At 74.0% G+C, this 56,668-nt stretch carries 54 protein-coding genes and 1 tRNA gene (2 of these 55 cut by a window edge); 16 read left to right on the top strand and 39 right to left on the bottom strand.

From position 1 onward, the window contains the following. Positions 1-789, bottom strand: the 5' portion of a protein-coding gene (locus tag LQ327_RS12765; protein WP_230734071.1) for a cystathionine beta-synthase. The gene continues 588 nt to the left of window position 1, outside the view; the window shows 789 of its 1,377 coding nt (coding positions 1-789); the start codon lies at positions 787-789; the stop codon falls past the left edge of the window. A gap of 111 nt (positions 790-900) precedes the next feature. On the opposite strand from LQ327_RS12765, the gene LQ327_RS12760 reads away from it, so the two are divergent. Then, positions 901-2,151 (top strand): acetyl-CoA C-acetyltransferase, encoded by a 1,251-nt coding sequence (locus LQ327_RS12760; protein ID WP_230734069.1) that lies wholly within the window; start codon positions 901-903, stop codon positions 2,149-2,151. 62 nt (positions 2,152-2,213) lie between these two features. Here the strand turns inward: LQ327_RS12760 and LQ327_RS12755 are convergent, their stop codons facing one another. After that, positions 2,214-3,014: a Bax inhibitor-1/YccA family protein gene (locus LQ327_RS12755; protein WP_230734067.1), complete on the bottom strand. Its 801-nt coding sequence runs from the start codon at positions 3,012-3,014 to the stop codon at positions 2,214-2,216. A gap of 247 nt (positions 3,015-3,261) precedes the next feature. Here LQ327_RS12755 and LQ327_RS12750 point away from each other — a divergent pair, with 247 nt between their 5' ends. Continuing rightward, entirely contained in the window at positions 3,262-3,486 is a 225-nt protein-coding gene (locus tag LQ327_RS12750) for an antitoxin (RefSeq protein WP_230734065.1), read from the top strand. Positions 3,487-3,573: 87 nt separating this feature from the next. On the opposite strand, the gene LQ327_RS12745 is transcribed toward LQ327_RS12750, so the two are convergent. The 8 genes from LQ327_RS12745 to eno form a co-directional block, all read right to left on the bottom strand. Continuing rightward, positions 3,574-5,880 (bottom strand): SpoIIE family protein phosphatase, encoded by a 2,307-nt coding sequence (locus LQ327_RS12745; protein ID WP_230734064.1) that lies wholly within the window; start codon positions 5,878-5,880, stop codon positions 3,574-3,576. Between the two features lie 78 nt (positions 5,881-5,958). Further along, a complete protein-coding gene (locus tag LQ327_RS12740) occupies positions 5,959-6,918 on the bottom strand; it encodes a PIG-L deacetylase family protein (protein WP_230734062.1) in 960 nt (319 codons plus the stop codon). Positions 6,919-7,173: 255 nt separating this feature from the next. Continuing rightward, a tRNA-Leu gene (locus tag LQ327_RS12735) sits at positions 7,174-7,247 on the bottom strand. A gap of 12 nt (positions 7,248-7,259) precedes the next feature. Continuing rightward, a complete protein-coding gene (locus LQ327_RS12730) occupies positions 7,260-7,979 on the bottom strand; it encodes a uracil-DNA glycosylase (RefSeq protein ID WP_230734060.1) in 720 nt (239 codons plus the stop codon). Continuing rightward, positions 7,976-9,001: a Ppx/GppA phosphatase family protein gene (locus LQ327_RS12725; RefSeq protein ID WP_230734058.1), complete on the bottom strand. Its 1,026-nt coding sequence runs from the start codon at positions 8,999-9,001 to the stop codon at positions 7,976-7,978. The genes LQ327_RS12730 and LQ327_RS12725 overlap by 4 nt, the downstream gene beginning before the upstream one ends. Before the next feature lie 410 nt (positions 9,002-9,411). Further along, entirely contained in the window at positions 9,412-9,918 is a 507-nt protein-coding gene (locus LQ327_RS12720; protein ID WP_230734056.1) for a DUF501 domain-containing protein, read from the bottom strand. Positions 9,919-9,927: 9 nt separating this feature from the next. Then, on the bottom strand, positions 9,928-10,311 hold the full coding sequence (locus tag LQ327_RS35230) for an FtsB family cell division protein (RefSeq protein ID WP_372460676.1): 384 nt from the start codon (positions 10,309-10,311) through the stop codon (positions 9,928-9,930). A 498-nt stretch (positions 10,312-10,809) separates the two neighbouring features. Beyond that, positions 10,810-12,096 carry a phosphopyruvate hydratase gene (gene eno / locus LQ327_RS12710; protein WP_230734052.1) on the bottom strand — a complete coding sequence of 429 codons (1,287 nt, stop codon included), beginning with the start codon at positions 12,094-12,096 and terminating at the stop codon, positions 10,810-10,812. Positions 12,097-12,275: 179 nt separating this feature from the next. On the opposite strand from eno, the gene LQ327_RS12705 reads away from it, so the two are divergent. Then, the gene (locus LQ327_RS12705) at positions 12,276-12,692 is read left to right on the top strand and encodes a tetratricopeptide repeat protein (RefSeq protein ID WP_230734050.1); all 417 of its coding nucleotides are present in this window, start codon (positions 12,276-12,278) and stop codon (positions 12,690-12,692) included. A gap of 157 nt (positions 12,693-12,849) precedes the next feature. On the opposite strand, the gene LQ327_RS12700 is transcribed toward LQ327_RS12705, so the two are convergent. The 8 genes from LQ327_RS12700 to LQ327_RS12665 all read right to left on the bottom strand — a co-directional run bounded on the left by LQ327_RS12700 (position 12,850) and on the right by LQ327_RS12665 (position 22,068). Beyond that, the gene (locus LQ327_RS12700; protein ID WP_230734048.1) at positions 12,850-13,743 is read right to left on the bottom strand and encodes a type IV toxin-antitoxin system AbiEi family antitoxin; all 894 of its coding nucleotides are present in this window, start codon (positions 13,741-13,743) and stop codon (positions 12,850-12,852) included. Positions 13,744-13,897: 154 nt separating this feature from the next. Continuing rightward, positions 13,898-15,379, bottom strand: a complete 1,482-nt coding sequence (locus LQ327_RS12695) for a lytic transglycosylase domain-containing protein (protein WP_230734042.1) — start codon at positions 15,377-15,379, stop codon at positions 13,898-13,900. Between the two features lie 84 nt (positions 15,380-15,463). After that, on the bottom strand, positions 15,464-16,708 hold the full coding sequence (gene efeB / locus LQ327_RS12690; RefSeq protein ID WP_230734040.1) for an iron uptake transporter deferrochelatase/peroxidase subunit: 1,245 nt from the start codon (positions 16,706-16,708) through the stop codon (positions 15,464-15,466). After that, positions 16,705-17,883 (bottom strand): iron uptake system protein EfeO, encoded by a 1,179-nt coding sequence (gene efeO, locus LQ327_RS12685; RefSeq protein ID WP_230734031.1) that lies wholly within the window; start codon positions 17,881-17,883, stop codon positions 16,705-16,707. Before efeO ends, efeB begins: the two co-directional genes overlap by 4 nt. A 72-nt stretch (positions 17,884-17,955) precedes the next feature. Further along, entirely contained in the window at positions 17,956-18,801 is an 846-nt protein-coding gene (efeU, locus tag LQ327_RS12680) for an iron uptake transporter permease EfeU (protein WP_230734028.1), read from the bottom strand. A gap of 157 nt (positions 18,802-18,958) precedes the next feature. Next, positions 18,959-19,909: a nucleoside triphosphate pyrophosphohydrolase gene (locus tag LQ327_RS12675; RefSeq protein WP_230734026.1), complete on the bottom strand. Its 951-nt coding sequence runs from the start codon at positions 19,907-19,909 to the stop codon at positions 18,959-18,961. Beyond that, the gene (locus LQ327_RS12670) at positions 19,906-20,970 is read right to left on the bottom strand and encodes a hypothetical protein (RefSeq protein WP_230734025.1); all 1,065 of its coding nucleotides are present in this window, start codon (positions 20,968-20,970) and stop codon (positions 19,906-19,908) included. The genes LQ327_RS12675 and LQ327_RS12670 overlap by 4 nt, the downstream gene beginning before the upstream one ends. A gap of 120 nt (positions 20,971-21,090) precedes the next feature. Beyond that, on the bottom strand, positions 21,091-22,068 hold the full coding sequence (locus LQ327_RS12665) for an asparaginase (RefSeq protein ID WP_230734023.1): 978 nt from the start codon (positions 22,066-22,068) through the stop codon (positions 21,091-21,093). 36 nt (positions 22,069-22,104) lie between these two features. Between LQ327_RS12665 and LQ327_RS12660 the strand changes: the two genes are divergently transcribed. Continuing rightward, complete coding sequence (locus tag LQ327_RS12660; RefSeq protein WP_230734021.1) at positions 22,105-23,007, top strand: MBL fold metallo-hydrolase; 903 nt, start codon at positions 22,105-22,107, stop codon at positions 23,005-23,007. 93 nt (positions 23,008-23,100) lie between these two features. Here LQ327_RS12660 and mfd read toward each other — a convergent pair whose 3' ends face one another. Then, the gene (mfd, locus tag LQ327_RS12655) at positions 23,101-26,838 is read right to left on the bottom strand and encodes a transcription-repair coupling factor (RefSeq protein WP_230734019.1); all 3,738 of its coding nucleotides are present in this window, start codon (positions 26,836-26,838) and stop codon (positions 23,101-23,103) included. A 101-nt stretch (positions 26,839-26,939) separates the two neighbouring features. Here mfd and LQ327_RS12650 point away from each other — a divergent pair, with 101 nt between their 5' ends. Both LQ327_RS12650 and LQ327_RS12645 read left to right on the top strand, forming a co-directional pair. Next, complete coding sequence (locus LQ327_RS12650) at positions 26,940-28,472, top strand: MFS transporter (protein WP_230734018.1); 1,533 nt, start codon at positions 26,940-26,942, stop codon at positions 28,470-28,472. Between the two features lie 2 nt (positions 28,473-28,474). Continuing rightward, complete coding sequence (locus tag LQ327_RS12645) at positions 28,475-29,023, top strand: DUF2771 family protein (RefSeq protein WP_230735047.1); 549 nt, start codon at positions 28,475-28,477, stop codon at positions 29,021-29,023. Between the two features lie 10 nt (positions 29,024-29,033). Here LQ327_RS12645 and LQ327_RS12640 read toward each other — a convergent pair whose 3' ends face one another. Beyond that, entirely contained in the window at positions 29,034-29,420 is a 387-nt protein-coding gene (locus LQ327_RS12640; protein ID WP_230735045.1) for a cold-shock protein, read from the bottom strand. A 107-nt stretch (positions 29,421-29,527) separates the two neighbouring features. Further along, the gene (locus LQ327_RS12635; RefSeq protein ID WP_230734016.1) at positions 29,528-31,180 is read right to left on the bottom strand and encodes an AMP-binding protein; all 1,653 of its coding nucleotides are present in this window, start codon (positions 31,178-31,180) and stop codon (positions 29,528-29,530) included. A gap of 110 nt (positions 31,181-31,290) precedes the next feature. On the opposite strand from LQ327_RS12635, the gene LQ327_RS34735 reads away from it, so the two are divergent. The 3 genes from LQ327_RS34735 (at position 31,291) to LQ327_RS12620 (ending at position 33,566) form a co-directional block, all read left to right on the top strand. Then, the gene (locus tag LQ327_RS34735; protein WP_230734014.1) at positions 31,291-32,520 is read left to right on the top strand and encodes an AMP nucleosidase; all 1,230 of its coding nucleotides are present in this window, start codon (positions 31,291-31,293) and stop codon (positions 32,518-32,520) included. 117 nt (positions 32,521-32,637) lie between these two features. Further along, on the top strand, positions 32,638-33,099 hold the full coding sequence (locus LQ327_RS12625) for a hypothetical protein (RefSeq protein WP_230734007.1): 462 nt from the start codon (positions 32,638-32,640) through the stop codon (positions 33,097-33,099). Between the two features lie 107 nt (positions 33,100-33,206). Beyond that, the gene (locus LQ327_RS12620; RefSeq protein ID WP_308286298.1) at positions 33,207-33,566 is read left to right on the top strand and encodes a helix-turn-helix domain-containing protein; all 360 of its coding nucleotides are present in this window, start codon (positions 33,207-33,209) and stop codon (positions 33,564-33,566) included. A gap of 70 nt (positions 33,567-33,636) precedes the next feature. On the opposite strand, the gene LQ327_RS12615 is transcribed toward LQ327_RS12620, so the two are convergent. The 6 genes from LQ327_RS12615 to LQ327_RS12590 all read right to left on the bottom strand — a co-directional run bounded on the left by LQ327_RS12615 (position 33,637) and on the right by LQ327_RS12590 (position 38,089). Beyond that, positions 33,637-34,224, bottom strand: coding sequence for a ClpP family protease (locus LQ327_RS12615; RefSeq protein ID WP_230734005.1), 588 nt, complete (start codon positions 34,222-34,224; stop codon positions 33,637-33,639). Further along, positions 34,221-34,832 (bottom strand): ClpP family protease, encoded by a 612-nt coding sequence (locus tag LQ327_RS12610; protein WP_230734003.1) that lies wholly within the window; start codon positions 34,830-34,832, stop codon positions 34,221-34,223. Before LQ327_RS12610 ends, LQ327_RS12615 begins: the two co-directional genes overlap by 4 nt. A gap of 144 nt (positions 34,833-34,976) precedes the next feature. Then, a complete protein-coding gene (locus LQ327_RS12605) occupies positions 34,977-36,065 on the bottom strand; it encodes a sulfate/molybdate ABC transporter ATP-binding protein (RefSeq protein WP_230734001.1) in 1,089 nt (362 codons plus the stop codon). Further along, complete coding sequence (locus LQ327_RS12600; protein ID WP_230733991.1) at positions 36,062-36,835, bottom strand: ABC transporter permease; 774 nt, start codon at positions 36,833-36,835, stop codon at positions 36,062-36,064. The genes LQ327_RS12605 and LQ327_RS12600 overlap by 4 nt, the downstream gene beginning before the upstream one ends. 31 nt (positions 36,836-36,866) lie before the next feature. Continuing rightward, positions 36,867-37,682 carry a molybdate ABC transporter substrate-binding protein gene (modA, locus tag LQ327_RS12595; protein WP_372460675.1) on the bottom strand — a complete coding sequence of 272 codons (816 nt, stop codon included), beginning with the start codon at positions 37,680-37,682 and terminating at the stop codon, positions 36,867-36,869. Positions 37,683-37,684: 2 nt separating this feature from the next. Beyond that, positions 37,685-38,089: a TOBE domain-containing protein gene (locus LQ327_RS12590; protein ID WP_230733987.1), complete on the bottom strand. Its 405-nt coding sequence runs from the start codon at positions 38,087-38,089 to the stop codon at positions 37,685-37,687. A gap of 138 nt (positions 38,090-38,227) precedes the next feature. Between LQ327_RS12590 and LQ327_RS12585 the strand changes: the two genes are divergently transcribed. Then, positions 38,228-39,433 (top strand): acyl-CoA dehydrogenase family protein, encoded by a 1,206-nt coding sequence (locus tag LQ327_RS12585; protein ID WP_230733985.1) that lies wholly within the window; start codon positions 38,228-38,230, stop codon positions 39,431-39,433. On the opposite strand, the gene LQ327_RS12580 is transcribed toward LQ327_RS12585, so the two are convergent. Next, the gene (locus tag LQ327_RS12580; RefSeq protein ID WP_230733983.1) at positions 39,430-40,089 is read right to left on the bottom strand and encodes a helix-turn-helix transcriptional regulator; all 660 of its coding nucleotides are present in this window, start codon (positions 40,087-40,089) and stop codon (positions 39,430-39,432) included. The two genes, LQ327_RS12585 and LQ327_RS12580, sit on opposite strands and share 4 nt — an antisense overlap. Before the next feature lie 230 nt (positions 40,090-40,319). Between LQ327_RS12580 and LQ327_RS12575 the strand changes: the two genes are divergently transcribed. Beyond that, the gene (locus tag LQ327_RS12575) at positions 40,320-41,555 is read left to right on the top strand and encodes a DUF8814 domain-containing protein (protein ID WP_230733981.1); all 1,236 of its coding nucleotides are present in this window, start codon (positions 40,320-40,322) and stop codon (positions 41,553-41,555) included. Beyond that, positions 41,539-43,311 (top strand): heparin lyase I family protein, encoded by a 1,773-nt coding sequence (locus tag LQ327_RS12570; RefSeq protein ID WP_230733979.1) that lies wholly within the window; start codon positions 41,539-41,541, stop codon positions 43,309-43,311. The genes LQ327_RS12575 and LQ327_RS12570 overlap by 17 nt, the downstream gene beginning before the upstream one ends. Here LQ327_RS12570 and LQ327_RS12565 read toward each other — a convergent pair. Continuing rightward, entirely contained in the window at positions 43,242-44,303 is a 1,062-nt protein-coding gene (locus LQ327_RS12565) for an efflux RND transporter periplasmic adaptor subunit (protein WP_230733977.1), read from the bottom strand. The two genes, LQ327_RS12570 and LQ327_RS12565, sit on opposite strands and share 70 nt — an antisense overlap. Positions 44,304-44,552: 249 nt before the next feature. On the opposite strand from LQ327_RS12565, the gene moaA reads away from it, so the two are divergent. Genes moaA through LQ327_RS12550 form a run of 3 tightly spaced genes read left to right on the top strand, consistent with a single transcriptional unit; the run spans position 44,553 to position 46,482 of the window. Continuing rightward, positions 44,553-45,641: a GTP 3',8-cyclase MoaA gene (gene moaA, locus LQ327_RS12560; RefSeq protein WP_230733975.1), complete on the top strand. Its 1,089-nt coding sequence runs from the start codon at positions 44,553-44,555 to the stop codon at positions 45,639-45,641. 5 nt (positions 45,642-45,646) lie between these two features. Then, positions 45,647-45,967: a MoaD/ThiS family protein gene (locus LQ327_RS12555; protein ID WP_269069874.1), complete on the top strand. Its 321-nt coding sequence runs from the start codon at positions 45,647-45,649 to the stop codon at positions 45,965-45,967. Positions 45,968-46,005: 38 nt separating this feature from the next. Then, on the top strand, positions 46,006-46,482 hold the full coding sequence (locus LQ327_RS12550) for a methylated-DNA--[protein]-cysteine S-methyltransferase (RefSeq protein ID WP_230733973.1): 477 nt from the start codon (positions 46,006-46,008) through the stop codon (positions 46,480-46,482). A 53-nt stretch (positions 46,483-46,535) separates the two neighbouring features. Here the strand turns inward: LQ327_RS12550 and LQ327_RS12545 are convergent, their stop codons facing one another. After that, positions 46,536-47,447, bottom strand: coding sequence for a DNA-3-methyladenine glycosylase family protein (locus LQ327_RS12545; protein WP_230733971.1), 912 nt, complete (start codon positions 47,445-47,447; stop codon positions 46,536-46,538). 19 nt (positions 47,448-47,466) lie between these two features. Here LQ327_RS12545 and LQ327_RS12540 point away from each other — a divergent pair, with 19 nt between their 5' ends. Then, positions 47,467-47,868 carry a VOC family protein gene (locus tag LQ327_RS12540; RefSeq protein ID WP_230733969.1) on the top strand — a complete coding sequence of 134 codons (402 nt, stop codon included), beginning with the start codon at positions 47,467-47,469 and terminating at the stop codon, positions 47,866-47,868. A gap of 1 nt (position 47,869) precedes the next feature. Here the strand turns inward: LQ327_RS12540 and LQ327_RS12535 are convergent, their stop codons facing one another. From LQ327_RS12535 to LQ327_RS12495, 9 genes are all read right to left on the bottom strand, one after another. Next, complete coding sequence (locus LQ327_RS12535) at positions 47,870-48,220, bottom strand: hypothetical protein (protein WP_230733967.1); 351 nt, start codon at positions 48,218-48,220, stop codon at positions 47,870-47,872. A gap of 143 nt (positions 48,221-48,363) precedes the next feature. Then, complete coding sequence (locus LQ327_RS12530; protein WP_230733965.1) at positions 48,364-48,996, bottom strand: AraC family transcriptional regulator; 633 nt, start codon at positions 48,994-48,996, stop codon at positions 48,364-48,366. Then, a complete protein-coding gene (locus LQ327_RS12525) occupies positions 48,989-49,831 on the bottom strand; it encodes an endonuclease/exonuclease/phosphatase family protein (protein WP_230733962.1) in 843 nt (280 codons plus the stop codon). Before LQ327_RS12525 ends, LQ327_RS12530 begins: the two co-directional genes overlap by 8 nt. Then, a complete protein-coding gene (locus LQ327_RS12520) occupies positions 49,828-50,802 on the bottom strand; it encodes a P1 family peptidase (protein WP_230733960.1) in 975 nt (324 codons plus the stop codon). Before LQ327_RS12520 ends, LQ327_RS12525 begins: the two co-directional genes overlap by 4 nt. After that, positions 50,802-52,028 (bottom strand): CaiB/BaiF CoA transferase family protein, encoded by a 1,227-nt coding sequence (locus tag LQ327_RS12515; RefSeq protein WP_230733953.1) that lies wholly within the window; start codon positions 52,026-52,028, stop codon positions 50,802-50,804. The genes LQ327_RS12520 and LQ327_RS12515 overlap by 1 nt, the downstream gene beginning before the upstream one ends. 174 nt (positions 52,029-52,202) lie before the next feature. Then, positions 52,203-53,066 (bottom strand): SRPBCC family protein, encoded by an 864-nt coding sequence (locus LQ327_RS12510; RefSeq protein ID WP_230733952.1) that lies wholly within the window; start codon positions 53,064-53,066, stop codon positions 52,203-52,205. 95 nt (positions 53,067-53,161) lie between these two features. After that, complete coding sequence (locus tag LQ327_RS12505) at positions 53,162-54,013, bottom strand: FAD binding domain-containing protein (protein ID WP_230733942.1); 852 nt, start codon at positions 54,011-54,013, stop codon at positions 53,162-53,164. Next, positions 54,010-56,496, bottom strand: coding sequence for a xanthine dehydrogenase family protein molybdopterin-binding subunit (locus LQ327_RS12500; RefSeq protein ID WP_230733940.1), 2,487 nt, complete (start codon positions 56,494-56,496; stop codon positions 54,010-54,012). The genes LQ327_RS12505 and LQ327_RS12500 overlap by 4 nt, the downstream gene beginning before the upstream one ends. A gap of 1 nt (position 56,497) precedes the next feature. Then, positions 56,498-56,668, bottom strand: the end of a protein-coding gene (locus LQ327_RS12495; protein WP_230733938.1) for a (2Fe-2S)-binding protein. Its footprint extends 348 nt past the window's final position; 171 of the gene's 519 nt are visible here — the last part of the coding sequence; its start codon lies off the right edge, out of view — the gene reads right to left on this strand; it ends in the stop codon at positions 56,498-56,500.

Genomic DNA, 56,668 nt, shown 5'->3' with positions numbered 1-56,668 from the left:
CTCGCGCCCCATGCGGCGGGCCATGTGGAAGGAGTCGCCGTCGGAGACCGCGACGATGCGGTCGCAGATGTCGCGGTCGTAGGTGCTGGGCCAGAAGTCCTCGCCGACGCCCTCGACGAGGTAGGGCCGGCCGTCGCCGCCGGAGTACACCGAGCCGAGCGGGTCGGCCCCGATGATCTGGACGCGCCCGTGCGAGACGTCCTTGAGGTAGCTGCCGGTGCCGGAGATGGTGCCGCCGGTCCCGACCCCCGCGACGAAGTGCGTCACGCGGCCCGCGGTCTGCTCCCAGATCTCGGGGCCGGTGGACGCCACGTGGGACGCCGGGTTCGCGGGGTTGGCGTACTGGTTGGGCTTCCAGCCGCCCTCGGTCTCGCGGGCCAGCCGGTCGGACACCGAGTAGTACGACTCCGGATGCTCGGGCTCCACCGCGGCCGGGCAGACGACGACCTCGGCCCCGTAGGCCCGCAGCGCGTCCTGCTTGGCCACGCTGACCTTGTCGGGGCAGACGAAGATGCAGTGGTAGCCGCGCTGCTGGGCGACGATGGCCAGCCCGATCCCGGTGTTGCCGGAGGTCGGCTCGACGATCGTCCCGCCGGGCTTGAGCTCCCCGGACTCCTCGGCCGCGATGATCATCCGCTCGGCGATGCGGTCCTTCACGCTGCCGCCGGGGTTGAAGTACTCGACCTTCGCGAGCACCAGCGGCGAGTCCGGCCCCGTCGGGACGACGTGGTTCAGCTTCACCAGCGGGGTGTGTCCGACGAGGTCCGCGACGTGCTCGACGTACTGCATGTCGACCATCCTGCCGGGCGGGCGCGGCCGCGGCCGGGTTGTGCGGCGAATCACCGGCGTGGGGGGTTCGACGGGGTGCGCGGCGCCACAGCGGGCCTAGGGTTCTCTTCCATGGCCCAGAACTCCGGGACGCCCGATGCCGTGATCGTCTCCGCCGTCCGCTCGCCGATCGGCCGCGCCCGCAAGGGCACGCTCGCCGGGATGCGTCCCGACGACCTGGCCGCCCAGATGGTCCGCGCCGCCCTCGACGCGGCGCCGGCGCTGCCGCCGTCCGAGGTCGAGGACCTCATGCTGGGCTGCGGCCTGCCCGGCGGCGAGCAGGGCTACAACATGGGGCGGATCGTCGCGGTCGAGCTCGGGCTCGACACCGTGCCGGGCACCACCATCACCCGCTACTGCTCCTCGTCGCTGCAGACGATCCGGATGGCGGCCCACGCGATCCGCGCCGGCGAGGGCGACGCGTTCGTCGCGGCCGGCGTGGAGACGGTCTCGCGGTTCGAGAAGGGCTCCTCGGACGGACTGCCCGGCACCCAGAACCCGCTCTTCGACGAGGCGCAGGCCCGCACCGCGTCGGCCGCCGCGGCCGGGGCCGGCGAGTGGCACGACCCGCGTTCCGACGGTCTGCTCCCCGACGCCTACATCGCCATGGGCCAGACCGCCGAGAACGTGGCACTCGCCGAGAACGTCTCCCGCGAGGAGATGGACCACTTCGCGGTGCGGTCGCAGAACCGGGCCGAGCAGTCGGCGGCCGACGGGTTCTGGGCGCGCGAGATCACCCCGGTGACGCTGCCCGACGGGTCGGTGGTCGCCGCCGACGACTCCCCGCGCGCCGGCACCACCTACGACGCCATCGCCGACCTGAAGCCCGTCTTCCGCCCCGACGGGCGCATCACCGCGGGCAACGCCTGCCCGCTCAACGACGGCGCGGCGGCCGTCGTCGTGATGTCCTCGACGCGCGCGGCCGAGCTCGGGATCACCCCGCTGGCCCGGGTGGTCTCGACCGGCGTCACCGGACTCTCGCCCGAGATCATGGGGCTGGGGCCGATCGAGGCGTCGAAGCAGGCGCTGCGCCGGGCGGGGCTGTCCGTCGACGACGTCGACCTCGTGGAGATCAACGAGGCGTTCGCCGCGCAGGTCCTGCCCTCGGCGCGCGGCCTGGGACTGTCCGAGTCGGCGATCGAGGCGAAGCTCAACGTCCACGGCGGGTCGATCGCGGTCGGGCACCCGTTCGGCATGACCGGCGCGCGCATCGCGACGACGCTGCTGAACGGGCTGCGCGCGAAGGACGCGACCATCGGGCTGGAGACGATGTGTGTCGGCGGCGGCCAGGGCATGGCGATGGTGCTCGAGCGCCTCTCCTGACCCCGCGCACGACGTGGGGCCGCCCCGAACGTGCGGGACGGCCCCTCGTGCGGCACGCGACGCTAGTCGCGGAAGTAGCTCAGCAGCTGCAGGATCTCGATGTAGAGCCAGACCAGGGTCGTCATGAACCCGAAGGCCAGGTACCAGGCGAAGCGCGCGGGCACCCCGGCCTTGACGGCCTGGTCGGCCTGGTCGAAGTCGAGCAGCAGCATGAACGCGCCGATCGCGATGCAGGCCAGGCTGAAGATGATCGCCAGCGGTCCGCCCGTGCGCAGGCCCAGGCCGCCGTCGGTGAAGAACCCGATGACGAGGTTCGCGAGCATCAGCACGAAGACGCCGATGGCGGCCCCGATGATCATCTTGGTGAGGCGCGGCGTCACCCGGATGGCGCCGGTCTTGTAGACCACCAGCATCCCGATGAACACCCCGACCACGCCGAGGATCGCCTGGAAGCCGATACCGGCGTACCGGTTGCTCGACGCCTCGAGCGCCCCGGTCAGTGCCCCGAGCGCCAGGCCCTGGGAGACCGAATAGGTGAGCACCAGCGCGGGGTTGGTGCTCTGCTTGAAGATGATGATCAGCGCGACGACCAGGCCGACGATGAATCCGACGATCCCGAGCAGGTAGAACCCGCTGATCGCGGTGAGCACGCCCACGCCGATGGTGACGACGGCGTTCAGCGCGGTCTTCTGGACGACGTCGTCGACGGTCAGCGGCCGGTCCGAGGCACCCGAGACCGGGGCCTGTCCTGCCGGGCCACCACCGAATCCGCCCCCGAGGCCTGCGGGGGCGTCGCCGAACCGCGCATACCCGCCCGGCGACGTCGGCAGGTTGCGGAACGCCGGGTTGCTGCTGGTGCGCACTCGTCCTCCTTCACGTGCTTGCGGGGCGGCCGCCCTGCCGTGGGCCCGACGCGGGGATTCCCGCGCCGGTCGACCGCTCTCACCATGCCCAACGCGCGAGACCCGGACGAGGTTCCCCGGACGGTAAAAATCCGTTTACCCGTTTCCGGGCCGCCTCACCCGACCGCTCACCGCCGACCTGGTGTCGATCACGGCGGAGGGGGCATCCTCGGGGAGACTTCGATCCCGAGGAACCAGGGAGGACGCCGTGGCAGGTCTCGGCGACATGGTCAACAAGGCCAAGGAGTGGGCCGGGCAGAACCCGGACAAGGCCGACTCCTTCGTGGACAAGGGCACCGACGCCCTGAAGGGCAAGTTCGAGGGCCACGAGGAGCAGGTCGACCAGTTCAGCGACAAGGCGAAGGACTACCTGCACGGCGGGGAGAACCCGCCGCCGCAGGGTGAGCAGCCGCCGCCCCCGCCGCCCCAGTAGGCGGCACACATCTCGTCACGGCCGGTGGGCCCGATCCCGGGTCCACCGGTCGTCGTGTGTCCAGGGGGCGTGACCCGGCCGTCGGGGTCAGTCGCCGAGGCGGATCGCGAGCAGCACCGCGTCGTCGCGCAGGCCGTCCGCGCCGAGCACCTCGAGCACGTGGTCGCACAGCGCCCCGGCGTCCTCGACGTGGCCCTCGGCGGCGATGGTGCGCACGAGCAGCTCGGTCCGCTCGTCCGGGTCGAGGCCGGGGCCCTCGATGAGCCCGTCGGTGTGCAGGACCAGCAGGTCCCCGGGCCGGCAGCGGACCTCGGTGCACTCCCGGGCGACCTCGCGGGTCGCGCCGATCAGGGGTGAGAGGTTGCCGGTGAGCAGTTCGACGGTGCCGTCGCCGCGGCGCAGCAACGGCGGCGGGTGGCCGGCGTTGCAGTAGCCGAGCACCCAGCTCTGATCGTCGTCGTCCGCGCGCTCCAGCCGGCCGAACACCGCGGTCGCCATCGCCGCCATGTGCAGGCCCTGCACCAGGTCGTTGCAGCGGTCGATGACGGCCTCCGGGCCGAGACCCTCCCAGGCGTAGGAGCGCAGCACACCGCGCAGCTCGCCCATCGCCGCGGCGGCCCGCAGGTCGTGCCCGACGACGTCGCCGACCGCCACGCCCACCGCGCCGTCGGGCAGCGGCAGCAGGTCGTACCAGTCGCCGCCGACCTGGGCCCCGTCGGTCGCGGCCAGGTAGCGGGAGGCCACCGTGAGACCGGGGACCTCGGGCACGGCCGGCAGCAGGCTGCGCTGCAGCGTCTCCGCGGCGCCGTGCTCCCGGGCGTAGAGCCGGGCGTTGTCGACGGCGAGCCCGGCGCGGGCGGCGAGGTCGCTCGCGAGGTAGAGGTCGCGCTGCGAGTAGCGCCGTCCGTAGGGCAGCTCGGTGCCCAGCGTGAGCGCGCCGAGTACCTGTCCGCGCGCCCGCAGCGGCACCACGATCGCGGAGCGCGGCCGCAACTGCTCGTACCGGGTCATGAGGTCCGGCTCGTCGCGCAGGCCCTCGGGTCGCACCGGGAGCTCGGCCAGCAGCGACGGGGCGCCGCCCGCGAGCACCCGGTCCACCGGGTCGTCGCCGTCCTCGGTGGGGGTGATCCAGCGGCCGAGCATGCCGACGGTCTCGGTCTTGGTGTCGTCCCGGTGGTTCACCGCCACCCGGTGCGCGGAGGTGGGCAGACCGACCTCGTCGAGCAGGTCGACGCAGCAGTAGTCGGCGAGCGCGGGCACGACGATGCGGGCCAGTGCCCGCGCCGCCCCGCCGGCGTCCAGCGACGCCGTCATCGCGGCCGTGGAGTCGGTGAGGAGGCGCAGCTGCTCCCGGGTCTCCTCGGCGGCGGCGAGCGCAGCGCGGCGCTCGTTCTCGACCATGACCCGCTCGGTGACGTCGGCCTGGACGCCGACGAAGTTGACGACCTGCCCGCCGCCGTCGAACACCGGGGAGATCGACACCTGGTTCCAGAACGCGGTGCCGTCGCGGCGGTAGTTGAGCAGCACCTCGGTGATCGGCCGCTCGTCGGCGAGCGCGCTGCGGATCCGGGAGATCGACGTGGGATCGGTGTTCGGGCCCTGCAGGAAGCGGCAGTTGCGCCCGATGACCTCGTCGAGGTCGTAGCCGGTGAGCCGGGTGAACGCGGGGTTCACCCAGACCAGCGGGTTCTGGTCCTTGGCCGGGTCGGAGATCGTGAACGACAGCTCGGTGGCGACGACGGCGCGGTCGCGCATCATCTCCAGGTGGCGCTGCGCCCCGGCGCCGGAGAGCTGCAGGAACACGACGAGGGCGAGCCGCCGGCGGTCCTCGTCCTCGGCCTCCGAGAGCGGGAACCCGGTGACCCACAGGAGGCGACCCTCGGCCTCCTCGCGCTCCTCGGCGGTGGCCTCGGAGCCCTTGCGGGCGGCGTCCGCGATGGCGACCGGCTCGCCCGACACGGGGATGCCCTGGGCGACCCGGGACAGCGGGGACGCGGTGTCGCGCATCGGGCGCCCGGAGAGGTCGGTGAGCCCGGCGGCCTCACTCCACGCGTCGATGTCGAGCGGGAGCTCGGCCCGTCCGCCGGTCAGCTCCTGCGCCGACCCGTTGGCGTAGGTGACCGTGCCGGCGTCGAGGTCGATGAGCGCGACGGCGGCGGGCGCCGTGTGCAGGACCTGGGGGAGGTCGCCCCCGACGGCGTCGAGCGCGACGCCGTCGCGGATCCGGGCGGCCTCGTCGGCCATGCCCGCGTCGGGGTACCCGATCCCGGCCCAGTCCGGTCCGTCCGCGCTCGAGACCCCCACCCCCTCGATGTCGTCCGGCAGGTCGGCCACGCGCTGCTGCGGGCCCGAGGTGGCCACGTCTCCGCCGTCGCCGTTGGTCCTGCCGGTCACCCGCCGAAGCCTAGCCACCCGGGATCAGGTCGGCCCGACGCGCCACCACCCGAACGGACGGGGTCCGGCGGCGGTCCTTCACACCAGGAAGACCTCGCGCGGCCCCGGGGCCGATCCGTCCGGGAGCTCGAGGTCGTGCGCGGGGTCGCCGGCGCCCCCGCCGAGCGCCGCGCTGAAGGCCTCGCTCGCGGCGTGCTTGCGCGCGATCACGGTGTCGCTGAGCACGACCTGGCGCGCCCGCCGCCACGGCACCTCGTCGGAGTCCGGTCCCGCCCAGCTCCACGCCCGGTCGAGCCAGCGCACCAGGCGGACCCGGTAGGCCGCCGTCACGATCTCCGCCGCGCGGCCCGCCGCCTCGTGGTCGTCGTCGCCGTCGCCGGACCACGGCGCGAGCACGCAGAGCCCCGACGGGTCGTCGTCGAACCCGACGATCTCGCTGATCGCGCCCACGACGTCGGCCTCGGCCGCCGCCACCCCGCCGTCGGGCAGGCCGAGCCGGTGCCGGCGGACGACGGAGAGCCCGAGCGCCCCGTACGCCGCCTCGGCGGCGGCCTCGTCGGGGTCGAGGGGCTCGTCGTCGGCGGGGTCGTCCCCGGCGTCGTCCGCGTCGTCGGCCAGCTCGTCGTCGAGCCGCCCGGCCAGCAGGTCGTCGAGCGTGAAGGAGCCCTGCGCGTCGTCGTCCGGCGCGAGGAGCACCTCGGGGGCGTCGCTGAGCCGGCCGTCGCGGACGGTGTCGTCCCCGTGCGACGGCGTGGGGCAGGTGCGGGTCGGGCGCTCGGTGATGCTCAGGACGTCGACCTCGGCGTGGCGCGACCCGAGACGGCGCAGCAGCCCACCGGCGGCGCGGATCTCGTCGCGAGGGTGCGGTGCGACGACGACGATGCGCCGGCAGGACCGCAGCGTGAGCGGGCGGAGCGACTCCAGCTCCTGCCACGGGGGCCGCAGTACGGAGTCCCCCGGACCGGACGACGGCAGGTCGATCGGGCTCCGGGGACCGTCGTGGCCCCCGGGCAGCGCGACGTCCTCGAAGTCAGCCACCCCGCTCACCTCCTGAACCACAATCCTGCCGTAGCGGTCTCGCCCGTTCGGAGCAGTACTCGCCGAGGAACGCCGAGCGGTCCGGCTCGGGATGCAAACGGTCACGCCAGGTTCGAGCCCCCACCCCGACTGCCGGACCCATCCTGGCCTGGCCGGGTGAGGGGCCGACGACGCTGATCTCACCCCGGAGCGGCCACGGGGTGAACGGGGGTGAACGGCGCGCCGGACGGGTGTGTCCGGCCGGTGAACACGGCGTGCCCCCGGTGGGACTCGAACCCACACTGCGGCGATTTTAAGTCGCCTGCCTCTGCCGATTGGGCTACAGGGGCGCGGGCCGGAGCCTACTGCCCCAGGCCCGCCGCCCCCGCCGCGCGGGCGAGGACCTCCTCGAGCATCGCCGGGGTCAGACGTCCGGTGAAGGTGTTCTGCTGGCTGACGTGGTAGCAGCCGAAGAGCTGCATCGGCGGTCGGCCCTCACGGGCTTCGAGGGTCACGTGCGCGCCGTGGGAGAAGGTGGGCCGCGGTCGTGGGACGACCCACCCGTCGTCGAGCACCGGCAGCAGGGCCTGCCAGCCGAACCCGCCGAGCACGACGACCGCGCGGGCGTCGTCGAGCAGCCCGAGCTCGCGTTCCAGGAACGGCCGGCAGGTGTCGCGCTCGGCGGGCGTCGGCTTGTTCGCCGGCGGCGCGCACCGGACCGGCGCGACGATCCGGACGCCGAAGAGCTCCAGCCCGTCGTCGGCCGCCGTCGCCGTGGGCTGGGACGCGAGCCCGACGGCGTGCATGGCCGCGAAGAGCACGTCGCCGCTGCGGTCGCCGGTGAACATCCGCCCGGTGCGGTTGGCGCCGTGCGCCGCGGGGGCGAGCCCCACGACGAGCAGCCGGGCGTCGGCCGGGCCGAACCCCGGCACCGGACGGCCCCAGTAGGTCCAGTCGCGGAATGCCGCGCGCTTCTCGGCCGCCACCTGCTCCCGCCAGGCCACGAGCCGGGGGCAGGCCCGGCAGTCGGCGATCTCGGCGTCGAGGGCGGCGACGGCCCGCGCCCGCTCCGGGGCGGTCACGCCTCCGGGTCCGACCCCGCGTCCTGGTCCTGCTCCTCCTCGTCCGGCTCGCGTCGCCGCCGCGGCCCGACGGCGCACTCGCGGGCGATGCCGTCGAGGATGTCGTGCTCGGAGACCACGAGCTCGGTGATGCCGGCCCGGTCCGCGAGCTCGTCGGCGAGCACCCGGATCACCAGGGCGCCGGCGCCGATGACGTCGACCCGCCCGGGGTGCATCGGGCCGAGGGCCGCCCGCTGCTCGCGCGGCATCTCCTCGAGCCGGCGGCAGGTCCCGCGCACGTCGTCGAGGCCGAGACGGGCGAGGTGGATGCGCTCCGGGTCGTAGCTGCGCAGATCCATGGCGACCGCCGCGATCGTGGTGGCCGTGCCCGCGACGGCGACCCAGGTCTGTACCTGCCCGACCTCGACCGCGTCGAACGCGGGCGCCAGCGTCGCCCGGACGAAGTCCTCGGCCTCGGCCACCTGCTCGGCCGTCGGCGGGTCGTCGTGCAGGATCTTCTCGGCCACCCGCACGCAGCCGACGTTCGCCGAGTAGGCCGCCGCGACGTCGGCGCCGACGGCGTCCCAGGTGCCGGTGACGAGCTCCGTCGAGCCGCCGCCGACGTCGGCGACGACCGCCGGGCCCTCGTCGGGGTCGAGGTCCGCGACGGCGCCCGCGAACGAGAGGCGGGCCTCCTCGTCGCCGGTGATCACCTCGGCCTCGATCCCGAGGATGTCGCGCACCATGCCGAAGAACTCGTCACGGTTCTCGGCGTCACGGGTCGCGGACGTCGCGCACAGCCGGACGGTGGTGGTGGACGTGCGGCGCAGCATCTCGCCGTAGGCGAAGAGCGCTTCCTTGGTCCGCGCGAGCGACTCCGGCGCCAGCCGCCGGGTGGCGTCCACGCCCTGGCCGAGCCGGTTGATCCGCATCTCGCGGTGCACGTCACGCAGCCATTGCGAGCCGTCCTCCCGGACGGTGACGTCCGCGACGAGCAGCCGGATCGAGTTGGTCCCGCAGTCGATGGCCGCGACGCGCGGCATGGGCACTCCTCGCAGAAGGCGGTGGCCTGGTCCGCGCAGGACGCTAGCAAGGGACCCGGGCTCGGGGCGCCGCGCGGGTCCGACCGCACGTGACCGGCCACCGGGCGGCGGACGGCGGGTGTCGCCGCCCGGTGGTCGGTCCGCAGCCGCGGGGTCCGGCGGAGAACCCCGCGTCCCGGTGGGCCGTCCGCACCACCGGAGAAAGCGGATCGGCGGATCCTGCTGGGGCATCTGCCGACGGGACCATGGTGCTGGGAGAGCAGGGCCCCGGGCAATCCAGGACGGGGATCGACACCGGGCCGTGTCACGAGATCACCCGTGTCGATCCCGACGACGACGCTGCGTCGACGACCGGAGGTCGCGATCGCGGGGGGCGGCGCACACGACCCGGCGACGGTCGGGCCGGGTCGCTACTCGGACGCAGTGTCGTCGGGGTCGACGCACGGGCCGGCCGCCCACCATTCGGGCAGCTTCGCGAGCGTCTCGTCACCGACCGGGTTCACCCCGGGCCCGACGGCGAGGGTGTGCGCGACGTGCACGTGCAGGCACTTCACCCGCGTGGGCATGCCCCCGGCGCTGGTCTCGATCCCCAGCGGCTCGATCGCGTCGCGCTCGGCGAGGTAGGCGCGGTGGGCGGCCTCGTACTCGGCGGCGAACCCGGGATCGGTCGCCAGACGCTCGGTCTGGGAGCGCATGAGGCCCTCCGCCTCCAGCGTCCCGATCCGCGACGTCAGGCGGGGGCAGGTCGCGTAGTAGAGCGTCGGGAAGGGGGTGCCGTCCTCGAGGCGCGGCGCGGTCACCACCGTCGAGGGCAGCCCGCAGGGGCAGCGGTGCGCCACCCCGCACAGCCCGCGGGGAGCGCGCCCGATCTGCGCACCGATCGCCTCCCGGTCGCCCTCGCGCAGCGGCTCAACCATCCGCGGGGCTCACGGGGCCGTCCCGAGCGTCCCGCGGGCCACGCGGGTGTACCAGGGCAGGTCGGCCTCGGAGGGTGCGATCGCGGCGCCGCTGCTCGACGTGGGCTGGTTCGCGGCGTCGCCGGGCAGCTCGACGCGGTAGGGGGTCTCGCCGGGCCGCGCGTACCCGAGGCGGGCGCGCGCGAGGGCCTCGACGTGCGCCGGGTCGTCCATCGCGGCGCGCTCGCCCCGCAGCGCCGCGGCGTCGGCGTCGAGGCGCTGCTGCTGCTCGGCGACGGCGGCCAGTTCGTGGCGCTGCGAGACGTAGTTGCGCAGCGGTACAGCGACGGTCAGGGCCAGGGCGCAGACGACGACGGCGAGCAGCGCGGCCCGTCGTGCGGTGGAGAGGCCCAGTGCCCCGCGGGTGGCCCGGGCCGCCCGGGCGGCGGCCTGCGCCGCGGCGGGTGCGGGGCCGCCCTGGCGCCCGGACAGCGGATGGCGCCGCAGGGCCGTGCGCTGCGGGTCGCGGCGGGGGCCCTGGCGGGCACGGACCCGGGTCCGGGGGCGGGTGGCGTTGCCCGGCGCGGCGGTGGTGGTGCCGGTGTTCTTGGTGCTCTTCGCCGCGGTGGTCTTCGTCGTGGCCGTCGTGGTGCCGGAGGACTTGGCGCTCTTCGCCGCGGTGGTCTTCGTCGTGGCCGTCGTGGTGCCGGAGGACTTGGCGCTCTTCGCCGCGGTGGACTTCGTCGTCGTGGTCTTCGTGCCGGTGGTCGTGGGTTCGGCCGTCGTCGTGCCCGCCCTCGTGGAGCCGGACCGACCCGCACCGGCCGCCGCCGCGCGCCCCCCGCCCGACCGCGAGGGCGGGTCGGGCTCCGAGGACTGCGGGCGGGGCCGGGTGGGCACGGTCGGCGGGCCTCAGCTCTCCGGGTCGAAGCGCGGGAAGGCCAGGTCGCCGGCGTAGCGCGCGGCGTCGCCGAGGGCCTCCTCGATGCGCAGGAGCTGGTTGTACTTCGCGACCCGCTCGGACCGCGCCGGGGCGCCGGTCTTGATCTGGCCGCAGTTGGTGGCGACGGCGAGGTCGGCGATCGTCGTGTCCTCGGTCTCGCCGGAGCGGTGGCTCATCATGCAGCGGTAGCCGTACTGCTGCGCCAGGCTCATCGCGTCGAGGGTCTCGGAGAGCGTCCCGATCTGGTTGACCTTGACCAGGAGCGCGTTCGCGGCGCGCCGCTCGATGCCTTCCTCGAGCCGCTCGATGTTGGTGACGAAGAGGTCGTCGCCGACGATCTGGACGCGGTCGCCGATGTCGGCGGTCAGGCGGCTCCAGCCCTCCCAGTCGTCCTCCGAGAGCGGGTCCTCGATGGAGACCAGCGGGTAGGAGTCGAGCAGCTCGGCGTAGTACGAGCTCATCTGGGCGGCGCTGCGCTTCTGGCCCTCGAACGTGTAGGTGCCGTCGGAGAACAGCTCGCTGGCGGCGACGTCGAGCGCGAGGACGACGTCCCGGCCGAGGGTGAGCCCCGCCTGGCCGACCGCCGTGCTGATCAGGTCGAGCGCCTCGCGGTTGTTGGGCAGCGAGGGCGCGAACCCGCCCTCGTCGCCGAGCCCCGTCGAGAGGCCGTTCTTCTTCAGCACCGCCTTGAGCGCCTGGTAGACCTCGGCGCCCCAGCGCAACGCCTCGCGGAAGGTGTCCGCCCCGACCGGCGCGACCATGAACTCCTGGACGTCGACACCGGAGTCGGCGTGGGCGCCGCCGTTGAGGATGTTCATCATCGGCACCGGGAGCACGTGGGCGTTCGGGCCGCCGATGTAGCGGAAGAGATCCAGCTCGGCGGACTCCGCGGCCGCCCGGGCGACGGCGAGGCTCACACCGAGGAGCGCGTTCGCCCCGAGCCGGGACTTGTCCGGGGTGCCGTCGAGGTCGATCAGCTTCTGGTCGACGACCCGCTGCTCGGTGGCGTCCATCCCGACGAGGCCGGGGCCGATCTCGTCGAGCACCCCGCCGACGGCCTTCTCGACGCCCTTGCCGAGGTAGCGACCGCGGTCGCCGTCACGCAGCTCGACGGCCTCGTGCTCTCCCGTGCTCGCACCCGAGGGGACGGCGGCGCGGGTGAGCGTGCCGTCGTCGAGTGCGACCTCCACCTCGACCGTCGGGGTCCCCCGGGAGTCCAGGATTTCCCGAGCACCGACCTGCTCGATGACCGCCACGGATCCGCCTCCTACTGCCACGACTGTGCTCGGACCGGGCGCCGATGCTAGCGGCCGGGGCCAGCGGGTGGGGTGAGCCACGGCGTGGGCCATGTCGCCCTCCGTGCCCGGGACTGCCACCCGGGTGGCTGACGACGTCCGGTCTCGCGTCCCGCGCGTCGGGGACCTACCGTGCGGGAATGTCGTCGCCACGGGACACCGAGCGGAGCGGACCGGGGCCCGGCGACGGCATGGTCACCGCGTTCCGCCGCGCCGAACAGCTGCTCGATCACCGCCGCCCGCTCGATGCGCTCAAGACGCTGGCCCCCCTGCTGGAGACCGAGTCCGAGGCCGCCTCGGTGCACCTGCTGGCCGCGCGGGCCTACCTGGCGTCGGCGCAGTTCCGGCGGGCCGAGGCCGGCTTCCTCCGGGTGCTCGAGATCGACCCCGCGGACCACTACGCGCGCTTCGCGCTGGGTCGCACGCTGCAGCGCCAGTCGCGCCTGGAGGAGGCCCGCGCCCAGCTGCGCATGGCGGCCGCGATGGACCCGCGCCCGGAGTACCAGGAGGCGCTGGGCGAGGTCAGCGCGACGATCGCGCTGCGTCGGGGCGCCTGAGGGGTCGATGCTCCGGGGTCGGCCGACCGGGGGCCGGGGCGGGCGGCCGCTGGCCGCCCTTGGGCCCGCCCCTTGCCCGCCCCACCGGCCCGCGCCATGATCAAGGCGTCACTGCGGGTCGATCGGATCTCCATTCCGCCCCGTATCGACTCCCTGATCACTGTGGTCGCCGCCCGTTGCCGGTGATCTTGCGCAGCACCCGCGCCGCCAGCTCGTCGGCGCGGCGCTCGTCGTACACCTGGACCGCGCCGACGTGGATGATCTCCCAGCCGCGGTCGTCGAGATCGGCGTCGCGCAGGAGATCGCGGTTCTGACCGGTGATCGAGCGGTGCGTCGGTCCGTCGTACTCGAGCCCGAGCTTGCGGCACTCCGGCGGCACGTCGGGCCACGCGAGGTCGAGGTAGCGGCTCCCGCCCCGGACCCGTACCTCGTACTGCGGGGTCGGTGGAGGCACCCCGCGCAGGACGACCGCCAGCCGCAGTCGGCTCTCCATCAGCCACGCGGTCCGGGGATCCATCAGCTCCGCCACCCGCCTGACCTGCACGGATCCTCGCGCACTCGGATGTGCGTCGGCGACGGCGAGCAGGTGTTCGGCGGTCAGCCCGCAGCGATTCGCGATCACGTCGACCGCCGCGACGGCCTCCACGAGCGGGCCGCGCCGGGCGAGGTCGTACGCGGTGCGGGCCGGCGAGGTGACGGCCACCCCCAACCGGGTGCACACCTCGCCCGGGAGCAACCGATCACGCCGGACACCCACCTCGGACGACGTCGCCCGTCGACTCGAGGACATGACGATCTCGCGGTCCTCCCAGGGACACTCCGCTCCGAACGCCAGTGCGGCGAGCGGTCCGGAGACCACGCCTGATCCACGCCCCCACAGCGCCACGGCACGGACCCAGGTGGCGGTGTCCACCTCGGCCAGTGCCCCGACGTAGACGTCGGTCAACAGCCGGAGGAACGACGGGCCCGCGAGCTGGTCCCAGGTCACGTCACCGCGCGCGACCGCCTCGGACCCGCGGAACGGCCGGCTCGTGTGTGCGTCGACTCCCACGGGGTTACGACGGTGCCCGGGGCCGATCGGCTCCATGGAGGTGCCGAATCGGTGATCAGGGAGTCGTTGCGCGGCAGATCGGAGATCCGGTCGACCCGCAATGACTCCCTCGCCGGGGTCGGGGCCCACGAGACCGGGCGAGCGGGCCCCGTCCCTACGGCGCCTTGCTGTTCGCGTAGGCCTCGGCGGCGGCGTACACCCGGCGGCCGTAGTCGTCCGAGTTGTTGTAGGAGAGCACCGCGGAGCGCCAGCCCTGCCCGGAGGCGAGGTCCCGCCCACCCGCGCAGAGGTAGCGCCCGGCCGCGAGCGCCGCGTCGAAGATGTTGTCCGGGTCGGCGCGCCCGTCGTTGTTGCCGTCCGCGCGCCACTTCATCCAGGTCGACGGGATGAACTGCAGCGGCCCGACGGCGCGGTCCAGGGTCGGGTCGCCGTCGAGCGCGCCGCCGTCGGTGTCGCCGATGGTGCGGTTGCCGCTGGTGCCGTCGAGGGGCACGCCCACGATCCGCGGCTCGATGTCGCCGTTCGGCGCGACGTGCGCGCCGCGGTAGCGACCGTGGTTGGACTCGATGCGCGCGAGGCCCGCGACCGTGACCCACGAGAGGTGGCACTGCGGGTCGACCTTGCGCATCGTCACGTCCGCGATCCCGTACGCCTGCAGCGCCACCGGCGGGATGTTGGTCTTCGGGCCCAGCCCGTTCGCCCAGGCGGAGATCGACGCCGCGTTCCCGCCGCTGGACGTGTTGGCGCCGGTCCCCGGGAGGAGGCTCGCCGGCGGGGCCGTCGCGGTCGGCTGCGTGACCGATCCGAGGTCGACCTGCGCGGGCGCGACCTCCAGCGCGGGGATCTCCTCCGGGCCGGCGTCGGTGCGGCCGAACTGGGTGCCCTGCCGCAGCACGACGACGGTGCCGATGACGGCGGCCACCAGCACCAGCACCAGCGCGAGGCGCCCGATCGCGGCGGTCCGTCGCGGCGGCGTGGGTGACGACGACGGCGGGGGCGGCCCGCCGAGCGGGAGCACCGGCGGCGGTGCTCCGGCGCCGGACGACAGGCCGACGGTGGGCGACGTCGCGGTCAGCGCGGCGACGATCGGCGCGGACGGCATACCGGGGTCGACGCCGCCGTCCGGCCCGCCCCGGCCGGGCCTCGCCGGCGGGGTGAGCGTCCGGGTCGGCACGCGCATCCCACGCGAGCGGCGCCGGGGACGGCCGTCTCCCGACGTCGCCTCGACCGACCCGGTCAGCGCCTCGTCAGCGGCAGCGTCGTCGTCGTCGTCGTCGTCGAGGACACCGTTGCCGGGGGCCTCCCCGGCGTCCGTCCAGTCCCCCGGCGAAGCACCCTCGGGGGCCGCCGCGACGGAGCCCGTCACGGCCTCGTCGTCGGACGAGTCGGGAGCCCCGCCGTCGGGTGCCGACGCGTCGAACCAGGGGTTCCCGCCGTCCGCGGACCCGGACCCACCGGCGTCCGGCCCGGCCTCGTCCTCGTCGTCGGGACGCGGAGCACGGAACTGCTCGGTGGCGTCGCCCACCACGGGCACCCGGAACCGGTCGGTCGCCTCGCCGTGGGTCTCCGGCGTCCCGGAGGACCCGGGCGGCTCCGACGGGCCCGCTCCGCGGTGGGAGTCGACGCTCGTACTCATCGGTGAGCCAGGTTACGGCCCGGCCACGACGCGCCTCGCTCGACCCACCCCGTCCCGAGCAGCGGATACAGGCCTCACACGGACCTAACCCTCCAGCAGTGCCCGGCCCCAGTAGTCGCCCGCGTTCCCCGGCGCGACACCGGGCGGGCAGGCGAACAGCGCGGACGAGGTGTGCCGGATGTACTCGTTGAGCGCGTCGTGCGACCCGAGCTGGGTCTGCAGCGTGGTGAACTGCGTCGGCGAGCGCATGAACGCGATGAAGAACAGCCCGGCGTCGAGCATCCCGGTCGTCGGGTCGACGCCGTCGGTGAAGGAGTAGCTGCGCCGCAGGATCGCGGTCCCGTTGTTGTTCTCGGGCGCCGCGAGCCGCATGTGGGCGTCGAGCGGGATGGCCGGCAGGCCCGTCGCGAGCGTCTTGGTGAAGTCGGGCGGGGTGAACTCGTCGCCGCCCGAGAGCGGAGCGCCCGCGGACTTGCTGCGCCCGAAGACGTTCTCCTGGTCGGAGAGGACGTCGCGGTCCCAGGTCTCGAGGATCATCCGGATCCGCCGCGAGACGAGGAACGAGCCGCCGGCCAGCCACGAGGCACCGCCGGGCACGTCGCCGGGCGCGATCCACACCGAGCGGTTCATCGCCGCCGGGTCCTCGACCTTGAGGTTGCGGGTGCCGTCCTTGAAGCCCATGAGGTTGCGCGGCGTCGCCTGGGCGGTCGAGGTCGACGACGTCCGCCCGAACCCGAGCTGGGTCCACCGGGTCACGACGGTGCCGCGCCCCAGACGGGCGAGGTTGCGCACGGCGTGGAAGGCGACCTGCGGGTCCTCCGAGCACGCCTGGATCGCGAGGTCGCCCCCGGAGATCGTCGGGTCGAGCGTGTCCCCGGGCAGGGTGGGCAGGACGGCGAGCTCCGCGGGCTTCCGGCCGGCGAGCCCGAAGCGGCCGTCGAAGAGGCCCGGCCCGAACCCGACGGTGACCGTGAGGTTGCCCGGGGCGAGGTCGAACGCCTCGCCGGTGTCGGCGGGCGGGGAGTTCTGGTCGTCGTTGTTGCCGGGCACCGGTTGGCCGGCGGCCATGGCCTCGGCGGCCGCGGTCCACGTCGTCAGGAGCGCGACGAGGTCGGCGCGGCTGGAGCCCGGGACGACGTCGAACGCCGCGAAGGCCAGCCGGTCCTGCGCCGCGGTGTCGACCCCGGCCTGGTGCGCGCCCCGGAAGGCGACGACCTGCGGTGGTGGCGGGGTGGCGGTGGAACATCCGGCGAGCACACCGCCGGCCACGCCGGCCCCCGCGAGGAGGCCGGCGCGGCCGAGGAGCGAACGGCGGGAAATGCTCGTCATGCGACCTTTCCGGAGACCTGCGAGAGGGGTTCGGCCAGCGCGTTGACCCGGTCGGCGAGCACGCGGCGCTGGGCCTCGGTCACCGTCGAGTAGTCGACGTAGGTCGGGATGCCGGGGGCGGCCTCGCCGGTGCGGAACGGCTGCAGCTCGTCGGTGATGCCGGTGAAGCGGGCCTGCAGCTGGGTGGCGAGCGCCGGGTCCTTCGTCTGCAGTGAGGGCTTGAGCAGCTCGAACGCCTTCTGCGCGCCGGCGATGTTGGCGTCGAAGTCCGAGAGGTCGGTGTGGGAGTAGGCGTCCTCCTCACCGGTGACCTTCGACGTCGAGACCTCGGTCAGGAGCTCGCTCGCACCGTTGGCCAGCTGCGCCGGCTGGTAGTCCGCCGTCGCCACGAGCGACTGCAGCTGCGCGACGTCGGCGTCGAGCTTGTCGGCGTAGGGCGCCATCCCCGCGGTGGTCTTGTTGACCCAGAGCGCCTGCTCGATGCGGTGGAACCCGGTCCAGTCCTTGCCCGGCTCGACGTCGGCGATGCGCTGGTCGATGGACGGGTCGAGGTCCCCGAAGCTCTCCGCGACGGGCTCGATCTGCTCGTAGTGGTAGCGCGCCGGGGCGTAGAGCTTCTGCGCGGTCGCGACGTCGCCGGCCCGGACCGCGTCGTTGAACTGCTTCGTCGCCGGCACGAGCGCGGCGACCTCGGCGATCACGTACTGCTTGTACCCGGTGGTCGCGGTCGCCAGGTTGGTGTCCGTCGGGGCCTGCGACTGGCCGCCCTCCCCCGTGACGGTGAGCTGCGCGGTGTCCTGCGCCGCGCCCGGGCAGTAGACCGTGTAGGTGCCCGGGTCGAGGCGCAGCGAGAAGTCGCCCGAGAGACCCTCGGTGATGTTCTCCTTCTCGCCCAGGATCCGGCTGTCCTTCTGGATCTCGCCCTCGGTGACCTTGGCCGTCCCGTTGTTGGTGACGGTGAAGGAGACCGGCCCGGCGGGCACCGACGCGGGCTGCGGGGCGCACCCGGCGTCGGACAGCGGCAGGGAGACCTTGGCTCCCTGGGCGGCCTGGTCACCCCCGCCGGAGGAGCAGGCCGCCATCAGCCCGGCGGTGACCACGGCGACGGCGAGGGCACCGACGACGGCGGTGCCGCGACGACGGGGCCGCGCCGGGAGGGGCGAGACGGGGGACACGGGCTGGGTCCTTTCGAGCGGGCTCGGGACACAGGCGTCCCAGGCGGATCGGTGGGCGGAGGTCGGGTCCGCTCAGGCGGAGGCGTCGGCCGTGGCCGTCGCGGAGGCCCGCGACGGCCGCCGGACGGGCCACAGGACGAAGACGAGCATCGGCACCAGGTAGATCAACCAGGCGACGACCTCGATGAGGGTCGGCTGCGGCTGGATGCCGAGCACGCCCGTCAGCAGCGACGAGATCGGCGTGCCGGGCCGGACGATGGCGGAAAGGTCCGCGACCTGGATCTGCCCGACGTTGAGCCAGGTCGCCTCGTGGGCGGTGTGCACCGCGCTGACCAGCAGGCCCGCCGCGACGAGCACCAGGAAGACGGCGGTGACCGTGAAGAAGCGGGCGAGGTCGATGTGGACCGAGCCCTTGTAGATCCCGTACCCGAGACCGATGGCGACGAGGATGCCGAGCGCCGCACCGCCACCGGCCGCGACGGGGCTGGTCGACGACTGGAAGGCGGCGAGCAGGAAGACCGTGGTCTCGAAGCCCTCCCGCAGGACCGCGAGGAAGGCCATCCCGACGAGGGCCCAGGTGGAGCCCTTCGCGAGCGCGGACTCGGCGGCCTTCTCCAGTTCGCCGCGCATGGACCGCGCGTGCTTCCGCATCCACACGATCATGTAGGTGATCATCCCGACGGCCACCAGGCCGATCACCGTCTCGAGCCCCTCCTGCTCCTGCTGGGGCAGGTCGGCCGAGACCACCTCGAGGACGACGGCGACGATCACGCAGATGAGCACGGCGAGAGCCACGCCGGCCCACATCGGCCGCAGCGCCGCAGTGTCTCCGCGGCGGCGCAGGAACCCGGCGACGATCCCGACGATGAGGGCTGCTTCCAGCCCCTCCCGGAGTCCGATGACGAACGTCGCCAGCACCGCCGCGCCCTCCTCGGTCGGCGACGGCCGGGGTGGCCACCGCGCACGCGGAAGTCTTAGGTTTGCCTCACCTTCACGTCAAGCACCCTGGGTGCGAAAAGACGATCGACTTCTGTGATCCGTCCGAGTGAGACCGCTCGGAACCGGGACGAAAAGGTCACTGCCAGTGTGATCGCCAGTCGTCCGGGCCGGTGCGGCGTGGCTGCCCGTCGGTCGGTGCGGGCAGCCTTGCCTCCACTGCCCGCACCCGTGTGCCCAGGGCGGTCGCGGCGGCGCGCAGATCCCCCTCGGGGTCCCCGCCCGCCAGGTACGCGGCCACGACGGCCTGCGGGGCACCGCCCGGGACGGCCCCGGCCAGCAGGTCCTCCGGCACGCCCGCGCGCTTCGCACGGCTGACGTACTTCGCGAGCAGCGCGGCGCCGGGCTGGGCGAGCGCGACGCCGTCGAGCACCGAGTCCCGGCCCTTCTCGGTGGCCTTGAGCTCCTCCCAGCGCCGGTCCTGGTCACCGGCCGTGGCCACCCCGGCCTCCCCCGCGAACACGTGCGGGTGCCGGCCGACCAGCTTCGCGACGAGCTCGGCGGCGACGTCGTCGACGTCGAACCCCTCCGCCGCCTCCGTCGCGACCCGGGCGTGGAAGAGCACCTGGAGCAGCACGTCACCCAGCTCCTCGCGGGTGGCCGCGACATCCCCGGCGGCGACCGCGTCGTAGAGCTCGTAGGTCTCCTCGACGAGGTAGCGCAGCAGGCTCTCGTGGGTCTGCTCGGCGTCCCAGGGACAGCCGCCGGGTGAGCGCAGCCGGTCCATCACCGCGACGGCCTCGAGGAGCTCCGCGCCCGCCGGCGCCTCCGGGTCGGGGCCCGCGACGAGCAGCACCGCACCGGGGACGGGGTCGTCGTCGCCGGCCGGGACCGCGCCGAGCTCCTCGGCGAAGCGCCGGGCCAGCGCCGGGGTCAGCGAGGCGTCGAGCAGGACCACCGGGGCGGCCGCGACGAGGCGCACGGCCCGGGCGGGCAGCACCGCCCCCAGCCGGGGGTCGACGACGACGGTGGTCGGGGCGGCGGTCGTCGTGGTGATCATGGTGGGGGTGGTCGGTCGGGGACCGGTCACGGCTCGGGCTCCAGGGTCGGGGCCGCAGGGGGCTGCGGGGTGATGGTCGGGGTCGTCGGTACCGCGACCCGCAACGGCTCGATGGTGCCCGCCGCCGCGGGCGGGGCGACCACCCGCTGCTGGGTGGGGTCCCACGTCCCGTAGCGGGGGTTGATCCGCACGCCGAGCTCGAGGGACAGGGGCTGGATCGCCCGCAGCCCGAACTGGATCATCGTCGAGCTGTCGACGAGCGAGGCCGGGACCGTCCCCGCCCCGGGTGGTGGCGCGGACAGGCTCCGGTCACGCACGCGCACGACGGTCCACGGCTGCGTCGTCGGGTCCGGGGCGGGCGTCCCGGGCGAGGAGTCGGACGGCCCGGAGATGCTCACGGTCCGCCCGGGCAGGCCGAAGACCAGCGACGACGCGCTGCGCACGCGTTCGCCGGACCGCACGGTGCCCGGCCGCAGGGTGGTGTCGAGGATCCGCTGCTGCGGCGGGAGGGCGTCGAGGGCGCCCGTGCCGGGGTCGGTGGCGAGCCGGCCGGCGGCCTGCTCGGCGGCCGCCCGGGAGCCGAACGTGCCGATGTCCACCGTGACCGCGAGCCGGTCGAACTCCCGGTGGCCGATCTCGGCCAGCGCGATCTGGTCGGACACCAGCTCGCGGAAGGTGGGGAGGTCGTAGCCCGACGCGGCCGCGGCCTGCGCGCCCCCGGCCGCCTCGACCTGCGCGTCGACGTCGGCGGGCGCGACGACGATCCCGTCGCGCCGCGCGGCCTCGATGGTCACCTCGTGCAGCACCGCGGTGGTCAGCAGCTCCCGGCTCTCGTCGGCGAGCGTGGCGGGGTCGAGGGTGCCGCCGCTCCCGCCCGGGTGGGACTGGGCGGCGAGCGCCTGGGCGAGGTCGGGCGCCGCGGTCCGGACCCGGGCGGCGAGCAGCTCCGAGGACACCACCTGGTTCCCGACGACGGCCGCCACGCCCGCGCCGAGCTCGGGTGCGGCGGGCCCGGTGCCGGCCGTCGAGCACGAGGTGAGGACGCCGAGGGCGACCAGTCCGGCCGCCAGGGCCGGGAAGAGTCGGCGCACCGGGGAGCACCTGATCACCGCGTCACCATCTCACGGGGCGGTTCTGATCACGGTGGGTTCGCGGGGCTACGCCGGGTTCACAGCGGTTCGGGAGCCGGGCCGGGGTCAGGTGACCCCGCTTCACGCCACCCCGGTCCGGGCCGCCCACGCGCGAGCGGCGCCGGCGGGGTCGTCCGGCGCGGTCGCGAGGGCCACCGCGAGCAGCAGCCGCGCCTGCCACGGCGACAGGTCCCCGGCGAACAGGGCGCCGGCCCGCGCGAGATCGGCGCCGCCGCCCGCGTACAGCCCCTCCACGGCCCCGGCCCCGGTCCGGCTCGCCACCACGACCGGGACGTGCTGTTCCAGGAGCCGCCGGGCCGACTCGACGACGGCCGGGGTGGCATTGCCCGCGCCGAACGCCGCAACGACGATCCCCCGCGCCCCGGCCGCCACCGCGGCGTCGAGGGCGTGCGCGTCGGCGCCGACGTACTGGGCGACGACGTCGACGCGCGGCAGCGTCGCGGGCGGGTCGCCGAGGGACGCGTCGGGGGCGACCGCGTGCTCACGGATTGCCCCGTCGATGCTCCCGCCGCCGTCGGCGCTCGCCAGCGGTCCCCGGTCCGGCGCCGCGAACGCGGACAGCGCCGAGGTGTGGATCTTGCGCACCCCGATCGCGGGCAGCACCTGGCCGGCGAACGTGACCGTCACGCCCGGGCGGCCGTACGCGGCCCAGCGCAGCGCGGCGCCGAGGTTCGTCGGACCGTCGGGCGCGGCGTCGTCGAACGGCCGCTGGGCACCGGTGATCGTGACCGGGGTGGCGCCGTCGTGGGTCAGGGCGAGCAGCGCCGCGGTCTCCTCGAGGGTGTCGGTGCCGTGGGTGACCACGACGCCGTCGTACGCCGCGCAGGTCTCACGGACCGTCCGGGCGAGCGCGGCGACGTCGTCGAGGGTCGCCGCGAAGGAGAGTCGGCCGGCGGCGTCGATCGGGACGACGTCGACGTCGGGACCGGTCGTGACGGTCCCGAGCAGATCCCGCGCGGTCGCTGCGACCGCGCGTCCCTCGGACGTGGCGCGGGTGGCGATGGTGCCGCCGGTGGCGAGGAGGGCGAGTCGGGTCACGGGTGCGGACCCTAGGACGGTGCTTCGATGGGACCCATGAGCACCGCCCGACTGGACTGGTACGGCTGCGCCACCTTCCGCCTCGTCACCGCCGAGGGCCTCACCGTGATGCTCGACGCCTACCTGGACCGGGTGCCGGACGCGCCGCAGAGCGGGGTCGGCGTCGCGGACGTCGCGGCCGGGATGGGCCCGGGCGACTGGATCCTCGTCGGGCACTCCCACTTCGACCACCTCTACGGGGCCGAGCGGCTGGCCGCGACGGGCGCACGGATCGTCGGGTCCTACGAGACCGTGCGCGTGATGGCGGCCTGCGGGGTGCCCGAGGAGCAGCTGGTGCCGGTCTCCGGCGGGGAGCGGGTCCGGCTCGACGCCACGACCACCGTCCGCGTCCTGCCGAGCCTGCACTCCTGCATCTGGTCGGGAACCTCCTTCCCGGCCGCCGACCAGGTCTGCCTCGGCGAGCTGGGAGTGACCTGGCAGGAGCGTCAGGAGCGGATCGCGGCGATCTTCGCCGGGCTGCCGGCACTGGGCGGGGACGTGCTGCGTCACCTGCAGGCGGCCTCGCAGGGCGAGCGTGGCGACGGCGGCGCGCTGGTCTACGTCGTCGAGACCTCGGAGGGCTCGCTGCTGGTGCAGGACACCGTCGGGGCGTGGACGGGCGTGCTCGGCGCGGAGTCACCCGACGTCGCGATCCTCGCCGCGGCGGGCCGGGGCAACCGCGACGGCGAGCCGGTGCAGGGGTCGCTGGCCGACTTCGTCGCCGAGGAGGCCTCGTGGCTCGGGCCGCGGCGGCTGGTGCTCTCCCACCACGACGACTGGCTGCCCGGGTTCGCCGGCGCCGTCGACGTCGGGCCGGTCCGCGAGGCTCTGGCGAAGCAGGCGCCCGACACCGAGCTCTGCGAGCTGGGCTACGCGTCGGGGTTCACGCCGTTCGCCTGAGCGGCCGAGTCCTGGTTCGGTCGCCACGGCACGAACGGCTCGTTCGTCACCTTCGAAGGTGACGAACGAGCCGTTCGTGCCTTTCCGAGCCGCCTAGACCCCGGCCGGGACCTTCTCCGGGCTCGACGCGGCCGGGCGCTCCCCGTACAGCGCGACGAACAGCTGCTCGCACCAGGCCAGCAGCTCGAGGTCCCGCAGCGGCGCGGCACCCATGCGCACCGGACCCTTGGCCCCACCCGACCCGGACTGCCCCTCGGTCGGCTTCGGCAGCGAGAGGGTCTGCGACGCGGCCTTGAGCTGCGCGCGCGGGTGCAGCCGCTTGAGCCGCATCTGCGCGGACTCCGGCAGGTCGACCGGCGCGAACCGGATCTGGTTGCCCTGCCCGGAGACCTCGGTGATCCCGTAGCGCCGGCACGCCTGCCGGAACGCGGCGACGGCGAGCAGGTTGGTCACCGGTGTCGGCGGCTCGCCGTAGCGGTCGACCAGCTCCTCGCGCACCGCGTCCAGCGCCGGACCGTCGACCGCCTCGGCGATCTTGCGGTAGACGTCGAGACGCAGCCGCTCGGTGTCGACGTAGTCGTGCGGCACGTGGGCGTCGATCGGCAGGTCGACCCGGACCTCGGCGAGCGGCTCCTCGGCGTCGTCGGTGTCGGCCCCGGTGTGCTTCTTGAACGCCTCGACGGCCTCGCCGACCAGCCGCACGTACAGGTCGAACCCCACACCGGCGATGTGCCCGGACTGCTCCGCGCCGAGGATGTTGCCCGCGCCGCGGATCTCCAGGTCCTTCATCGCGACCGCGGTGCCCGCACCCAGCTCGGAGTGCTGCGCGATGGTGGCCAGCCGCTCGTGCGACGTCTCGGTCAGCGGCTTGTCGTTCGGGTAGAGGAAGTACGCGTACCCGCGCTCGCGGCCGCGGCCGACGCGCCCACGCAGCTGGTGGAGCTGGGAGAGGCCCAGGGTGTCCGAGCGCTCCACGATCAGCGTGTTGGCGTTGGAGATGTCCAGGCCGTTCTCGACGATCGTGGTGCAGACCAGGACGTCGTGCTCGCGCTCCCAGAACTCGCTGACGGTGCGCTCGAGCCGCTCCTCCGCCATCTGGCCGTGCGCCGTCGCGATGCGGGCCTCCGGGACGAGGCGGCGCAGCTTCGCGGCGCTGTCGTCGATCGACTGGACCCGGTTGTGGATGTAGAAGACCTGGCCGTCGCGCAGCAGCTCGCGGCGGATCGCGGCCGCGACCTGCTTCTCGTCGTAGGCGCCGACGTAGGTCAGCGTGGGGTGCCGCTCCTCCGGGGGCGTGAGGATCGTCGACATCTCGCGGATGCCGGCGAGGCTCATCTCCAGCGTGCGGGGGATCGGCGTGGCCGACATCGAGAGCATGTCGACGTGGGCCCGCAGCCCGGTGATGTGCTCCTTGTGCTCGACGCCGAAGCGCTGCTCCTCGTCGATGATGACCAGGCCGAGGTCCTTCCAGGTGATCCCGGTCTGCAGCAGCCGGTGGGTCCCGACGACGACGTCGACGGTCCCGTCCGCGAGCCCGCGGATCGTCGCGTCCGCCTCCTTGCCCGAGGTGAACCGCGAGAGGCCCTTCACCGTCACCGGGAAGTTCCGCATCCGGTCGGTGAACGTCTGCAGGTGCTGCGAGGCGAGCAGCGTCGTCGGGACGAGCACCGCGACCTGCTTGCCGTCCTGCACCGCCTTGAACGCCGCCCGCACCGCGATCTCGGTCTTGCCGTAGCCGACATCGCCGGAGATGACGCGGTCCATCGGGACCGCCTTCTCCATGTCGGCCTTGACCTCGTCGATCGCGGACGCCTGGTCCGGCGTCTCGGTGTACGGGAAGGCGTCCTCCATCTCGCGCTGCCACGGGGTGTCGTCGGCGAACGCGTGGCCGGGCGCGGCCTGCCGAGCGGCGTAGAGCTGCACGAGGCTCGCGGCGATGTCGCGGACGGCCTTGCGCGCCTTGGACTTCGTCTTCGACCAGTCGGAGCCGCCGAGCTTGTTCAGCGTCGGCAGCTCGCCGCCGACGTAGCGGCTGACCTGGTCGAGCTGGTCGGTCGGGACGAACAGCCGGTCGGACTGCTGCCCGCGCTTGGAGCTCGAGTACTCCAGCACGAGGTACTCGCGGGTGGTCGCGGCCTTGCCGGTGCCGGTGGTCCGCTGGGTCATCTCGACGAACTTGCCGATGCCGTGCTGGGCGTGGACGACGAAGTCCCCGGTCTGCAACGTCAGCGGGTCGACCGCGTTGCGGCGCTTGACCGCGGCGCGCTTGGTCGGGGCGTCGCCGCCGGCGGCCCGGCTGCCGGTGAGGTCGGCCTCGGTGAGCAGGACCAGCCGGCTCTCCGGTGCGACGAACCCGTCGCCGAGCCGCCCCTGGAGGACCGCGATCGCGCCGGCCTGCGCCGTCCCGTCGCCCTGCACCACCGGCACGTCCTCACCGACGAACTCGGTGAGCTGCTCGACCGCGCGCTGCGCGGTCCCGGCCGCCGGTACGACGACGAGGGCCGCGCCACCGGAGGCGGCGTGGGCCCGGAGGTCGACCGCCGCCTTCTCCCAGTCGCCGCGGTACGACTCGACCCCGGTGATGCCGGTGCGCACCACCCGGACGCCGTCGCGGGTGTGCGAGTCGTCCTCGATGTCCGGGTCGGTCGCCAGGCTGGAGAGCGTCCACCAGGGGTGTCCGCCCTCGTGCGAGGCGGTGCGGACGACGTCGAGGTCGCGATAGGCCGAGGCGCCGAGGTCGATGGGGGCGCGGCCCTCGGTGGAGTCGGCCGCCACCAGCCAGCTCGCCTCGAGGAACTCCTGGCCGGTGCGCACCAGGTCGGCCGCGCGGCGCTCCACCCGCTCCGGGTGGCAGACGACGACGTGCCCGCCGTCGGGGAGCAACTGGGGCAGCAACTGGAGCTCGCCCGGCAGCAGGGCCGGGATCAGCGACTCCATGCCCTCGGTCGGGATCCCGGCGGCGACCTTGCCCAGCAGCTCGCCGAGCGCCTTGTCCCCGCCGAAGGTGCCGGTGCCCGCATGGGTGCGTGACAGCTCGGCGGCGCGCTCGCGGACGTCGGCGGTCAGCAGCAGCTCGCGGCACGGCGGTGCGACGACCTCGTCGGGCCGGGCCTCCACCGAGTCGGGCAGCGAGCGCTGGTCGGCCACCGAGAAGCAGCGCAGCTCGGAGACCTCGTCGCCCCAGAACTCGATGCGCACGGGCGACTCGGCCGTGGGCGGAAAGAGGTCGATGATCCCGCCGCGGACGGCGAACTCGCCGCGCTTCTCGACCATCTCGACGCGCGCGTACGCGAGGTCGACCAGGCGCTCGGTGAGGTGCTCCAGCTCGATCTCGGTGCCCTCGCGCAGCACCACCGGCTCGAGGTCGCCGAGACCGGGGACCAGCGGCTGGATGAGGCTGCGGGTGGCGGCGGTGACGACGTGCAGCCGGCCGTGCGGGTCGAGCTCGGGGTGGGCCAGCCGGCGCAGGATCGCGATCCGGCGGCCGACGGTGTCGGCCCGCGGGGACAGCCGCTCGTGCGGCAGCGTCTCCCAGCTGGGCAGATAGGCCACGACGTCTTCGCCGAGGAGCTCCCCGGTCGCCACGGCCAGCTCCTCGGCCTCGCGCTCGGTGGCGCACACGAGCAGCACGGTGCGCCCGGCGCCGCCGGACTCGCCGTCGGGATCCGCGGCGAGCGCGGTGGCCAGCAGCGGGCGCAGCGCCGTCGGGCCCTCCACCGCGGCATCGCGGCCCGCCGCGTCGACGACGGTGCGCAGACCCGGGTCGGCGAGCACGACGGAGGCGAGACCGGAGAGCGGGGTCGGCCCGTGGGGAGTGGCGGAGGAGGACACCAGAGCCCTTCGCAGAAACCTGAGGCGATCGATTCCAGTCTAGGAGAACGCCCCGACAGCCTCGGCCCTTCCCCGGCGCGGACGTAGGCGACCATGGAGCGGTGACGCGCAGCGACCATTCCTCCGACCCCGGGCGACCGGGGTGGTCGGCGGGGCGGCCGCGACGGCGCAGCGCAGCGGAGCCCACCCCCGAGCGTCAGCGAAGGTCCGTTGCTGACACCAGACGTCAGCAACGGACCATCGCTGACGACGAGGCCGACACCCGGCGCGAGCCCCCACCGACCCGCCGTCTCACCGGCCAGGACGCCGACGACGCCGGCCCGAAGAAGATCACCGTCACCCGCGTCGCGGCCTCGCGGACGCGGAACCTCACCCGGGCGGGCGTGCGCGCCTTCCACCGCGCGGCCTCGGCCGACGGCGCCGACCGCTCCGGGCTGACCGCGCTGACCTACGCGTGGATGGCGAACTACGCCTCCGACGCGACCCTCGCCGTCGCCCTCGCCAACACCCTGTTCTTCTCGGCCGCGAGCGCCGAGTCCAAGGACAAGGTCGCGCTCTACCTGCTCATCACCGTCGCGCCGTTCGCGGTCATCGCGCCGGTGATCGGCCCGCTGCTCGACCGCATCCAGCGCGGCCGCCGGCTCGCCCTGGCGCTCTCGACGGCGGGCCAGGGCGTGCTCGCCGTCGTGCTCGCCCTGTTCATGGACACCTGGGCGCTCTACCCGGCGGCGCTCGGGATCATGGTGCTGTCGAAGTCGTTCGGCGTCCTCAAGGCGGCGGTCACGCCCCGGGTGCTGCCGCCGGGCATCACGCTGGTGACGACGAACTCGCGCCTCACGGTCTTCGGCATGATCGCCTCGGGGGTGTTCGGCGGGATCGGCGCCGGGATCGCCTTCCTCTTCGGCTCGCCCGGCGCGGCCTGGGCGACCGCCGTGATCTGCGGGGTCGGGGTGTGGCTGTGCCTGCGGATCCCGTCGTGGGTCGAGGTCACCGAGGGCGAGGAGGAGACGGTCCTCATCCCCCGACCGGGCACGAAGGCGCGGCGGGTGCCGATGAGCAGCCACGTCGTCACCGCGCTGTGGGCCAACGGCTCGATCCGCGCCCTCACCGGCTTCCTGACGCTCTTCTCGGCGTTCGTGGTCAAGCACCAGACCGAGGGCACGCCGGGCCGCCAGCTGGTCCTGCTCGGGATCGTCGGGGCGGCCGCGGGTGCCGGCGGGTTCCTGGGCAACGCGCTCGGCGCCCGACGACGCTTCGACCGGCCCGACACCGTCGTCGTCGCCGGTCTGGGCGCGACCCTCGCGGCGACCGTGGTGGCTGCGATCCTCGTCGGGCTGACGACGGCGGCCGTGGTCGGCCTGGTCGGCGCGACGGCGTCCGCGCTGCTCAAGGTGTGTCTCGACGCCGTCATGCAGCGCGACATGCCGGAGGCGGCGCGCGCCTCGGCGTTCGGGCGCTCCGAGACGATCCTGCAGCTGTCCTGGGTGTTCGGCGGGGCGCTCGGGGTGCTGCTGCCCCCGGAGTGGTGGATCGGGTTCACCGTGATCAGCGCCGTGCTGGCGGTCGGTACGGTGCAGACCGTGCTCACCACCCGCGGCCATTCGCTGCTCCCCCGCCGTCGGGGGACGACGTGACGATGTCCGACCAGGAGTCCCGGCCGGCCCCCTCAGGCGGCCTCGCGGCCCGGCTGCGCGGCGTGCCGCGGTGGGTGTGGATCGCCGTCGTGGCGGTCGTCGTCGTGGTCGCCGCGACCGTCACGGCACTCGTCCTGACCTCCGGGCCGGACTCCCCCGGCGACGTCACGTTCACCGCGAACGGGCAGTCGGTGACCGCGCAGCCGACGTCCTACTGCGACGTAAAGGTCACCGACTGCGAGAACGAGCCGACGGCCGTCGCGACGCTCCCGCTACCGCCGGGCGCCGCCCTGGATCTCACCGTCCCGGACACCGTCCTCGCGACGCCGTGGCAGGTGGCCTTCACCTACGTCGACGAGACCGGCGCCCAGCAGGGCGGACGCAGCCAGGTGTTCGCGCCGAACGCCCGCGGCCAGTTCCACCTCACGCTGCCGGACCCGCGCTGGCGGCTGCAGCGCATCGAGGTCCAGCAGTTCGGGGCGAGCGAGACCCGGACGGCCCAGGGGAGCCTGTTCTCGACGCGCTCCACCTGGGTCCTGGTGAACGGCTGAGCCTGCCGCCTCAGCCCTCCAGCTCGCGGGCGACGGCCCGGACGACCTCGGCGAGCCGCTTGGTGTTGCGACGGTCGGGGTAGCGGCCGCGGCGCAGCTCGGGCTGCACCTTCGCCTCGAGCAGCTTGATCATGTCGTCGATGAGGCCGTGGAGCTCGTCGGGCGAGCGGCGCTTGGCCTCGGCGACCGAGGGCAGCGGGTCGACCAGCCGGACCTGCAGGGCCTGCGGGCCGCGGCGGCCCTCGGCGATCCCGAACTCGACCCGCTGACCGGACTTCAGCGCCTCGACCTCACGCGGGAGCGAGCCCTTCGGCACGTACACGTCGGCGCCCTCCTCCTGGGAGAGGAAGCCGAAGCCCTTCTCGGCGTCGTACCACTTGACCTTGCCGGTCGGCACCGTGCTCACCTGTTCTCTCATCGACGAGAACGCGCCCCGGCGACTGCCGGAGCGCGTCGCTCCATCGTATCCCCGCCGGGGCCGTCGGAGCCCCGGGTGATCACCGCTCAGGCGGTCGGACTGACGTTCCCGAGACCGAGGAGCTCGACCGACTCGGCCCGCATCTCGACCTTGCGGACCTTGCCGGTCACGGTCATCGGGAACTCGTCGACCACGCGCACGTAGCGCGGGATCTTGTAGTGCGCGAGCCTGCCGTTCGCGAACTCCCGCACCGCCTCGGCGGTGAGGTCGGCGACGCCGTCGCGCAGCCGCACCCAGGCCATCAGCTCCTCGCCGTAGCGCTCGTCCGGGACCCCGATGACCTGCGCGTCGAGGATGTCCGGATGCGTGTAGAGGAACTCCTCGATCTCCCGCGGGTACACGTTCTCCCCGCCGCGGATGACCATGTCCTTGATGCGGCCGGTGATGTTGACGTAGCCCTCGTCGTCCATCACCCCGAGGTCGCCGGTGTGCATCCAGCGGGCCCGGTCGATCACCTCGGCGGTCTTCTCCGGCTGCTCCCAGTAGCCCAGCATCACCGAGTAGCCGCGGGTGCAGAGCTCGCCCGGGGTCCCGCGCGGGACCGTCAGCCCGGTCTCCGGGTCGACGATCTTCGACTCGAGGTGCGGCATCGTCCGGCCGACGGTCGAGACCCGGCGGTCCAGCGAGTCGTCGGCGCGGGTCTGGGTGGAGACCGGCGAGGTCTCGGTCATGCCGTAGCAGATCGACACCTCGCTCATCCCGAAGCGCTCCACGACCTGCTTCATGACCTCGATCGGGCACGGCGAGCCGGCCATGATCCCGGTGCGCAGCGGGGCGAGGTCGTAGGAGTCGGCGTCGGGCAGCGACAGCTCGGCGATGAACATCGTCGGGACGCCGTAGAGGCTGGTGCAGCGCTCCTCGGCGCAGGCCTCGAGGGTGAGCTTCGGGTCGAACCCCGGCGCCGGGATGACCATCGTCGCGCCGGAGCTGGAGCACGCGAGGTTGCCCATGACCATGCCGAAGCAGTGGTAGAAGGGCACCGGGATGCACACCCGGTCGACCTCGGTGTAGCCGCAGAGCCGACCCACGAAGTACCCGTTGTTCAGGATGTTGTGGTGCGAGAGCGTGGCGCCCTTCGGGAAGCCGGTGGTCCCGCTCGTGTACTGGATGTTGATCGCGTCGTCGGCGGAGAGCTCGCCCTGGCGCTCCCGGACGCGGCCGACGTCGCCGTCGTGGACGAACAACTGCGCCCACTGTTCGGTGTCGGTGATGACGATCCGCTCGAGCGCCGGACAGTTCGGCCGCACGCTCTCGATCATCTCGGCGTACATCGAGGTCTTGAAGCTGCGCGCCGCGACCAGCATCCGGATCCCGGCCTGGTTGAGCACGAACTCCAGCTCGTGGGTCCGGTACGCCGGGTTGATGTTGACCAGGATCGCGCCGACCTTGGCGGTCGCGTACTGCAGCAGGGTCCACTGCGCGCAGTTCGGCGCCCAGATCCCGACGCGCTCGCCCTTGGCGATGCCCAGGTCCAGCAGCCCGACCGCCAGCGCGTCGACCTCGGTGACGAACTCGGCCCACGTGTAGCGCAGGCCCTGCGCGCGGTCGACGAGCGCCTCGCCGTCGGGGACGCGGGCGGCGGTGCGGTCGAGGTTGTCGCCGATGGTGTCCCCGAGCAGGGGCTCGTCGGAGATCCCCGAGGCGTACGAGGGCAGGGACGGGACGGCGGGGGCGCTCACCGGTACGGCCTCCTGACGGCAGGATCGTGGTCCCGCTCACTATGCCTTCGCGCGCGGCGATCGCGCATCCCTCTCCGGAGTCCGGGGCCGGACTGGCACGATCGTCTCCCGTGACGGCCACCGACTCCTCGGCCACGACCTCCTCCGGCGCGTCGGGGGCCGCCACCAGCGCGAGCGTCGACGGCGCCGCGCTCGCGGCCGCCGACGTGATCGCGGCCGCCGACCGCCTCGTCGACACCCTGGCGGCGATCGACGACGACGGCTGGTACTCGACGATCGAGGTCGTCCGGCCCTGGTCGTCCGTGAACCCGCGACTGACCGGCGAGTTCTCCCGGACCCACGCGATCCGGCGCTACCTGCACCGGGAGCTCGAGGCGCTGCTGCGGGCGGGCGCGCGGGTGACGGCCCGCCCCGCCCGTCCCGCGCTCGGGTTCGACGACCCGTCGTTCTTCGCCTCCCTCGACGAGGACCGCGTCGACGCCCGCTCGAAGAAGCTCTTCCTGTTCGGCCCGGAGCGGATGGGACTCTCGGTCGACCGGCTCGGCCACTACACCGGCACGCCCGCCGAGGCCTTCCAGCGTCACGTGCTCTTCACCAACTACGCGATGCACATGGAGGCGTTCCTCGAGCGCTACCCCGGGGCGGTGCGGCCGGACCACGACGTCCAGATGCCCGCGTACCACCACGTCACCGACGACGGCGACGGCGTCTCGCTGGTCAACATCGGCGTCGGTCCGGCGAACGCGAAGACGGCGACCGACCACGTCGCCGTCCTGCGGCCCGACACCATGATCATGATCGGCCACTGCGGGGGCCTGCGGAACCACCAGCAGAAGGGCGACTTCGTCCTGGCCACGGGCTACCAGCGCTTCGACCACGTGCTCGACGAGGTGCTGCCGCTCAACGTCCCGGTGATCCCCAACCACCGGCTCAACACGTTCCTCCTGGAGGCGCTGCAGGGCACGGGCGCGGAGTACCGGATCGGCACCGTGCACACCACGGACAACCGCAACTGGGAGCTCAACCAGCGGACGACGTTGGCCGCGATGCAGGCCTCGCGCTCGGTCGCGGTCGACATGGAGTCGGCGACGATCGCCGCGAACGGCTTCCGCTACCGGGTCCCGAACGCGACGCTGCTGTGCGTCTCGGACAAGCCGCTGCACGGGTCGCCGAAGCTTTCTGCGGGCGCGCAGCAGTTCTACGAGACGTCCAAGCGCCAGCACCTCGGGATCGCCCTGTCGGCGGTGGACCGGGTGCGCCAGGAGCACCCGGAGGGCCTGCCGAGCCAGGAGATCCGGTCGGTCGACGAGCCGCTGTTCGGGGGGCCGTCGGATACGTAGGGACCCGGTGTCAGCGATGAACCACCGCTGACACCTGACGTCAGGATGAACCCTTCCTGACATCGGGCGGGTCGTCCGTATCGTGGAGATCCGTCCGGCCTGAACTCGGAGGCCCTCGTGACCGGGATCGGCCGCCGACGCTCCTCGTATCCGGGGCTCCGGGCGCTCGTCCTGCTCCCGCGGTCGGTGGTCATGGCGGTTCTGGCCGTCGGTCGGAGGCGTCCGCGGGACCTCGTCGCCGGGATCTTCGGCGTGGGGCTCGGCGTCTGGGCCTGGTTCGTGGCGTACCTGGTGGTCGTCGGGTTCCTGCGGGGACCGCTCTACGGGTTCGTGGTTCCGGGTCCGTACGACGACGCCTGGGGTGGGCCGTCGTTGGCCGGCGCGTGGGCCGTGCACGCCGCGGTGTGGGTCGGAGTGGCCGTGGCGGCGCTTCTGATGTGGTGGGCGGTCGTCGTGCTGGCCGACCGGGTCACCGCGCACGTCCGGGGTGAGCGGCGGACGGCCTGGGCGGTCGTGGTGGCGACGGTGCTGCTCGTGGCGGCCGTGCTGTTCGTGTGGCTGTGGAGCCGGCAGCTCTGATCCGCGGATCTCCGTGCCCGCGGAGCCGGCCATGATCGCCTGACCCGGCCGTTCGCCTGCGGCGGAAACCGGCGACGGCACCGTCGGGAAGCCCTAACGTCCCGGTCATGGGCGAGGTCATCCCTCTCGAGAGCCGCCGCCGGAGGAGCGTTCCCCCGGCGCCGACGCCCCTGCGCCGCGCGCCGGAGCCGGACACCGAACCGTTGTGGCGGGAGGCCGTCGGGCGCGGGCTGCGCGACCTCCGACGCGCCCGGGGCGACCGCCTCGCCGACACCGCCGCGCGGGCCGGGATGTCGCCGCAGTACCTCTCCGAACTCGAGCGCGGCCGCAAGGATCCGTCGAGCGAGATGTTGGCGGCCGTCGCCGGGGCGCTCGGCGTACCGGTGCGCGAGGTGGTCCGGCGGGCCCACGCCGACCTCGCGCTCCGCGCCGGCTCCCCGAGCGGTCCGGTGATGCTCGCCGCGTAGGTGCGCTCCGCGCCCGTGAGCAGTAATTGACGCCAGAGCCTCAATTACTGCTCACGGGCGCAGAGCGCACCTACCGGGCCGCGATCACCTGGTCGACGATCCCGTAGTCCCGGGCCGCCGGGGCGGTGAGGACGAGGTCGCGGTCGGTGTCGTGGCGCAACGTGTCGGTGTCGCGGCCCGTGTGCGCGGCGAGGATCGTCTCCATCTCGGACCGCACGCGCACCACCTCGTCGGCGGCGAGGATGAGATCGGGGATGGCGCCCCGGCCCTGGGCCGCCGGCTGGTGGAGCACCACGCGGGTGTGGGGCAGCGCCGAGCGCCGGCCGGCCGCGCCCGCCGCGAGCAGCACCGCACCCGCGGCCACGGCCTGGCCCACGCACGTCGTCGCGACCGGGGCGCGGACGTACTGCATGGTGTCGTAGACCGCGAGCATCGCCGCGATGTCGCCGCCCTCGCAGTTGACGTACATCGAGATCTCCTGCTCCGGGGCGTCCGCCTCGAGGTGGAGCAGTTGGGCGATGAGCGCGTTCGCGACGCCGGCGTCGATGGCGGTGCCGAGGTAGACGATCCGCTCGGAGAGCAGGTGGGAGTAGACGTCGACGATGCGCTCGCCGCGCGCGTCCCGGGTGACGACGTTCGGGATCGTGTAGCTGCTCATGCCGCCACCCCCATCCCCACGCGCAGCCGGCGCACCGGCATGACCTGGTCGAAGCTCGAGACGATGTGGTCGACGAATCCGTAGTCGCGGGCCTGCTCGGCGGTGAACCACCGGTCGTGCAGCGAGTCCTCGAAGACCCGCTCGGGCGGCTGGCCGGTGTCGGAGGCGATGAGGCCGAGCACGGTGTCGCGGGTGTGGCGGAGGTCGTTGGCCTGGACCTCGACCTCCACCGCCGATCCCCCGATGCCGGACGACCCCTGGTGCATCAGGATCTTGGCGTGCGGGAGCGCGTATCGCTTCCCCGGCGTGCCGGCCGAGAGCAGGAACTGACCGGCGCTGCACGCCAGGCCCAGCGCGAGCGTCGACACGTCGCAGGGCACGAGACGCATCACGTCCCGGATCGCCAGCATCGCCGGCACCGACCCGCCGGGCGAGTGGATCCAGAGCGCGACGTCGGCGGAGTCGTTCTCGGCGGCGAGCGTGAGCAGGTGCCCGGTGAGGGCCGTGCCGTTGTCGTCGTCGAGGGCGCCGTCGAGCACGAGCACCCGGTGGCGCAGCAGGTGGGCGCGGAGTTCCGGCGAGAACGTGCCGGAGGTCGAGTCGGTCATGAGCCCACCGTCGTGCCCGGGAGACCCCACCCGCCACGAGATCCGCTGCTGGCAGCGCGGATCCGCTCTGAGCAGTTCGGCTTCGCCATGTGCGTGCGTTTCCGTGCTGGGACACGGAAACGCACGCACATGGCGGAGCCGAACTCAGCGACCCGCCGGGTGCACCGTCACCTCGGCCGCCTTGACCGCGAACCAGACCTCCTCGCCGGGCTCCACCCCGAGCTCGGCGACGGCGGCCGGGGTGACGTCGGCGGCGAGGCCCTCCAGCCAGTCCGGGCCGCCGGGCCGGGGTGCCGCCCGCAGCCGGATGAGCTCGCCGTGCGGTTCCATCGCGGCGAGCCGGACCGGCAGCGCGGTGCGCGGGGAGCCGCCCGGCTCGTCCCGGAACACCGCCACCGAGGCCGGGGCGAACAGCGCGACCGCACGCTCGCCGTCGTCGACGGGATCCGGGTGGGTGCCGGCGACGAGCGTGCCCTCGTCGGTTTTGAGGCCGTCGGCGCACGACTGGCCGGGGACGAGGTCGAGCCCCGCGATCCGCGCCGCGAACGCCGATCGCGGCCGGGCGAGGACCTCGGTGGTGGTCCCGGACTCGACGACCCGGCCCGCGTCGAGCACGACGATGCGGTCCGCGAGGACGACCGCGTCGAGGACGTCGTGGGTGACCATCAGCGTCGTCACGCCGGTCGCGCGCACGACCCGGCGCAGCAGCGAGCGGATCGCCGGGGTGGCGTCGACGTCGAGCGCGGCGAAGGGCTCGTCGAGCAGGAGCAGTTCGGGGTCGCAGGCCAGGGCCCGGGCGATCGCGACGCGCTGCGCCTGGCCGCCGGAGAGCTGCGCGGGCTTGCGGTCGGCGAGCGTGGACGCGTCGACCTCGGCGAGCCAGCGCTCCGCGGTCTCCCGCGCCGCCCGTCGGCCGGCCCCCGTCGAGCGGGGCCCGAACGCGACGTTGTCGATCGCGGACAGGTGCGGGAAGAGCAGCGCCTGCTGGCTGAGCAGGCCGACCCGGCGGCGGTACGCCGGGACCGACCCGTCCGGGGAGGAGAGCGTGCGCTCACCCAGCACGATCTCGCCGCGGCTGGGCAGGTGCAGCCCAGCGAGGACGCCGAGCAGGGTCGACTTGCCCGCCCCGTTCGAGCCGAGCACGCCGACCACCTCGCCGGTGGACACCGCGAGCGACACGTCGAGCTCGAACGAGCCGCGGACGACGGCGACGTCCGCCGACAGCCGGCTCATCGCACGTCCCGGGTGCGCGTCACGAGGATGACGACGATGGCGATGACGACGAGGACCAACGACATCGCCACCGCACCGTCGATGTCGTCCTGGGACTGCAGGTAGATCAGCAACGGGAGCGTCCGCGTCGTGCCCTGCAGGGAGCCGGCGAAGGTGATCGTGGCACCGAACTCACCGAGTGCCCGGGCGAAGGCGAGCACGCTGCCGGAGACCAGCCCGGGCAGGACGACGGGGATCGTCACCCGCCGCAGCGTCGTCAGCGGCGACGCGCCGAGCGTGGCCGCGACCGCCTCGTAGCGCTCGCCCGCCGTACGCAGCGACCCCTCGAGCGAGACGACGAGGAACGGCATCGCGACGAACGTCTGGGCGAGCACGACCGCCGTCGTCGAGAACGGGATGGTGATGCCGAAGTTGTCGTAGAGGGGCCCGCCGATCGGTCCAGTGCGGCCGAGGAGGAACAGCAGGGTCAGGCCGCCGACCACCGGGGGCAGCACCAGCGGCAGCAGCACCACCGACCGGATGAACGGCAGGCCGGGCAGCTGCGACCGGGCGAGGACGACGGCCAGCGGCCCGCCGAAGAGCAGGCACAGGACCATCGTCGCGAGCCCGGTCTTCAGCGAGAGCCACAGCGCCGAGAGCGCCGCCTCCGAGGTGACCAGGCTGAAGAAGTTCGACAGGTCGACCCGGACGACGAGCCCCACGATCGGGACCGCCACCAGGAGCCACGCCAGCGCCGCGGGCAGCCACAGGAAACGGGGGACGCGGCTCACGCGCCCCCCGCCACCTGGTCCGAGCTCACCGTCACTTCGTGGTGAAGCCCGCCTGCTGGAGCGCCGCCTTGCCCTGCGGGCCGGTCACCAGGCTCACCCAGGACTGCGCGAGCTGGGCGTTCTGGCTGCCGTTGACCACGCCGATCGGGTACGACTGGATGACGCCCTGGGCGGTGGCCTGCGGGAAGCTGACGCCGGCGACCTTGCCGTTCGCGCTCTTGACGTCGGTGACGTAGACGACGCCCGCGTCGGCGTTGCCGGTCTCGACCTTGGTGAGCACGCTGCGGACGTCCTGCTCCTCGCTGACCGGGTGCAGGGTCACCTGCGTGGCCTGCTCGGCGGCGGTGGCGGCGGCGCCGCACGGGACGGCCGGCGCGCAGACGACGGTGCTGACGCCGGGCTTGTTCAGGTCGGCGAACTGGGCGATCTGCTTCGGGTTGTTCGGCGCGACCGCGATCTGCGGCTGGTTCGTCGCGTAGACGATCGGCTCGCCCTGGATCTTCCCGGCCGCGACGGCGGTCTGCATCGTCTTCGAGCTCGCGGTGGCGAGGACGTCGACGGGTGCGCCCTGCACGACCTGCTGGGCGAGCTGGTCGGAGCCGCCGAAGTTGAACTTGACGGTGACGCCGGGGTTCGCCGCCTGGAACTGCTGGCCGAGGCTCTGGTACACGTTCGTGAGCGAGGCCGCCGCGGAGACGGTGAGCGTCTTGGGCGCGGCCTGGGCCGAGGTGGACGGGGCCGAACCGGAGCCCGATCCACCGCAGGCGGCGAGCGCCAGTCCCAGGAGGGCCGCGAGGGCCGCGAACAGGACGGCGCTGCGGCGGGCCGTCCGGGGAGAACGCTGGATGCTCACGCGGTACCTCCAGGAGTCTCGACGATGATGTGCGTGGCCTTGACGACGGCCACCGCGAGCGAGCCCACCTCGAGGGCGAGCTCGTTGACGGCCTCGGTGCTCATGAGCGAGACGACCCGGTGGGGGCCGCACTGGACCTCCACCTGGGACATCACCTTGTCGCTCTGGATGTCCGTGACCAGGCCGACGAACCGGTTGCGAGCGGATCGTCCGACCCCGGACGGATCCGGGGTGGCGTGGGCCTGGGCGCGGGCGAACGACGCCAGGTCGGCACCGGCGATGACCTTGCGGCCACTGGTGTCGGCCTCGACCGGCAGCGCTCCGCCGTCGGTCCAGCGACGTACGGTGTCGTCGCTGACGCCCAGCAGACGGGCTGCCTCGGCGATCCGGAACTGCGTCACGGCGACGGAGTGTAGAACCGCACAAGCGGTTGCGCTGCGGCCTTCACTCGGGAATTTCGTGTCGGAGGGCAACGAAAACCGTGTCACGTGATCACGAGCGCTCTCGCGATCGGGTGCGCCCGGTGGGAGAGTCCGGGCGTGGACTTCGCACCCAGCGCCGTGGCCGATGACTACACGAAGCGCATGCGCGCCTTCCTCGACGAGTCGATCCTCCCCGCCGAGGCGGAGTACGACGCCTGGCGCGAGGAACGCCGCGGGACGCCGGCCGAGCACGACCTGCCGCCGGTCGTCGAGACGCTGAAGGCCGAGGCGCGCGAGCGCGGGCTGTGGAACCTCTTCCTGCCCGCCGAGTCCGGGCTGTCGAACCTCGAGTACGCCCCGGTCGCCGAGGTCACCGGGTGGTCGCCGGTGATCGCCCCCGAGGTGATCAACTGCCAGGCGCCCGACACCGGGAACATGGAGACGCTGCACCTGTTCGGCACCGCTGAGCAGAAGCAGGACTGGCTCACCCCGCTGCTCGCGGGCGAGATCCGCTCCGCGTTCGCGATGACCGAGCCCGCGGTCGCGTCGTCGGACGCCACCAACATCACCACCTCGATCCGCCGCGACGGCGACGACTACGTCATCAACGGGACGAAGTGGTGGATCTCGGGCGCGTCCGACCCGCGCTGCCAGATCTTCATCGTCATGGGCAAGACCGACCCGGAGGCCTCGGCGCACCGCCAGCAGTCGATGATCCTGGTCCCGCGCGACACCCCCGGCCTGACGATCACCCGGCCGCTGCCCGTCTTCGGCTACCAGGACCAGCACGGGCACTGCGAGATCGAGCTCGACGACGTGCGGGTGCCGGCCTCCAACCTGCTCGGCGAGGAGGGCGGCGGCTTCGCGATCGCCCAGGCCCGCCTCGGCCCCGGGCGCATCCACCACTGCATGCGGCTGATCGGGATGGCCGAGCGCGCCCTGGACGCGATGGTGCGCCGGGCCAACGATCGGGTCGCGTTCGGCAAGCCGTTGGCCGCGCAGGGCGTGGTGCAGGAGCAGATCGCCGAGAGCCGCATCGAGATCGAGCAGGCCCGCCTGCTGGTGCTCAAGACCGCCTACCTCATCGACGAGGTGGGCGCCCGCGGCGCGGCGAGCGAGATCGCGGCGATCAAGGTGATCTGCCCGCGGATGGCCTGCGGGGTGATCGACCGCGCCATCCAGGTGCACGGCGGCGGCGGGGTGTCCGACGACTTCCCGCTCGCCTACGCCTACGCCTGGGCCCGCGCGCTGCGCCTGGCCGACGGGCCCGACGAGGTGCACCTGCGCTCGGTCGCCCGCCAGGAGGTCAAGTCCCGCTCCTAGATGCGGATGAACAGCCCGAGAGCCCAGGCCCGGCCGACCGCCTCCGCGCGGTCGGTCGCGCCGAGCTTGCGGAAGAGGCGGGTCGCGTGGGTCTTCACCGTCTGCCCCGACAGGTAGAGCCGGCGTCCGATGTCGGCGTTGGTCAGCCCGCGCCCGACGCCGATCAGCACCTGGACCTCGCGCACCGACAGCCCGAGGGACCGCTGAACACCGAGGTCGACCCGCACCTCGCCGGACCGCGCGTCCTCCCCCGGCCCGGCGGCGGTCAACGGGAGCAGGTCCTCCCCGGCCGACGACTCGCCCGCCACCTGGACCAGGGTCCGCACCAGTGCGCGCGGCGCCTCCCAGCGCAGGAACCCGACCGCACCGGCGGCCAGGGCCGCGGCGACCGACCCGGCGTCCTCGGCGGCCCCGGCGAGCAGCACCGCCGTCGTCGGGGACACCTCCCGGATGCGTCGGACCATCCCCGCAGGGTCGCCGGTCCGTGAGATCCCCAGGACGACGAGCTCCGTCGGCCCCTCGCCCGCCCGGGCGAGCAGATCGTCGTCGTCGGCCGTCGCGATGATCTCGTCGACGTCCGCATGAGCCCGCAGCAACAGCTCCAGCCGATGCCGCGCCTGCTCCCGCGCGTCGTGCACCACGCATGTCCTGCCCATCGATGTGCCCCCTCGGCCGCCCCAGCCTCGACTGGAACACCTACCGCGTCACTCGTCCGAGTGCACGGCCGGAGGCCCTGACCGCGCCGAAGCTCACGACATCGGTGTAATTCACCCGCCTGGTTCTCACTCACACGCGTCACGGACGTTTCGATTGACCACAGCGAGCGATGATCGTTCAGTGCTCTCCGGACGGCCCACACCAGGGCGGGCTCGGACCGGGAGCGGTGATGGCGAGTCGGAACGGCCCACGGCGGCGGGTCCGCTGGGCACGAGCGGCGGCGGTCGTCGTCCTGACCCTCGGCGCCGTGACGCTGCCCGGTGGCGCGGCGTGGGCCATCGCGGGCAGCGAGTCGTGGGCCGCGGAGCTCTCGGTCGGCGGCGGTGACGACGCGAACGTCGTCGCGCGCGACGGGGCGATCCGGTTGGCGAGCACCACCCCGCGCACGACGTCGACCGGCCCGGCGGCCGCCGAGGGCGAGCTCCTCCTGCCGCCGCGCCGGGTCGCGGCCGTGACCGACCGGGTGGCGGCCGACGCGACCACCGCCCGACCCGCGGGCTCGGACGTCGTCGTCGCGGTCCGCGGGCTGCGCAGCGACGGGTCGTGGAGCCAGTGGACGACCGCGACGGCCACGGCGCCCGCGCTCCTGCCCGAGGCGACGCTCGAGGTGCAGGTGCGGGTCACGCTCGTCGCCGGGGCCGGCGGGGCGTCTCCCTCGCTGAGCCGGCTCTGGCTCACCGCCGACCGCGCGCCCGCCTCGAGCACACCGCCCGCGACGACGGACGCCCTCACCGCGCGGGTGTTCGCCACCCGCGTCGGCCTGGTCGGCAACCGCACGGCCAACGGGCACCGCGTGGTCTCGAACGACCGCTTCGTCGCGCTGCCCTCGCGCCGGGGCCTCGCCCCGGACGGCGCCGGCGACTACACCGTGCAGGTCTGCACCGACGCCGGGCGCTGCGCCTGGGCGCCGGTGTGGGACCTCGGGCCGTGGAACACCCGGGACGACTACTGGTCCACGCCCGGCACCCGCGAGTCCTTCGGCGACCTGCCGCGCGGCGTCCCCGAGGCGCAGGCCGCGGCCACCGACGGCTACGCGGGCGGGCACGACGGTTCCGGGCGCAAGGTCACCAACCCGGCGGGCATCGACCTGGCCGACGGCACCTTCAGCGCCGACCTCGGGCTGCGCGACAACTCCTGGGTCCAGGCCACCTACCTCTGGACCGGCACCGGCCGCTCCGGGACCGCGAGCGGCGACGCCCCGGTGACGGTCCGGGCCTCCGCCGCCGCCGACGGCCGCGACGTCGGTGTGATCTCGCCGCACGCCCGGGTCCCGGTGCAGTGCCTGACATCCGTGCAGGCGGTGGCCGGCCGCGCCGCCACGAACCCGGGCGGCTGGCTGCGCATTGGACCCGAACGCTACGTCCCCGCCGACGCCCTGGAGGTCAGCGATGTCCCCGCGTGCTGAGCGCGCCCAGTCGGCATGCCCGCGATGCACGCTGCGCCGCGGCGGGCTGGCCGCCGCGCTGACGGTGGGCCTGCTGATGAGTGGCGTCGGGACCGCGGTCGCCGTCGTCACCCCGACCCCCGTCCCCGCCACCAGTACCGCCGCCCTCGGCGAGTCCTGGGCCGCCGAGCTCGCGCTCGACGGCGGTGACGACTCCGGGGTGATCCTCGGCGACGGCGGCGTCCGCCTGACCCCGGTCACGACGCCGGGTCGCCCGGCCGACGGCGTGCTGACGCTGGCGCCGCGCCGCCTCGCCTCGCCCGCGTCCGGACTGGCGGGGGTCCTGACGGCGGACCTCCCGGCCGGGACCGCCGTCGACGTCCAGGCCCGGGGGCTCGACCGCCGCGGCGTCTGGGGTGACTGGCTCCCGATCCGCGGTGGCTCGCCCGCCCGGTTCGCGGCGCCGACGGTGGACGTCCAGGTGCGACTCCTCCTGCACGGGGCGGCGAACGGGGCGACCCCGGTCGTGCGGGAGGTCTGGCTCTCGGCGCTGGGGGTGGCACCGCTTGCCACCACGACGCCTGCCACCACGACGACGAAGCCCCCGCCGTCGACGACGACCACCACCACCACCACCAAGCCGACGACGACGAGCCCGACGACCACGACGACCCGGCCCACGACGACGACCACCGCTCCGACGACCACGACGAAGCCGGGGCCGCCCACCCGGCCCACGCCGCCGGGTCCGCCGAAGCCTCCGGGTCCGCCGACCACCACCACGCCGCCGACCACCACGACGACCACCACGACGACCACCACGACGACGACCACGACGACGGCGCCGCCCGTCGTCGGGATCCCGCCGATCACGATCCCGCCCGTCGCGGTCCCGCCGGTCGCGGTCCCGCAGATCGTGCCCGCGGCGGCGACCGCGAAGCCCACGACGACGACCGCCGCGCCGGCCAGCACGTCACCGACGACCCCGACGACGCCGCCGACCGGTACGACAGCCCCGACCCGCCCCACCACACCGGCCACCACCACGAGTCCCGCACCCGGCGGCACCGTCGGGTCCGCGGCCAAGCCCTTGTGGGATGCCTCGATCGCCACCAGCGGCCTGAAGGCGTTCAAGGACACCCCGTACAACATCACCGGGAGCTCGAGCGTCACCGTCGTCGACGGGCCCCCGAAGGCGATCCGCTTCACCGTCCCGGCCGGGTCGCAGCGCGCCGAGATCGAACCCGACGTCGGCGAGTTCTCCGAGGGCCAGACCCGCTACTTCCGGCTGACCTACGTCCTGCCGTCGTCGTTCCCGACCGACCCGCAGGGCTTCCAGCTCGCCAGCCAGTGGAAGAACGACGGTGACGGATCGCCGCCGCTGGAGCTGCGCGTCGAGAAGGGCCACTTCGTGCTCGGCGGGGGCTACGGCCGTCCCGGCGGGTCGCGGCTGTTCTCCACCGACATCGCGCCGGTGATCACCGGACGGCCCGTGGACATCGTCGTCGGGATCACGTTCTCGTCCGACCCGGGCAAGGGCCGGGTGGACGTGTGGCTCGACGGGCAGCAGAAGGTCACCGGCTACCGGCCGCCCGGCGGCACGCTGTACCCGGGGCTGTCGAGCTACTGGAAGGTCGGGCTCTACCGCGACACCGCGAACACCGGCACCGCGACGGCCGACCTCACCGGCGCCGCCCTCGGGGAGAGCTACGACGCGGTGCGTCCCGGGACGGACGTCTCCGTCGCCTCCGCCGGATCGGACACGACGACGAACTGACCCGCGGCCAGCCCGTCGAGGATCTCGACGCCCTCCCGGCCCACCAGCCCGACCGTCACCGCGTGCGGCCGTATCCCGTCGGGCTCGCTGACGAGCACGGTGCCTCCGGGCTGCACGGCCGCGGCGGGCACGACGAGGACGTCGGGGCGCTGGTCGAGGATCACGGTCGCCGCGGCGGGCTGCCCGATCCGCGCCGTCGGCGGGAGCATGGCGTCGACGGCGACGGTGTAGCGCCCGTCCGGGCCGGGGGCCGGAGCGACGTCGGCGACCTGGCCGTTCGCGGGCGGTCCGCCGTCCACGGAGACCGTCGCGGTCTCGCCGGCCGCCATGGCGGCCACGTCCCGCGGGCCGACCCCGATCCGGACGACGAGGGTCGTGAGGTCGGCGATGTGCACCGCCGGTGGGGAGGCAGCGGTGATCCGGTCGCCGGGGTGGGCCCCGACCTCGGTGACGGTGCCGTCCTGGGGCGCGCGCAGCACCGTCGCGTCGAGCGCCCGGCCGCTCTCGGTCACGCCCACCCGGTCCGTCGCGATCGCGGCGTCGAGCCGGGCGAGCGCGACGGGGTCCGGGACCGGCACCGCGGCCGCCGCGTCCCGCGCCCGCTGGTCCGCCGCGAGCGTCGCAGCCGCCGCACCCGCACGGGCCCGGGCGGTCCCGTCGTCGAGGGTGGCGAGGACGTCCCCGGTGCGCACCGGCATCCCGACGGTCGCATCGACGGCGGCGACCGTGCCGTCGGCCGCGAAGCCCGGGGCCGAGGACGTGGCGCTGACGACGGAGCCTGGCGCGCTGACCTCCGAGGTGACCGTGCCGCGCACCACCGGCACGGCGGTCTGCGGGGCGAAGGGCGAGTCGCCGCCCAGCAGGGCCAGTCCGACGGCGGCCGCGAGCACGACGAGGAGGACCACGGCCACGATCGGGCGACGACGTCGGCGGGGCCGTCGCGGAGGCCGGACCGCCGGGCTGACGACCGTGGAGATCCCGGCGGAGGGCACGACCGAACGGTAATGACCACGGTGTCCGTCGCCCCGGAGGCGGGAACCCGTCGGCGTGTCACCCGGACGAGCGACGACGCCGCCAGGCCTCGCCAGGACGGCCCGACCTGCCCGTTCGCACGGTCCTGCGCAGCACCTCCCCGCACGTGCGTCCGTGCCGGGCACGGCATCCCGCATCTGCGGATCACCGCTGCGACCTGCGGAGATACGGCTCACGCCGCCGTTCGCCACATGGTTATCGTGGTGTCGATGACGATCCTCGACCTCGGCGTCCCGTCCGTGCCCGCCCCGGGCGCGGACCGAGTCGACACCTCGGATCGGCCCGGCGAGAACCGCCTGGTCGACCGTTTCGGGCGCGTCGCGACCGATCTGCGGATCTCGCTGACCGACCGCTGCAACCTGCGCTGCACCTACTGCATGCCCGCCGAGGGCCTGGAGTGGATGCCGACCGAGGAGGCCCTCACCGACGACGAGGTGGTCCGGCTCGTCCGGGTCGCCGTCGGGCACCTCGGGGTCCGCGAGATCCGCTTCACCGGCGGCGAGCCGCTGCTGCGGCGCGGCCTCGAGGACATCGTCGCGGCGACCGCGGCGTTGCCGCAGCGGCCCGAGACCTCGGTGACCACCAACGCGCTCGGCCTCGCCCGGCGCGCCCGGGGGCTCGCCGCGGCCGGCCTGGACCGCGTGAACGTCTCGCTGGACACCCTGCGCCCGGAGCGGTTCGCCGAGATCACCCGCCGCGACCGCCTCGGCGACGTCCTCGACGGGCTGGCCGCCGCCCGCGACGCCGGGCTGACCCCGGTGAAGATCAACACCGTGCTGATGCCCGGCCTGAACGACGACGAGGCCCCGGACCTGCTGGCGTGGGCGCTCGCCGAGGGCTTCGAGCTGCGGATCATCGAGCAGATGCCGCTGGACGCCGGCCACTCCTGGCAGCGCGACCGGATGGTCACCGCCGACCAGGTCCTCGGCTCGCTGCGCGAGCACTTCACCCTCACGCCGGACCCGGCCGAGCGCGGGGGCGCTCCGGCCGAGCGGTTCCTCGTCGACGGGTACGGTCGCCCCGACGGCGGCCCGGCCCGGGTCGGCATCATCGCGTCGGTGACCCGGCCGTTCTGCGGGAACTGCGACCGGACCAGGCTCACCGCGGACGGCCAGGTCCGGACCTGCCTGTTCGCCCGCACCGAGAACGACCTGCGGGGCCTGCTCCGCGGCGGCGGCACCGACGACGAGCTGGCCGACGCCTGGCGGGTCGCGATGTGGGGCAAGAAGCCCGGCCACGGGATCGACGACCCGGGCTTCCTGCAGCCCGACCGGCCGATGAGCGCGATCGGCGGATGAACCGGATGGGAGCCACCACCGTGACCCGTTCCCTCGAGGCCCCGTTCCGGGGCGCCGGCGGGATCCGCACCGACATCACCGCCACCGTGCGGTACTTCGCCGCCGCGAAGGCCGCCGCGGGCACGGCCACCGAGACGATGACGCTGCCCGGGGGCACCACCGTCGCGGACGTGGTCGCCGCGGTGGCCGCCGACCACGGCGAGGCGCTCGCCCGCGTCCTGGGGGCGTGCAGCCTGTTGCTCGACGGCCGCGCGGTCCACGACCGGGACGAGCCGCTGCCCGACGGGGCCACGGTCGACGTGCTCCCGCCCTTCGCGGGCGGCTGAGCCGCAACGGTCCCGGCGCCGGTGGTGTTCTCCCGGACATGACCGTCACGCACGAGACCCGGATCGGGACGCTGTATCTGGAGGCGTCCGACGTCGGGCTCACCCTGCTCGGCTTCTCCCCGCCCGAGGAACCCGCCACCCCCAGCGAGGCCGGTGACCGGATCGTCGCGCAGGCGTGCGCGGAGCTCGACGCCTACCTCGACGGCACGCTCCGGGAGTTCACCGTGCCCGTCGACCTGTCCGGCCTCAGCGCGGCGCACCGCCGGGTGCTCGACGGCCTCGCGCCGGTCGGCTGGGGCCAGACGATCACCTACGGCGATCTCGCGACGTCGGTGGGGCTGCCGGTGTCCGAGTCCCGCCGCGTGGGCGGAGCGATGGCCCGCAACCCGGTGGCGATCGTCGTGCCGTGCCACCGCGTGGTCGGGTCGGACGGGTCGCTCACCGGCTACGCCGGCGGGCTGGAGCGCAAGCGCACCCTGCTCGATCTCGAGGCCGCGGACCGGATGCTGTTCTAGGGCCGATCGGTTTCCGGCGAGGGCACACCGCGCACGCGCTCCGCGGGCCGAGGTCAGCCGGGCATCGTGTTGACCGCGTGGTCGAGCGCCGACCACAGGTACTGCGTCGCGTAGGCCCGGTACGGCCGCCAGGCCTCGGCGCGGGTGACCAGGTCGCGGTCGCGTTCGGGCAGGCCGAGCGTGCGGGCGGCCACGCGGATCCCGAGGTCGGCGGGCAGGAAGGCGTCGGGATCGCCGAGTGCCCGCATCGCGACCGAGTCGACCGTCCACGGCCCGATCCCGCGCAGCGCTCCGAGGTCGCGGCGGGCCGTGGCGAGGTCGGCGTGCAGGTCGACGGTGCCGTCGGCGAGCGCCGCGACCAGCCCGTGCAGGGTGCGCTTGCGGCTCGCCGGCATCCCGAGCTCCTCGTCGGTGAGCGCGGTGAGCTGGTGGGCCGACGGGAACAGATACGTCAGCGTCGACCCCTCCGCGGTAGGCGCCGGGAGGGGCGTCCCGTGCGCTCGGACCAGCCGTGCGGCGTGGGTCCGGGCGGCCGCTGTCGAGACCTGCTGGCCGAGCACGGCGCGCACCGCGAACTCGTCGGGGTCGGGGCTACCGGGGATGCGGCGCCCGGGTGCGGCGTCCACGAGGGGGGCCAGGACGTCGTCGGCGCGCAGGACGTCGTCGAACGCGGCCGGGTCGGCGTCCAGGTCGAGGATGCCGCGGGCATGCCGGACGGCCTCGTCCTCGTCGCTGGCGTCAGCCAGCAGGAAGCTCGCCGTCACGGTGTCTCCCGACGGCGGCGGCAGCGCGACGACGCCCGGGCCGCCGGCCAGCGCGAGGGTGCGCCGGTAGGCCCCGTCGTGCCACTCCTCGATCCCCGGCACGGCGGTGGCGACGAGGTGCCCGTAGAGGTTCTCGGGGTTCAGCGGCGGGGTGAACCCGAGCTCGCGTGTCCGATGGATCCACGACCCGGCCGCCCCCACCGGCCTAGCGTCGCACGGCATGAGCAGCCCCACTCCGCAGCCCGCGTTCGTCGGGATCGTCGTCGCCGACATGGCCGCGTCCGTCGCCTTCTACCACGCGATCGGGCTCGACGTCCCCGAGGGCGCCGAGACCGAGCCGCACGTCAACATCCCGTTCGGCCCGCTGGTCCTAGCCCTCGACACCGAGGACACGATCCGCTCGTTCGACCCGCACTTCACGCCGCCGAAGGAGGCCGGCCGGGTCGCGATCGCGTTCGACTGCGGCACGCCGGCCGGCGTCGACGCGACGTTCGCGGACCTCACCGGCGCCGGGTACCACGGCGAGCGCGCCCCGTTCGACGCGTTCTGGGGTCAGCGCTACGCCACGGTCCTCGACCCCGACGGCGTCGGGGTCGACCTGTTCGGCTGGCTTCCGCAGTAGCTCAGGGTCCGGCGCGGCTGGTGTAGGTGTGGCCGGTCGGGGTGGTGGTCCGCACGGTGTGCGGCTGGTCGCCGAGGCCGTCGTGGACGGTCTCGGTGTGCCAGCCGGGCATTTCCTTGACGTAGTTCCCGCGGGCACACACCCCGCGCCCGTTCGCGAGGCTGGTGGGGCCGCCGGCGCGGCGGGGCCGGATGTGGTCCCGGTGCCGGATCTGCTCGAACAGAGCGATCCGATCGACCCGCGCCGCGTCCGAAACCGCCGCGTCCTCAGCACAGGCGAGTTCCCCGAGGCGCGCGAGCAGCGCGGTCAGCTCGGCGCTGACCGCGTCCCCCACCACCTCGTTCGAATGCATGTTCGAGAGAGTAGCGCGACCCCCCGACAGCGTGACCCGAACCGGACATCGCCACCGGACTCACAGCCGCACCGCCAGGGCCCGGCACGTCGACCGCGGTCGCCCATCGGTCATCGCCCGCGTCGGCCACCGAGGCACGCGATTCACAGCAGGGTCGGCGCCCGTCCCGTCAGTGCCCGGCACTCCCGCGCCAGGTGCGGCTGATCGACGTAACCCGCGTCCGCGGCGACCGACGCCCACGGTTCTCCCCGACGACGCAGCGCCAGCGCCCGCTGCAGCCGCAGCACCCGTGCGAGGTGCTGCGGGCCGTAGCCGAACCGGACGTTGCAGCGCCGCTGCAGGGTGCGGGCGGACAGCCCGGCCCGCGCGGCGATCGTCGCCACCGGCGTCCCGACGGCGGCCGCGGTGAACGCCGCCGGCGCCCACGGGTCGTCGTCGCGCACCGTCGTGAGCCGGCGCGCCACCCACCGCCGCAGCGCGACGTCGTCACCGGGCTCGAGCCCGGCCGCGGCGGCCCGGCCCACCACGTCGGCCAGCGGAACCACCCGGCCGGTGAGCTCGTCGGCCGGGACCCGGAGCACCAGCGGGCCGAGGCCGTGGGAGAAGCGCACCCCGACGTGGCGGCCCTCGTCGTCGTACTCGCGGGCCGTCACGTCCGGACCCGCGACGACCGCCACCCCGTCCGGACGCACGATCACGTCCAAGCACCCGTCCGGGAGGATCAGCGACGGGCCGGAGGCATCGCGGGCCCACGGGTGCAGGCCGGCCTCACCCATCGCCCACCTCCAGGTCCACCACCACGCCCGCGTGGTCCGAGGGCCACACGCCGTCGACCGGACGGTCCCCGAACACGGCCGAATCCGCCACCCTCACCGGCACCGTGCCCCGACCGACCCCGATCAGCACGTGGTCGATGCGCACCGGCGGCGACCCGGTGGCTGCAACGTGGGGGTTCACCGGGGTCCACGTCGGTGCGTCCGGGGCGGCGGCCCAACGGCGGGTGTTGATCAGCAGCAGCCCGCGTTCGGCGGGCGTGGTGAGCAGCCCCTCGAGCATCCGCATCTCGTCGGAGTCGGCCTCGGCGTTGAAGTCGCCGAGCACGATCGGGGGCAGATCGGTCGGCGGCGCCGCGGCCAGGTGCGCCGCGACCGCCCGGACCTGCTCGCAGCGCAGGGCCGACGACGGGGTCGACGTCAGGTGGACGGCCACCACGCGGCACGTCCCGGCCGGGGTCGTCACGACGACGTCGAGGAACAGTCGGCCCGCCCCCTCCCGTGGCGGCGCCGGCAGCGTCGCGACGGTCGGCTCGCCGAGCGGGTCGCGGGCGAGCACCGCGTTCCCGATGCCGTAGTTCTCCGAGTCGGGGAGCTTCGAGGTCCACGACGACGGGTCGCGCGAGGGCCGCAGCGCGACGTGCATCCCGAGCTCGGCCGCCAGCTCGTCGGCGAACGACCCGTCGGCGTGCCACCACACCTCCTGCAGCGCGAGGACGTCGGCGTCGAGCTCGCGCAGGGTGTCGAGGATCGCCGGCGTCCGCTTCTCGGGGTCGCCGTGGCGCCACCACAGGTTCCACGTGGCCACGCGCAGCTGCGTGCACCCCACACCGCTCACCCCGTCACCACGTCCCGGTACGAGCGATACGTACCACCGGCCACCGACACCGTCTCCGCCGCCAGGACCGCGTTCCCGACGGCGCGGGTGACGGCGTCGGCCGCGCCGGTGAGGAGCCCCTGCAGCCCGGCGAGGTCGGGGGCGGGGCGCTCGGTGGTGGACAGGCCGAAGAAGGTGTCGCCGTCGGTCATGCCGTGCACCGGGCGGATCGCGCGGGCCAGCCCGTCGTGGGCCACCGCGGCGAGCTTCGAGCACTGGGCGACGGTCAGCGTGGCGTCGGTCCAGACGACCCCGATCGTCGTGTTCAGCGTCGGCGGGGCGGCCGCGGCGGCGAGGCGCTCGAGCAGCGGGCCGCGGTCGGCGGGCAACACGGGCGGGACGGCGTCCTCGCCGGTCAGATGGCGCGCGGCCCAGAGCTCGCCGGTGCGCGGGTCGACGGCCGAGCCCGCGGCGTTGACCACGCACAACGCGGTGACCGTGTCGCCGCCGTCAAGACCCACCGACGCCGTCCCCACCCCGCCCTTGAGCCCACCGACGAGCGTCCCGGTGCCGGCGCCGACCACGCCCTGCGCCGAGGGCCCGTCGACGGCAGCCCGGAGCGCGTCAACCCCGAGCGCCGCATCCGGACGAGCACGGAAGTCGCCGCCGCGGCCCAGGTCGAACACGACAGCCGCAGGCACGATCGGCACCACCTCGCCGGCGCGCGGGCTCACCGGGAACCCCGTCCCGGCCTCGCCCAGGGTGTCCATCACCCCGGTCGCCGCGGCGAGCCCGTACGCGGAGCCGCCGGAGAGGACCACCGCGTGCACCCGGTCGACGAGCGTGCGCGGGTCGAGCGCGTCGGTCTCCCGGGTCCCGGGACCGCCGCCGCGCACGTCGACGCCGGCCACGGCACCGTCGGGACCCGGCACGACGACGGTGGTCCCGGTCAGGGCGCCGTCCCCGATCCGCTGGGCGTGGCCGACGCGCATCAGATCACCCCGTCCGCGGCGAGCCCGTCGACCTCGTCGGCGCCGAGGCCGAGTTCGCCGTAGACCTCCCGGTTGTCCGCGCCGGGGGCAGCCCCCGCGCGGCGGACGCTGCCCGGGGTCGCGTCGAAGGTGGGGACGACGCCGGGGCCGAGCACGTCCTCGTCGAACCGCTCGTCGTGGTGCGGGACGAGCATGTCGCGGGCGCGGAACTGCTCGTCGTCGACGACCTCGGCGATCGTGTTGATCGGCCCGACGATCACCCCGGCCTCGTCGAGCAGCCGGCGCACCTCGGCGGCCGGGCGGGCCGCGACCCAGGCGGCGACGATCCCGTCGATCTCGTCCTGGTTCTCGCCGCGCGCCGCGTGGTCCACGAACTTCGGGTCCTCGGCCAGCTCCGGGCGCTCCATGACCGAGCACAGCCGCCGGAAGACGGTGTCCTGGTTCGCCGCGACGACCATCCAGAGGCCGTCGGAGGCCTGGTAGATGTTCGAGGGGGCGATCCCGTCGAGCCGGGTCCCGGACGGGCGGCGGACGCGGCCGAGCTTGTCGTACTCCGGGATGCACGACTCGAGCACCGACAGGCACGCCTCGGTGATCGCGATGTCGACGACCTGGCCCTTCCCGGTCACCGAGCGCCGGTACAGCGCGGCGAGCACGCCCTGGACCGCGACCATCCCGGCGAGCGAGTCGCCGAGCGAGACCGCGGTCCGCGGCGGCGGCTGGTCGGGGTAGCCGTTGATCCCGCGCAGGCCGCTCATCGCCTCGGCGACCGAGGCGTACCCGGGCAGCGACGCGTACGGCCCGGTCTGCCCGTACCCGGAGACGCGGCCGAGGATCAGGCCGGGGTTGACCTCGGCCAGCCGCTCGTAGGAGAGGTTCCAGCGCTCGAGCGTTCCGGGCCGGAAGTTCTCGACGACGATGTCGGTCTGCTCGATCAGGCGCATCAGCACCTCCTGCCCACGCTCGCTGCGCAGGTCGAGGGTGATGCAGCGCTTGTTCCGCCCGATCACGGTCCACATGAAGCGGTGGCCGTGGTACTCGCCCTGGCCCCACTCGCGGACCGGGTCGGGACGGCCGGGCGGCTCGATCTTGACGACGTCGGCCCCGTAGTCGCCCAGGATCCGGGCCGCGAACGGGCCCGCGATGATCGTGCCCATCTCCAGCACCCGCAGGCCCGCGAGGGGGCCGGCGACGGAGGAATCCGCGTCGGCAGGCGTCGTCGTCATGGTCGACATTCTGGCCCGGTCGCGGCGGTCCGGCCCGGTCCGTATCGACCGACGGGCACCTTCGCTCGATCTGTCCGACGAAGGGCGCCCACCGCCGGAACGGCCGCCGCGCAGCGAAGGGCACCTTCGGTCGATCTATGCGACCGAAGGTGCCCTTCGCTCGGAATCGCGGACTCAGCGGCGCGCGAGCCGGATGATCAGGAAGATCAGCGCGAGCACCCCGACGCCGGCCGCCACCGGAACGAGCCGCTTGGTGAGCGCGTCCCCGGAGGCCTCGAGGAGGTCGATCGCCTCGACCTGCTGACGCTGCGGACGCGCCGGACCGCTGGACGCGGACGGCACCGGCTGCGGCGCGCTCGTCGCCGGGGAGGCGCCCGGCTTCGCCGCGGTCGCGTTGTCCTTCTTGGCCTCCGCGACCGTCGAGGCGACCGGCGCGGGCTCCGGGGCCCCGGACGAGGTGGCGACGGGGGCCGGAGCGGCCGGCTGCGACACCGGTGCCGCGGCACCGGCCGCCCCCGATGACGCCGCGGGCGCGGCGGCACCGTTGGACGACGAGCCCGCCGACGACCCCGACGACGCCGCAGGAGCGGGCGCCTCGGCGAACTCGTCGGCCAGGCAGGACGCGAACTGCCCGAGGATCTTGTCCCCGACGTCGGCCATCACGCCGCGGCCGAACTGCGCGGGCTTGCCGGTCACCTGCATCTCGGTGAGCACGGTGACGGTGGTCTTCCCGCCGCCCGAGTCCTTCATGGTCAGCGTGGCCTTGGCCGAGGCGGTGCCGTTGCCGCGCGAGTCGCGGCCCGAGGCGTCCACGACGACCTTGTGGTTGGCCTTGTCCCGCTCGACGAACGTGCCCTTGCCCTTGTAGGTCATCGAGATCGGGCCGAGCTTGACCTTCACGGTGCCGGTGAAGTCGTCACCGTCGGTGGAGGTCAGGGTCGCGCCCGGGAAGCAGGGGGTGACCTTCTCGGGGTCGTTGAGAGCGTCGTAGACGGTGTCGATGTCCACGGGGACGGTGAACGAGTTCTCCAGCTGCATGACAAGCCTCCATACGGCACGAAGGGTGACGCGCGCGAGGCCCGCCGCCGCGGTGGAGGAGCGGAGGCGGGCCTCGTAGCGGTAGAGCTTGAGGGCTATCCAGCGGCGGCGAGCACCGCGCGGCCGGTGAGCACCCTGGCGAGGTGCTCGCGGTAGTCCGAGCCGGCGTCGGCGTCCGACGTGGGGCTGGTGCCCTCGGCGGCGGCCTGCGCCGCGGCGCGGACCGTCTCCTCCGACATCGACTGTCCCACCAGGGCCGACTCCACACCACGCGCGCGCACCGGGGTTCCGGCCATGTTGGTCAGACCGATACGCGCGTCGGTGATCTTCCCGCCGTCCACCTTGACCGTCGCGGCCACGGCGACGATCGACCAGGCCTGCGCGACGCGGTTGAACTTCTCGTAGCGCGCCCCCCAGCCGGTGTACTTCGGGAACCGGATCGCGGTGAGGATCTCCGTCGGGCCGATGGCCGTCGTGAAGTAGTCCTCGAAGAACTCCGACGCGGGCACCCGGCGCTCGCCGGAGGGCCCGACGACGACGAGCTCGGCGTCGAGCGCGAGCGTCGGCGCCGCGAGGTCACCGGCCGGGTCGGCGTGGGCCAGGGCCCCGCCGAGGGTGCCGCGGTGGCGGACCTGGGGGTCCGCCACCGTCCTCGTGGCCTCGGCGATCAGCGCGACGTGCCGGCCGAGCAGCTCGTCGCGGGTCACGTCGTGGTGGGTCGTCATGGCCCCGACGACGATCGCGTCGCCCTCCTCGCGCACACCGCGCAGCTCGGCGATGCCGCCCAGGTCGACGACCAGCGACGGGTCACCCATGCGCAGGCGCAGCACGGGGATGAAGCTCTGGCCGCCGGCCAGCAGCTTGGCGTCGTCGCCGCCGTCGGACAGGGCCTGCACCGCCTCGCCGACCGTGGTGGGCCGGACGTAGTCGAACGATGCCGGGATCACAGCGCGCCTCCCTGGTTCTTCACCGAGCTGTCCTTGACGTTGGACCCGAGACCGGCGCCCGGCGAGGCGACGTTCGCCTCGTCGCCGCGGCCGGCGGTGCCCTTCGCGGAGTTGATCGCCGTCCACACCCGGAAGGGCGTCGTCGGCATGTCGATGTCGGCGACGCCGTACTGCCGCACGGCGTCGAGGACGGCGTTCACGACGGCGGGTGTCGAGGCGATCGTGCCCGCCTCGCCGACGCCCTTGACGCCCAGCGGGTTGGTCGTCGACGGGGTCGAGGTGTTCGCCGTGTCGAAGCTGATCAGGTCGGCCGCCGAGGGCAGCGTGTAGTCGACCAGCGTGCCGGAGAGCAGCGTCCCGGACTCGTCGTACGGGGCCTCCTCGTAGAGCGCCTGCGCGATGCCCTGCGCGAGTCCGCCGTGCACCTGGCCCTCGACGATCAGCGGGTTGATCACCGTGCCGACGTCGTCCACGCACACGTAGCGGTGGAGCTGCACGAAGCCGGTCTCGGTGTCGACCTCGACCGCGCACAGGTGGGTGCCGTGCGGGAACGAGAAGTTCTCCGGGTCGAACGTCGCGTGGGCGTCGATGTCGGGCTCGATGCCCTCGGGGTAGTCGTGCGCGGCGAACACGGCCAGGGCCACGTCCGCGATGCCCACGCCCTTGTCGGTGCCCTTCACGCCGAACTTCCCGGCGGTGAACTCGAGGTCGTCCTCGGAGGCCTCGAGCATGTGCGCGGCGATCGGCTTCGCCTTCTCGATCACCTTCTCGGCCGCCTTGACCATGGCGATGCCGCCGACGGCCAGCGAGCGCGAGCCGTAGGTGTCCAGGCCGCGGTAGGACGACTGGGTGTCGCCGTGCAGGATCTCGACGTCGTCGAACGGGATGCCGAGCTTGTCCGCGACGATCTGCGAGAACGCGGTCTCGTGGCCCTGCCCGTGCGGGCTGACGCCGACGACGACCTCGGCCTTGCCGGTGGGCAGCATCCGGATGGACGCGGTCTCCCAGCCGCCGGCGCCGTAGTCCAGCGAGCCGAGCACGCGGGACGGGGCGAGGCCGCACATCTCGGTGAAGGTCGAGATGCCGATGCCGAGCTGCTTGACGTCGCCGCGCTTGCGGCGCTCGTCCTGCTCCCGGCGCAGGCCGGCGTAGTCGAACATGGCCATGGCCTGGTCGGTCGCGGCCTCGTAGTTGCCCGTGTCGTAGGTCAGCGTGCTGACCGTCGTGAACGGGAACTCCTCGTGGGAGATCCAGTTCCGCTTCCGCAGCTCCATCGGCTCGATGCCGAGCTCGAGCGCGACCTCGTCCATCATCCGCTCGATCCCGAAGGTGGCCTCCGGGCGCCCGGCGCCGCGGTAGGCGTCGGTGAGCGTCTTGGTGGTGAAGACGTTGGTGCAGTCGAACCGGTAGGCCGGGATCTTGTAGATCGCGTTGAACATGAACGCGCCGAGGATCGGTACGCCCGGCCCGACGAGGCCGAGGTAGGCGCCCATGTCGGCGATCAGCTTCACGTCCAGGCCGGTGATCTTGCCGTCCCGGGTGACGCTGACCGTGAGGTCCTGGATCTGGTCCCGGCCGTGGTGTGCGGTGAGCAGCGACTCCGACCGGGTCTCGGTCCACTTCACCGGCTTGCCGAGCTTGCGGGCCACCAGCAGCGTGACGACCTCCTCCGGCGCCACGGCGATCTTGCCGCCGAACCCGCCGCCGACGTCCGGCGCGATGACGCGGACCTTGTTCTCGGGCAGGCCGAGGGTCAGCGCCAGCATCGTCTTGAGGATGTGCGGGATCTGCGTGGACGACCACATGACCAGCTGCTCGCCGGTCGGGTCGACGACCGTGGAGCGCGGCTCCATGAACACCGGCACGAGGCGCTGCTGCCGGAAGCGGCGGCGGACGACGACCTGGTCGTCGGCCTTCTCGGCCTTCGCGATCGCCTCGGCGGCGGACCCGCCCGAGCCGGCCTCGCCGGAGTCGAACACCCACTGGGCGTTCTCGTTGGTGCCCAGCTCCGGGTGGACGAGGGTGGCGCCCTCCTTGAGCGCCTCCTCCATGTCCAGGACCGGGTCGAGCTCGGCGTAGTCGACCTCGATGAGCTCGGCGGCGTCCTTCGCGATCGCCGCGGAGCGTGCGACGACGACGGCCACGCCCTCACCGGCGAAGTTCACCCGGCCGCCTGCGAGCGCCGGGCGCTGCGGGGCCTTCATGTCCTTGGTGATCGGCCAGGCGCAGGGCAGCTGGACCGCGTCGGCGCCGAGGTCGGCCGCGGTGTAGACCCCGACGACGCCCGGGACCTGCTTCGCCGCGCTGGTGTCGATGCCCTTGATGTCGGCGTGGGCGAACGGGCTGCGCACGATCGAGATGTGGAGCAGTCCGGTGATGGCCTGGTTGTCGGTCCAGCGCGTGCGCCCGGTGATGAGGCGGCGGTCCTCCTTGCGGCGGCGGTCACGACCGATCTCCTGGACCGGCCTGTCCATGGTCGTCATCTCACGCACCCCCGCCCGCGACGGACTGCGGTGCCTGCGGCGCGGCGTGGGCGCCCGGCTTCATCTTCTGGGCCGCGTCCTGCACCGCCCGCACGATGTTCTGGTAGCCGGTGCACCGGCAGAGGTTGCCCTCGATGCCCTCGCGGACCTCGCGCTCGGTCGGGTCCGGGTT

Source organism: Actinomycetospora endophytica (genome assembly GCF_021026375.1).
In the GTDB taxonomy this organism is placed as follows: Bacteria; Actinomycetota; Actinomycetes; order Mycobacteriales; family Pseudonocardiaceae; genus Actinomycetospora; species Actinomycetospora endophytica.
This window is presented reverse-complemented; position numbering and strand designations above follow the sequence as displayed.

What these genes read in the sequence shown, in the direction of transcription:
- LQ327_RS12760 (WP_230734069.1), top strand. Translation starts at nt 901, where the DNA reads ATGGCCCAGAACTCCGGGACGCCCGATGCCGTGATCGTCTCCGCCGTC.
- LQ327_RS12725 (WP_230734058.1), bottom strand. Translation starts at nt 9,001, where the DNA reads ATGCCGCGCGTCGCGGCCATCGACTGCGGGACCAACTCGATCCGGCTG.
- LQ327_RS12720 (WP_230734056.1), bottom strand. Translation starts at nt 9,918, where the DNA reads ATGGTTGAGCCGCTGCGCGAGGGCGACCGGGAGGCGATCGGTGCGCAG.
- LQ327_RS12705 (WP_230734050.1), top strand. Translation starts at nt 12,276, where the DNA reads ATGTCGTCGCCACGGGACACCGAGCGGAGCGGACCGGGGCCCGGCGAC.
- LQ327_RS12695 (WP_230734042.1), bottom strand. Translation starts at nt 15,379, where the DNA reads ATGAGTACGAGCGTCGACTCCCACCGCGGAGCGGGCCCGTCGGAGCCG.
- efeB (WP_230734040.1), bottom strand. Translation starts at nt 16,708, where the DNA reads ATGACGAGCATTTCCCGCCGTTCGCTCCTCGGCCGCGCCGGCCTCCTC.
- LQ327_RS12660 (WP_230734021.1), top strand. Translation starts at nt 22,105, where the DNA reads ATGAGCACCGCCCGACTGGACTGGTACGGCTGCGCCACCTTCCGCCTC.
- LQ327_RS12645 (WP_230735047.1), top strand. Translation starts at nt 28,475, where the DNA reads ATGTCCGACCAGGAGTCCCGGCCGGCCCCCTCAGGCGGCCTCGCGGCC.
- LQ327_RS12620 (WP_308286298.1), top strand. Translation starts at nt 33,207, where the DNA reads ATGGGCGAGGTCATCCCTCTCGAGAGCCGCCGCCGGAGGAGCGTTCCC.
- LQ327_RS12615 (WP_230734005.1), bottom strand. Translation starts at nt 34,224, where the DNA reads ATGAGCAGCTACACGATCCCGAACGTCGTCACCCGGGACGCGCGCGGC.
- LQ327_RS12610 (WP_230734003.1), bottom strand. Translation starts at nt 34,832, where the DNA reads ATGACCGACTCGACCTCCGGCACGTTCTCGCCGGAACTCCGCGCCCAC.
- LQ327_RS12605 (WP_230734001.1), bottom strand. Translation starts at nt 36,065, where the DNA reads ATGAGCCGGCTGTCGGCGGACGTCGCCGTCGTCCGCGGCTCGTTCGAG.
- LQ327_RS12580 (WP_230733983.1), bottom strand. Translation starts at nt 40,089, where the DNA reads ATGGGCAGGACATGCGTGGTGCACGACGCGCGGGAGCAGGCGCGGCAT.
- LQ327_RS12575 (WP_230733981.1), top strand. Translation starts at nt 40,320, where the DNA reads ATGGCGAGTCGGAACGGCCCACGGCGGCGGGTCCGCTGGGCACGAGCG.
- LQ327_RS12570 (WP_230733979.1), top strand. Translation starts at nt 41,539, where the DNA reads ATGTCCCCGCGTGCTGAGCGCGCCCAGTCGGCATGCCCGCGATGCACG.
- moaA (WP_230733975.1), top strand. Translation starts at nt 44,553, where the DNA reads ATGACGATCCTCGACCTCGGCGTCCCGTCCGTGCCCGCCCCGGGCGCG.
- LQ327_RS12555 (WP_269069874.1), top strand. Translation starts at nt 45,647, where the DNA reads ATGGGAGCCACCACCGTGACCCGTTCCCTCGAGGCCCCGTTCCGGGGC.
- LQ327_RS12550 (WP_230733973.1), top strand. Translation starts at nt 46,006, where the DNA reads ATGACCGTCACGCACGAGACCCGGATCGGGACGCTGTATCTGGAGGCG.
- LQ327_RS12540 (WP_230733969.1), top strand. Translation starts at nt 47,467, where the DNA reads ATGAGCAGCCCCACTCCGCAGCCCGCGTTCGTCGGGATCGTCGTCGCC.
- LQ327_RS12535 (WP_230733967.1), bottom strand. Translation starts at nt 48,220, where the DNA reads ATGCATTCGAACGAGGTGGTGGGGGACGCGGTCAGCGCCGAGCTGACC.
- LQ327_RS12530 (WP_230733965.1), bottom strand. Translation starts at nt 48,996, where the DNA reads ATGGGTGAGGCCGGCCTGCACCCGTGGGCCCGCGATGCCTCCGGCCCG.
- LQ327_RS12520 (WP_230733960.1), bottom strand. Translation starts at nt 50,802, where the DNA reads ATGCGCGTCGGCCACGCCCAGCGGATCGGGGACGGCGCCCTGACCGGG.
- LQ327_RS12515 (WP_230733953.1), bottom strand. Translation starts at nt 52,028, where the DNA reads ATGACGACGACGCCTGCCGACGCGGATTCCTCCGTCGCCGGCCCCCTC.
- LQ327_RS12510 (WP_230733952.1), bottom strand. Translation starts at nt 53,066, where the DNA reads ATGCAGCTGGAGAACTCGTTCACCGTCCCCGTGGACATCGACACCGTC.
- LQ327_RS12500 (WP_230733940.1), bottom strand. Translation starts at nt 56,496, where the DNA reads ATGACGACCATGGACAGGCCGGTCCAGGAGATCGGTCGTGACCGCCGC.